Origin of the sequence: Pseudomonas sp. W2I6 (genome assembly GCF_030815935.1) — a bacterium.
In the GTDB taxonomy this organism is placed as follows: Bacteria; Pseudomonadota; Gammaproteobacteria; order Pseudomonadales; family Pseudomonadaceae; genus Aquipseudomonas.
The window spans coordinates 6,117,103-6,172,708 of sequence record NZ_JAUSXJ010000001.1 but is presented as its reverse complement, the minus strand read 5'-3'; the positions used below and the strand labels follow the sequence as shown (position 1 = coordinate 6,172,708).

The following is a 55,606-nucleotide window of genomic DNA, read 5'->3' as shown; positions in this document are numbered from 1 at the left end:
GGCCAGGCGGGCGATCAGGTCGGCGGTGGCCGGGGCGATCAGCACCAGGTCGGCCCACTTGGCCAGCTCGATGTGGCCCATGGCGGCTTCGGCCGCAGGGTCCAGCAGGTCGAGGTGCACCGGGTGGCCGGACAAGGCCTGCATGGTCAACGGGGTGATGAATTCACTGCCGCCACGGGTCATGACCACGCGCACTTCGGCGCCTTGGTCGAGAAGCCTGCGAACCAGCTCTGCGCTCTTGTAGGCGGCAATGCCGCCGCCGACGCCGAGAACGATGCGTTTCCGATACAGACGCTGCATTGGCTTGCCTTTCCAGTTCAGTGATGGCGTTGCGATGCCCCCTCCCCAGGTGAAATCGCACGCAAAAAGATGGCCTAAGATACCACAGCGTCCGCCATGCAACAGCGGCGCACATGCACACGGAGGTGCCATGAGTATTCGCGATTGGCCTGCGGCAGAGCGTCCGCGGGAGAAGCTGTTGGAGCTGGGAGCGGAGAACCTTTCCGACGCGGAATTGCTGGCGATTTTCCTGCGCACCGGGGTGTCAGGCAGGAGTGCCGTGGACCTGGCGCGCCATCTGCTGGCGCAATTTGGCAGCCTTCGGGCGCTGATGGAGGCGAGGCAGCCGGTGTTCAGCCAGCATTTGGGGTTGGGGCCGGCGAAGTTCGCCCAGCTTCAAGCCGTACTGGAGATGGCGCGCCGCCATTTGGCTGAACGCCTGCGCAACGATTCGGTGCTGGAAAGCCCGGAGGCCGTGCGCGACTACCTCAAGGCACTGCTGCGCCACGAGCCTCACGAGATATTCGGCTGCCTGTTTCTCGACGCCAAGCATCGAGTGCTGGGCTTCGAAAAGCTGTTTCAAGGCACCATCGACAACGCCATCGTCTACCCGCGACAAGTGGTGAAGCGCGCGCTGGACTACAACGCTGCGGCACTGATCCTGTGCCACAACCATCCTTCCGGCAGCCCCGAGCCCAGCATCGCTGATCGAAAATTGACCAAGGTGCTGCAAAAGGCGCTGGAGATGGTGGACGTGCGTGTGCTGGACCACATCATTGTGGGGGAGGGTGACCCGCTGTCGATGGCGGAATTTGGGTGGATGTAGGGGCTGGCATGCCAGCCCCTGGCAGGGGTCAGGGCTTGACGCTGACCTTGGAGTAATCCTGGCGCCCGAACGGGCTCACCTGATACCCCTCGACATTCTTGCGGGTCAGCGCAAACGCGGTCGGGTGCGCCAGTGGCAGCCAGAGCGCCTGCTGCTGGATCTGCGCCTGGGCCTGCTGGTACAGCTTGCTGCGCACACCTTGTTCGCTGGTGGTCTTGCCGGCGCTGATCAGCTTGTCCAGCGCCGGGTCGCAGTAGCGGGCGAAGTTGGTCCCGGACTTCACGGCCGCGCAGGAGAACTGCGGCGTCAGGAAGTTATCCGGGTCGCCGTTGTCACCGGCCCAGCCCATGAACAGCAGGTCGTGCTCGCCGGCCTTGGCGCGGCGGATCAGTTCGCCCCACTCGATCACGCGGATTTCAGCCTGGATGCCGACCTTGGCCAGGTCCGCCTGCAGCAGTTGTGCGCCCAGGCTGGGGTTGGGGTTCAGCAGGCTGCCCGACGGCCGGGTCCAGATTGTGGTCTTGAAGCCATCCTTGAGCCCTGCGCGATCCAGCAGCTGCTTGGCCTTGGCAATGTCCTGCGGATAGCCCGGCAGGTCCTTGGCATAGCTCCAGGTATTGGGTGGGTAAGGGCCGTTGGCGGCTTCGGCGGTGCCTTCGAATACGGCCTTCAGATAGCTGGCCTTGTCGAAGGCCAGGTTGATCGCCTGGCGAACTTCCGGCTTGTCCAGTGGCGGATGCTGGCTGTTGATGGCGACAAACGCGGTCATGAAGGCTGCGTTTTTCTCGATCTTCAGCTCGGCGTCTTTCTGGGCGGCATCAATATCCAGGGGCTTGGGCGACAAGGCGATCTGGCACTCGTCGCGACGCAGTCTCTGCAGGCGCACGTTGGCGTCCGGGGTGATCGCAAAGATCAGGTTATCTACCGCAGGCTTGCCGGCGAAGTAATCCGGGTTGGCCTTGTAGCGAATCGTCGCGTCCTTCTGGAAGCGCCCGAAAATGAACGGCCCGGTGCCGATAGGCTGGCTGTTGAGCTTCTCCGGGGTGCCGGCCTTGAGCAGTTTGTCGGCATATTCCGCCGGGTAGATCGAGGCAAAGCCCATGCTCAAGGCGGCGAGGAAGGTCGAATCGGCGTGGTCCAGGGTGAAGCGCACGGTCAGCGGGTCGAGGGCGTCGATCTTCTTGATCAGCGTGGGCAACTGCAGCGACTGGGCGTGGGGGAAGCCGCTCTGGGCGATCTTGTGCCAGGGGTTGGCCGGGTCGAGCATGCGCTCGAAGCTGAAGCGCACGTCTTCGGCGGTCAGGCTGCGGCTTGGCGTGAAGTAGTCAGTGCGGTGGAATTTAACGTCCGGGTGCAGCTTGAAGGTGTAGGTGAGGCCGTCCGGCGACACTTCCCAGCTGTCCGCGAGGCTCGGGACCAGCTTGCCGCTGGTGGCGTCGAAGTCCACCAGGCGGTTCATCAATACGTCTGCCGAGGCGTTGGTGGTGGTCAGCGAGTTGTATTGCACCACGTCGAAGCCTTCGGGGCTGGCTTCGGTGCAGACGCTCAGGGTAGTGGCCGCCTGGGCGTGTGCAGCAATAAAAAGAGGGGCTAGCAATAGCGGTAGGGCAGCGAGGCGCATATTCGGTTTCCTTTGCAGATCGAAGGCCCATCTGCGAGTGCAGTCTGGAAAAGTCCTACCGTAGTGGGCTGATTGACAAATGACTAGCCCATTTTTGCCTGTGCTTTTGCCGCAAATACTGTTTTGATGGCGCCTCAGGTCGTTTTGCCGAGCACTTTGCAGTGCGCGCGGGCGATGTAAATCATTCTGTGCGACGAGCGGTTAGCTTCTATAGCGGCCCACCCTGGCAACGGTTCAGGCGTCCATGGCCTGGATTTACGCGTATAAAAGTACACGGCCTGTTGTTGCACTGGGGTCTTTCTGGTATAAAGCAGCGCTCTTTTCTAGGGGCCCGGTTCCTTCGCTAGTAGGTGTAGCCGGTAAGACCCTAAAGAAACGCGGCGCCTGGCGCCAAATGACTGAGAGATTAAGCGGCCAACCCATGCCGGGTTGGGCATGTGGTTTTAGAGGGCTGAGGCATGTCGAGAGTCTGTCAAGTTACCGGTAAGGGTCCGGTGACTGGGAATAACATTTCCCACGCAAACAACAAAACCCGTCGTCGTTTCCTGCCAAACCTGCAGCATCACCGCTTTTGGGTTGAAGAAGAGAAACGTTTTGTTCGTCTGCGCGTATCTGCCAAAGGCATGCGTGTTATCGACAAGCGCGGCATCACTGTCGTGCTGGCCGAACTGCGCCGCGACGGCAAAATCTAAGGAGCTAAATCATGCGTGAATTGATTCGAATGATCTCTAGCGCCGGTACTGGTCACTTCTACACTACCGACAAGAACAAGCGTACTACCCCGGACAAGCTCGAAAAGAAAATGTTCGACCCGCGCGTTCGCAAGCACGTGATCTACAAAGAAGGCAAAATCAAGTAATTGGTTTTCTTTCTTGTGAAAAAAGCCCGTATCTCACGATGCGGGCTTTTTTTTGTGCCTGATAAATGATCAGGCCTTTTCTTCGAACACCACGTAGATCTTGCGGCAGGGTTCCAGCACTTCCCAGGTGCCGCTGAAGCCGGCCGGAATGACGAAGCGATCACCGGCCCGCAAGGTCTTGGCGTTGCCGTCGGCATCGCGCAGAACCGAAACACCCTGCACGATCTCGCAATACTCATGCTCGGTGTAGTTGACCTTCCACTGTCCGACTTCACCTTCCCAGACCCCGGCGCTCATCTGGCCGCACGGACTGTTGTAGTGGTTGTAGACGGTTTGCTCCGGGTCGCCCTTGAGGATTTTCTCCGCAGCCGGACGGTAGCGATCAGGCTCGGTCCTGGCCTGGCTGAAGTCGACGATATTCTGGATGTTCATGGGCGTGTCCCGTCTGGCCTGCGGTTGGAGAGCTCAAAGTCTATGTTTATTAAAATGAACATCGCAAGGGCGTTTGCTGCCGTTATGTCAAATATATTGAAACATCCATCGCCGCTGGTTTAGGGTGGCAGCTGCCTTGAGCCGAACAGCTGGCTGGCCGGGCAAGAATTCTTCGAAGGTGCCTGGGTACATCGCCCGGCCCTTGTATTCAATAAGAGGAGGACACTCGCATGACCACCCTGACCCGTGCCGACTGGGAACAACGCGCCAAGGATCTGAAGATCGAAGGCCGCGCCTACATCAATGGCGAATACACCGCCGCCGTTTCCGGCGACACGTTCGAATGCCTGAGCCCAGTCGATGGCCGCCTGCTGGCAACCGTTGCCAGCTGTGACGTCGCCGACGCCCAGCGTGCCGTAGAAAACGCCCGTGCCACGTTCAATTCCGGTGCATGGTCGCGCCTGGCGCCAGCCAAGCGCAAAGCCACCATGATCCGTTTCGCCGGCCTGCTCAAGGCCAACGCCGAAGAGCTGGCACTGCTTGAAACCCTGGACATGGGCAAGCCGATCAGCGACTCCCTGAACATCGACGTCCCAGGCGCGGCGCAAGCGCTGAGCTGGAGCGGCGAGGCCATCGACAAGATCTACGATGAAGTCGCAGCCACCCCTCACGACCAGCTGGGCCTTGTGACCCGTGAGCCCGTCGGCGTTGTCGCGGCCATCGTGCCGTGGAACTTCCCGCTGATGATGGCCTGCTGGAAACTCGGGCCGGCGTTGTCCACCGGTAACTCGGTGATCCTCAAGCCATCTGAAAAATCACCGCTGACTGCCATCCGCATCGCTGCCCTCGCGGTTGAAGCCGGCATCCCGAAAGGCGTGTTCAACGTGCTGCCGGGTTATGGCCACACCGTGGGTAACGCCCTGGCGCTGCACATGGACGTCGACACCCTGGTGTTCACCGGTTCCACCAAGATCGCCAAGCAACTGCTGATTCGCTCCGGCGAGTCGAACATGAAGCGCGTCTGGCTGGAAGCTGGCGGCAAGAGCCCGAACATCGTGTTTGCCGATGCCCCGGACCTGCAAGCCGCCGCCGAGTCCGCGGCCGGCGCCATCGCCTTCAACCAGGGCGAAGTGTGCACCGCCGGTTCGCGCCTGCTGGTGGAGCGTTCGATCAAGGATAAATTCCTGCCGCTGGTGATCGAGGCCCTCAAGGCCTGGAAGCCGGGCAACCCGCTCGACCCGGCCACCACGGTCGGTGCGCTGGTGGATACCCAGCAGATGAACACCGTGCTGTCGTACATCGAAGCCGGGCATGCCGATGGCGCCAAGCTGGTGGCCGGCGGCAAGCGCACGCTGCAGGAAAGCGGTGGCACCTATGTCGAGCCGACGATTTTCGACGGCGTGACCAACGCCATGAAGATCGCCCAGGAAGAAATCTTCGGCCCGGTGCTGTCGGTGATTGCCTTCGACAGCGTGGAAGAAGCCATTGCGATCGCCAACGACACCCAATACGGCCTGGCCGCTGCGGTGTGGACGTCGAACATCTCCAAGGCACACCTGACCGCCAAGGCACTGCGTGCCGGCAGCGTGTGGGTCAATCAGTACGATGGCGGCGACATGACCGCACCGTTCGGTGGTTTCAAGCAGTCGGGTAACGGCCGCGACAAGTCGCTGCACGCGTTCGACAAGTACACCGAGCTGAAGGCGACCTGGATCAAGTTGTAAGCCTCCAGGAACACCGCTGTAAAAAATGTGGGAGCGGGCTTGCTCGCGAATGAGGTATCACAGTCGCTGATGTATTGACTGGTACACCGCATTCGCGAGCAAGCCCGCTCCCACACTGTTTTGTGTGATCTCCAAATCATCCACAGGAGCGTGGAAATGCGTTGGGCGACCTATTTCGCCGTGTTGGCGTCGGTCTTGAGCGTGGGCCTGGCCTTGGGCGTGAGCATGCCGCTGGTGTCCCTGCGCCTGGAAAGCTGGGGCTATGGCAGCTTCGCCATCGGAGTCATGGCGGCGATGCCGGCCTTCGGTGTGCTGCTGGGTGCCAAGGTCTCCAGCGGCCTGGCCTCGCGCCTGGGCACGGCGAACCTGATGCGCCTGTGCCTGTGGGCGGGGGCGATTTCCATCGGCTTGCTGGCGGTATTGCCCAGCTACCCGGTATGGCTGGTGTTGCGGCTGATGATTGGGGTGATCCTGACCATCGTGTTTATCCTCGGCGAAAGCTGGATCAACCAACTGGTGATCGAGCGCTGGCGCGGCCGTCTGGTGGCGCTGTATGGCTGCAGCTATGCCTTGAGCCAGCTGTCGGGCCCGTTGCTGCTAGGCGCGCTGGGTACGGACAACGACATTGGCTTCTGGGTGGGTGTCGGCCTGCTGACGTGCTCGCCGATCCTGCTGCTGGGCCGCACCGGTGCGCCCACTGCCGAGTCTTTCAGCGTGACCTTTGGCGACTTGCTGCGCTTCTGCCGGGGCTTGCCGGCGATTGCCTGGGCAGTGGCGTTGTTCGCCGCATTCGAGGCGATGATTCTTACGTTGTTACCGGTGTATTGCCTGCAACAGGGTTTCACCGCCGAGATTGCCCTGGCGATGGTCAGCACGGTGGTGGTCGGTGATGCGTTGCTGCAACTGCCGATTGGCGCGCTGGCGGACTACCTGCCTCGGCGCACGCTGTTTCTCGGCTGCGCGCTGATGCTGCTGGTGACGAGCCTGGCGATTCCGCTGTTGCTCGATACGCTGATGATCTGGCCGGTGTGGGTGCTGTTCGGGGCCAGCGCCGGCGGGTTATTCACCCTGTCGCTGATCCTGATTGGCGAGCGCTACCGCGACGACGCGCTGGTGCGCGCCAATGCGCATATCGCGCAGCTGTGGGGCATTGGCTGCCTGATCGGCCCGCTGGTGGCCGGTGCCGGCAGCCAGTGGATCAGCGGGCATGCGTTGCCGTTGTTGATGGCGGCGGGGGCGTTGGGGTTGGTGATCCTGTTGCTGCGCCAAGGTGCGTTCGGCGCCGCACAACCCGCCTGAACTTGAAATGCGATCACCTGTGGGAGCCGGGCTTGCCCGCGATGGCGGAGTGTCAGCACCGGATACGTAAACTGACACTCCGCCATCGCAGGCAAGCCAGCTCCCACAGGTCCCGTCGCTGTTCTTAAAGCATGCGTTCCAGCCCGACGGATGTGGCAAACCAGGCATTGAACCGGCGCCACCAACTGCCGGGCTCGCGGGTCAGGGTGTGCAGTTGGCCGTTGTCTTCGGTCACCCATACCACCTGGCCATCCTGCAGCTTCGCCTGATAGCTCAACGGGGGCGCCATGCCCTCCAGTGCCAGGTTGCGCACGTGTTCCGCCAGTTCGGGACTGTCCACCAGCACCCCGACTTCGGTGTTCCACAGCACCGAGCGCGGGTCGAAGTTGAATGAGCCGATGAAGGATTTCTCCCGATCAAAGATGATCGCCTTGCTGTGCAGGCTGGAATCCGAACCGTGGAATGTACCTTTGCGGAACAGATGAGGTCCGCTGCCGCCACCGTCTCCCGGCTGGCGACGCAACTCGTATAGCTTCACCCCGTGTTCCAGCAGCGCCTTGCGATAGGGCGCATAACCGCCGTGCACGGCCGGTACGTCGGTGGCTTCCAGGGAATTGGTCAGCAGGCTTACCGATACACCGGCGTCCGCGCGACCGGTCAGGTACACCAGCCCGGGCTGCCCGGGCACGAAGTAAGCCGAAATCATCATCAGCTCATGGCTGACACCTTCCAACTCCGGCGCCAGTTGGGTCGTCAGCAGCAGCCGTGGATCCGGATCGGCCTTGGCCAGCACCTTGCTCGGCGCATCCCACAGTGCCTGGTTCCAGGCCCAGATCAGCTCACGGCGCCAGATGTCCATGCGCGGCTGGGTCTTGTAGGTGCGCAGGCGGTTGTACAGGGCATGGTTTTGTTGGCGAGACTCGGCAAGGGAATCTTCCAGGCGTACGCGGGCGCTGGCCAGGTCGCCTTTGGAGGCGCTGCTGACGAAGTCACCAATGGGTTTGCTCAGGGCACTGTTCCAGTACTGATCGAAACTGTGGCCCAGTTGCTCGGCCACCGGGCCCACGCTGAGCATGTCGATATCGGTGAAGTTGAGGTTGGGCTCGGCGTCGAAATACTCATCCCCCAGGTTGCGCCCGCCGACGATGGCCACGCTGTTGTCTGCCAGCCACAGCTTGTTGTGCATGCGCCGGTGTTGCAGCGACAGGTCGAACAGCCGCGCCATGGCCCGCGTCACGCCGGTGCTGCGGCCCAGGTGCAGCGGGTTGAACAGGCGAATCTGGATCTGCGGGTGGGCGGCGAGGGTGGCGATGATCTGGTCCAGGCCGTCGCTGGTGGTGTCGTCCAGCAGGATGCGCACGCGCACGCCACGGTCGGCGGCCTTGAGCAGTTCATCCACGAGCATGCGGGTGCTGATGCCGTCGTGGACGATGTAGTACTGCAAGTCGAGGCTGGTCTGGGCGTTGCGGATCAGTTCGGCGCGGGCCATGAAGGCTTCGCTGCTGTTGGGCAGCAGGCGGAACCCGGAGCGGCCTTTGTAGGGAGCGGCCTGGGCCTGGATCGAGCGGCCGAAGGAAGATTCGCTGGCCGGCAGCGCCTCGCTGGGTGTGCGTGGCGCGTCGATGGTGGCGCAGCCGCCCAGGGCCAGGATGCCCAGCAGGAAAAACGGTAATAGCCGGTGGGTCATCAATGACATGGGTTCCGAATCAGGGCGATTGTCGGCATATGACGGCTATTTCCCGTAAAAGGTCAGTCCATCGCTTCGGCCAGCAACCGGATGGCGGTCGCGCCGACCTTGCGTACAGCCTCTTCAATCTGCGGCGTTGGTTTGGCAGCGTAGTTCATGCGCAGGCAGTTCCTGTACTTGCCGGAGGCGGAAAAGATACTTCCCACTGCAATCTGTACACCTTCATCCACCAGCAGCCGGTTGAGTTTCAGGGTATCGAAGCCTTCCGGCAGTTCCACCCACAGCATGAAACTGCCCTGGGGGCGGCTGGCGCGGGTGCCCGCCGGGAAATAGCGGCTGACCCAATCGAGCATCAGGTCGCGATTGCGCTGGTATTGCGTGCGCATCCGCCGCAAATGTGGCTCGAAATGCCCACCTTTCAGAAACTCGGCAATTGCGATCTGCGGCTGGGTCGCGGTGGAACCGGTGCTGATGTATTTCATGTGCAGCACACGCTCCAGATAGCGACCGGGTGCGACCCAGCCAATCCGCAGGCCGGGTGCGAGGGTCTTCGAGAAAGAGCTGCACAGTACGACGCGGCCATCTTCGTCGAAGGACTTGATGGTGCGTGGCCGCGGGTAGCTGTAGGCCAGTTCGCCATACACGTCGTCTTCGATGATCGCCACGTCAAAGCGCTGGGCCAGGGTCAGCAGTGCGCGTTTGCGCGACTCCGGCATGATGTAGCCCAGTGGGTTGTTGCAGTTGGGGGTCAACTGTATGACTTTGATCGGCCATTGTTCCAGTGCCAGTTCCAGCGCTTCCAGGCTGATACCGGTGAGTGGGTCGGTGGGGATTTCCAGGGCTTTCATGCCCAGGCCCTTCAGGGTTTGCATGGCGCCGTGGAAGCTTGGCGAGTCGACGGCAACGATGTCGCCGGGCTCGCAAATAGCGTGGATGCTGGCGGACAGGGCCTCGTGGCAGCCGGTCGTGATCACCAGGTCCTGGGGCGTCAGTTGGCAGCCTGAATCGAGCATCAGGCGGGCAATCTGTTCACGCAGGTCCAGGTTGCCGTGGATAGTGTCGTAATACAGCCCCGGCATGTCCTGGCGCCGACTGATCCGGGCGAGGCTGCGTAGCAGGGGTTTCATGGTCGGCGACAATACATCCGGCATGCCCCGGCCCAACTGTATGGCGTCTTTGCGTGGCACCGCACGGATCAGCTCCAGCACCTGGTCCCACTGGGAAATTTCCACCGGGCGCTGGGCCGGGCGGCCTACGGCGGGCAATGCCGGCAAGTCGCGGCCCACCGGTACGAAGTAGCCGGATTTGGGTTTGGGCATCGCCAGGCCGTTGTCTTCCAGTACGCGGTAGGCCTGCTGCACGGTGCTCAGGCTGACCCCATGCTCCACACTCAAGGCCCGAACTGACGGCAATCTGTCGCCCGGGCGATAGAAACCCTGCTCGATGCGCGTGCCCAACAGTTCGGCGAGGTTGACGTATAGGGTCATGGCGGTGCTTCCCGGTTACCAGTACAGATAGGCTGAAAATACAGGATTCAGCGGCCGATAGGCAGTATCTGTATGGATTTAATACAGGGTGGTTGAATCTGTCATGGTTTTGCGCGCCGGCTCATCCTACGTACTCATGGCAACACGTTAATGAGGGGCAGGAAAATGAGCGGTATGAGCGATGTGCGGTTGGCGTTACACAGTCAGGAACTGGAAGCCGGGCAGGAGCGGCGCATGGCGGCGCGTACCAAGGCCCCCACACTCAGTTCATGGGCGTTGTTCTGGCACCGCATGCATACGCGCAAAACCTTGCTGGAGCTGACCCCCGAGCAACTGCGAGACGTGGGCCTGAGTGCCGAGCAGGCGCGCCGGGAAGGCTTGAAGCCCTTCTGGCGCGGCTGATTCAGACCAGTTCTTTCAATCGGTGCCAGAGCATTCCCAGCGCCAGCAGCGGCGAGCGCAAATGCTTGCCGCCCGGGAAAGTGATGTGCGGCACCTTGGCAAACAGATCAAAGCGCCCGCTTTGCTGGCCGCTGATGGCTTCGCCCAACAGCTTGCCTGCCAGGTGGGTGGCATTGAGGCCATGGCCGGCATAGGCCTGGGCGAAATACACATTGGGCTGGTCGGCCAGCCGGCCAATCTGCGGCAGGCGGTTGGCGCCAATGCCGATCATCCCGCCCCACTGGTAGTCGATTTTCACGTTGGCCAGTTGTGGGAACACCTGCAGCATTTTCGGACGCATGTAGGCACCGATGTCCTTCGGATCCCGTCCGGAGTAATGGCAGGCACCGCCGAACAGCAAGCGTCGGTCGGCGGACAGCCGGAAGTAATCCACCGTCACCCGCTGGTCACACACCGCCATGTTTTGCGGCAGCAACTCGGCTGCCTGGGCTTCGCTCAAGGGCTCGGTGGCGATGATGTAGCTGCCGGCGGGCAGCACCTTGCCGCTCAGATGCGGGTTGAGGCCGTTCAAATAAGCATTACAGCCCAGCACCAGGGTCTTGGCGCGCACATTGCCCTGGGCGGTGTGAACGTTGACCTCCGGGCCGTAATCGATCCGCACCGCCTCGGAATGCTCGAACAACTGGACGCCCAACTGCTGTGCAGCGGCTGCCTCGCCGAGGGCCAGGTTCAGCGGGTGCAGGTGGCCGGAGCCCATGTCGATCATGCCGCCAACATAGCGGTTGGAGCCGATCACACTGCGCATCTCGCTGGCTTGCAGCAGGCGCACTTCATGGCGATAGCCAAGGCCTTGCAGCTCTTCGGCGTCGGCGGCCAGGTGTTCCAGGTCGCGGGGTTTGTTGGCCAGGTCGCAGTAGCCCCAGGTCAGGTCGCAGGCGATCTGCGAACGTTCGACCCGCTGGCGCACGATTTCCACGGCTTCCAGGCCCATCAATTTCATCTGGCGCACGCCCTCGGTGCCGATGACGTTGGTGAACTGATCCAGGCCATGACCGACGCCACGAATCAGTTGCCCGCCATTGCGCCCGCTGGCGCCCCAGGCAATCTTGCGGGCTTCCAGCAGGACCACGCTGAAACCCCGTTCAGCCAGTTCCAGAGCGGTGTTGAGCCCCGAAAAGCCGCCGCCGACCACGCACACATCGGCCACGATTTCACCTTTCAGCACCGGATAATCAGGCTGCGGGAAACTGCTGGCGGCGTAGTAGGAATTGGCGTGCCGGGCGCTGGCGGTCATGGGGAGCATCCCTGTTTGGAAAATTTGACGCAGGATACAGCGGTCGGGCGAAGCTGTCTCACCGGGGGCTTTTAGGGCAGAATCCACGCCTATTCGCCGTTCGGTCCCTGTGTCGATGAGTTGCAACAGTCAGAAAGTCAACGCGCTGCGCCGGCAGATTCCCTCGTTCGAGTGTGTCCCGGGTTGCCACGACTGCTGTGGGCCGGTGACCACGTCCCCCGAGGAAATGTCGCGCCTGCCGCGCAAGACCGCTGCCGAGCAGGAAGCGGCGATGGACGAACTCAACTGCGTGCACCTTGGGCCCAATGGCTGCACCGTGTACGACGAGCGCCCGCTGATTTGCCGCTTGTTCGGCACCACGCCGACCTTGCCATGCCCCAACGACCGCCGCCCGGTGGAGTTGATCCACCCACGGGTGGAAAAGCAGATTCATGCGTACATGGCGTCGACGCGTCAGGTATTGGTCTAGCGGATGTCCCCGCTCCCACATTGGCCTGTGGTGCTGTCTTAATCCGGGATCGGCAGGTTCAGGCTCTCTTTCACCTCTTCCATCACGATATAGCTCTTGGACTCCCGTACGTGGGGCAGCTTGAGCAGGATATCGCCGAGCAACTTGCGGTACGACGCCATCTCCGAAATGCGCGCCTTCACCAGGTAGTCGAAATCCCCCGACACCAGGTGGCACTCCAGCACGTGGGGCAGTTTCAGCACGGCGCGTCGGAATTCTTCAAAGGTGTCGCCGGACTTGTAGTCGAGGCTGATCTCGACAAACACCAGCAGGCTACCCTTCAAATGCTGCGGGTTGAGCCGGGCGTTGTAGCCCATGATGATCCCTTCGCGCTCCAGGCGCCGGACCCGCTCGGTGCACGGCGTGGTCGACAGCCCGACCTTTTCCCCCAGTTCAGTAAACGAAATTCGCCCGTCGGCCTGCAGGATGCGCAGGATGTTGCGGTCGATCTTGTCCAGCTCCCGCTTGGTCTGAGTGTTGGTCCGCATAGGGGATGCTCCTCCGTGAAAAGGGTTTTTGCCGAGAATTGTCGCCAAATATAGGCAGTTATATAGTGAAATGCACTGGTGATTGCTTTTTATACTGCCCACATCTTTGTGCTGAACAACAAACGTCAGCGGTCAAGCCGTGATGAGGGAATAAAAATGCGCGTTCTGGTCTTGGGTAGCGGTGTCATTGGCGTGGCCAGTGCCTACTATTTGGCACGAGCTGGTTTTGAAGTGGTCGTGGTCGACCGTCAGCCGGCTGTGGCCATGGAGACCAGTTTCGCCAACGCCGGGCAGATCTCGCCAGGCTACGCCTCGCCATGGGCTGCGCCGGGTGTGCCGCTCAAGGCTATCAAATGGCTGTTGGAGCGCCATGCGCCCCTGGCGATCAAGGCCACCGCCGATATCGACCAGTACTTGTGGATGGCGCAGATGCTGCGCAACTGCACCGCCAGCCGTTATGCGGTGAACAAGGAGCGCATGGTGCGCCTGTCCGAGTATAGCCGCGACTGCATCGACGAACTGCGCGCCGAGACCGGCATTGCCTATGAAGGCCGCACTCTGGGGACTACCCAGCTGTTCCGCACCCAGGCCCAACTGGACGGTGCCGCCAAGGACATCGCGGTATTGAAAGAGTCCGGTGTGCCTTACGAGCTGCTGGACCGCGCCGGCATTGCCCGGGTTGAACCAGCCCTGGCCAGCGTCACCGATATCCTCGCCGGTGCCCTGCGCCTGCCGAACGACCAGACCGGCGACTGTCAGATGTTTACCACCCGTCTTGCCGACATGTGCAAGCAACTGGGTGTCGAATTCCGCTTCGAGCAAGATATCCAGCGCCTGGACTACGCCGGTGACCGGATCAACGGCGTGTGGATCGACGGCAAGCTGGAAACTGCCGACCGCTACGTGCTGGCCCTCGGCAGCTACTCGCCGAAATTGCTCAAGCCGTTGGGAATCAAGGCGCCGGTGTACCCGCTCAAGGGTTACTCGATGACCGTGCCGATCACCAACCCGGCGATGGCCCCGACCTCGACCATTCTCGATGAGACCTACAAGGTCGCGATCACCCGTTTCGACAACCGTATCCGCGTCGGTGGCATGGCCGAGATAGCCGGTTTTGACCTGTCGCTGAACCCGCGTCGGCGGGAAACCCTGGAGATGATCGTCAACGACCTTTATCCTCAGGGCGGTGATTTGAGCCAGGCCAGCTTCTGGACAGGCCTGCGCCCGACCACCCCGGACGGCACGCCGATCGTGGGTGCAACCCCGTTCAAAAACCTGTTCCTGAACACCGGCCACGGCACCCTCGGTTGGACCATGGCCTGTGGCTCTGGTCGTTTGCTGGCCGACCTGATGGCGAAGAAAACCCCGCAAATCAGTGCCGAAGGCCTCGATATTTCCCGTTATGGCAACCACCAGGAGTCTGCAAAACATGTCAATCCAGCGCCAGCTCACCAATGAGCGCATGAGCCAGATCGTTGTTCACAGCGGTACCGTGTATCTGGCAGGGCAGGTCGGCGACGACATGAGTGCCGGGATTGAACAGCAGACCCGCGAAACCCTCGTCCACATCGAGCGTTTGCTGGACCTGGCCGGTACCGACAAGACCAAGCTGCTGTCGGTGACCATCTACCTGAAAGACATTGACGCCGATTTCGCCGGGATGAACGCGGTATGGGACAAGTGGCTGCCAAAAGGCGTCGCGCCGGCCCGTGCCACGGTTGAAGCGAAACTCTGCGAACCGGAAATCCTGGTGGAGCTGTCGGTTGTGGCCGCTCTGCCGTAAGCAAAAAATCCTCTCCCGGTGCCTGCGTTGTCAGCGGGTACCGGTTTTTTCTTCCCACCGCCGCCTAGAAGCCTGCCGCCATGCGTCCTGCCCGTGCCCTGATCGACCTCCAAGCCCTGCGCCATAACTACCAACTGGCCCGTGAAGTCACGGGTGGGGCCAAGGCCCTCGCCGTGATCAAGGCCGATGCCTACGGCCACGGTGCCGTGCGTGTTGCCCAGGCGCTGGAAGCCGAGGCGGACGGGTTTGCCGTGGCCTGCATCGAGGAAGCGCTGGAGCTGCGGGCCGCCGGGATTCGCGGGCCGGTGCTGTTGCTCGAAGGTTTTTTCGAAGCCGACGAGCTGCCGCTGATCATCGAGCATGATTTCTGGTGCGTGGTGCATTCGCTGTGGCAGCTGGACGCGATTGAACAGGCGCAACTCAGCAAGCCGCTGACCGTCTGGCTCAAGCTTGATTCGGGCATGCACCGCGTTGGCTTGCACCCCAAGGATTATCACGACGCTTACCAGCGCCTGCTGGCCAGCGGCAAAGTCGCGAAGATCGTGCTGATGAGCCACTTCGCCCGCGCCGATGAGCTGGACAGCACCAGCAGCGAAGAGCAAGTAGCGGTGTTTGAAGCGGCGCGCCAGGGCTTGTCGGCCCAGGTCAGCCTGCGCAATTCGCCATCGGTGCTGGGCTGGCCGAACGTTTCCAGTGACTGGGTACGCCCGGGCATCATGCTCTACGGCGCCACGCCGTTTGGCGAAGACCAGGCCATCGCCGCACGCTTGCAGCCGGTGATGACCCTCGAATCGAAAGTCATCTGCGTACGTGAACTGCCGGCCGGCGAGCCGGTGGGCTACGGCGCCAGGTTCATCACCCCGAAACCGATGCGCGTTGGCGTGGTTGCCATGGGTTATGCCGACGGCTACCCGCGCCACGCGCCCACCGGCACCCCGGTGCTGGTGGCCGGCCAGCGCAGTCAGTTGCTGGGCCGTGTGTCGATGGACATGCTGTGTATCGACCTGACCGACGTGCCTCAGGCCGGGCTCGGTTCTACCGTCGAGTTGTGGGGCAAAAACATCCTCGCCAGTGACGTTGCCACCGCCGCCGACACCATTCCCTACCAGATCTTCTGCAACCTGCGCCGGGTGCCACGGCTCTATTCCGGCGCTTGAGCGGCACCCACGAATGGCAGATCCCGGGATTTAGGCCAAAGTGTTGTAAATACTGAACGCTGTCGCCATGATAACGCTCAATTACAACAACGCCTGAATCCTAGGAGGCTCCTGCATTGGACGTCGGCGAACGACTGCAATCCATCCGTAAACTGAAAGGTCTTTCCCAGCGTGAGCTAGCCAAGCGCGCGGGCGTCACCAACAGCACCATTTCGATGATCGAAAAAAACAGTGTCAGCCCCTCCATCAGCTCCTTGCGCAAGGTGCTGGGCGGCATTCCCATGTCGATGGTGGAGTTCTTTTCCGAGGAGATCCTCCAGGAAAAACCGACCCAGATCGTCTATAAAGCCAATGAGCTGATCGATATCTCCGACGGCGCCGTCACCATGAAACTGGTGGGTCGCGCGCATCCGAGCCGGGCGATTGCGTTCCTCAACGAGATCTACCCGCCAGGTGCTGATACCGGCGAAGAGATGCTCACCCACGAGGGCGAGGAAACCGGGATCCTGGTGGAAGGTCGCCTGGAACTGGTGGTCGGCCTTGAAACTTTTGTGCTCGAAGCCGGCGATAGCTACTACTTTGAAAGCACCAAGCCGCACCGTTTTCGCAATCCGTTCGAAGTGCCGGCGCGACTAATCAGCGCAGCCACACCCGCGAACTTTTAAGAAAAGAGGCGTCCTGCCTATGTCGCAGAGACGCCCGCAGCAGCATTCTGTCTTGCTGAATCTCCCCTTGGTTAATAGGGTTGTTTCGGCGGGGCGGGCTAACCGTTATACTTTCGCCGCCTGCGAAACCGTGGCCGCAGGCGTGAATAGCCACCATTGAGGGTGAACGCGTGAACCTAATTATGAAAATGCTGGCTGCACCAGCAACCGTACTGGCCCTATGGGCTGTCAGCGCTCAAGCTGCGACCAATGATGAAATTGCCAAGCGCCTGGAGCCTGTAGGCCAGGTGTGCGTCCAGGGGCAAGAGTGCAAGGGGATGGAAGTGGCAGTGGCTGCGGGCGGCGGCGGTGGCGCGAAATCGCCGGATGACGTAATCGCCAAGCACTGCAACGCTTGCCACGGTACCGGCCTGTTGGGCGCACCGAAAATTGGCGACACTGCCGCCTGGAAAGAGCGCGCGGACCATCAGGGTGGCCTCGATGGCCTGCTGGCCAAGGCCATTACCGGTCTGAACGCCATGCCGCCAAAAGGCACCTGCGCCGATTGCTCGGATGCCGAGCTTAAAGGTGCAATCGAGAAGATGTCGGGGCTGAAATAAACCGATCTTCGCCAAAAGAGCCGCTGACCAGCGGCTTTTTTGTGCCCGCGATTTGCCTTTTGAGGCTGTTCTTTGCAGCAAAGACCCGGCAAGCTCGGTCCAACCCCAATTCATGGAATGTTCGGGAGAAGTCGGATGGTGCAGTTGTGTTCAATCGAGCAAGCAGTCGACGACGTACTGGCACGGCTGCCGGCGCATATTCACATGGGCATGCCCCTGGGCCTGGGCAAACCCAACCTGTTCGTCAACGCGCTGTACCGGCGTATCGCCAAGTTGCCGGACCGGGCGCTGACAATCTACACAGCCCTGGCCCTGGGTCGCCCTACCTTGGGCGATGGTTTGCAGAAGCGCTTTCTCGAGCCCTTTATCGAACGGGTCTTCGGTGACTATCCCGAGCTGGACTTCCTCGCCGCACTGCGCAAGGACAGCCTGCCGTCGAACATTCACGTGCAGCAGTTCTTCATGCAGCCCGGCAGTTTGCTTCACAGCCTTTCGGCGCAGCAGGATTACGTCAGCAGCAACTACAGCCACGCCGCCCGTGATATCAATGCCGCCGGCCTGAACCTCGTCGCGCAACTGGTGGCCAGCAGTGCCGAACATCCGGATCGCCTGAGCCTGAGCTGCAACCCCGACATCACCCTCGACCTGTTGCCGATGATCGCCAAGCGCCGCGAGGCCGGTGAAACCATCCTGGTGGTGGGCCAGGTTCACAGTGATTTGCCCTACATGCCCGGCGACGCCGAGCTGGGCATGGATGAGTTCGACTTCCTGATCGACGAGAAGGACAGCACCACGCTGTTCTCCACGCCGAACATGCCGGTGGGTTTCCAGGATCACTTTATCGGTTTGCACGCCAGCACCCTGGTGCGCGACGGCGGCACCTTGCAGATCGGCATCGGCTCCATGGGCGATGCACTGACTGCGGCCTTGCTGGCGCGCCAGGCCGATAACGAGGCGTATCGCCTGTTGCTCACCGACCTGGATGTGTACCAATGGGCACCGCTGATCAGCCACGAAGGCGGCGTCGCGCCGTTTGCCCGTGGCCTGTACGGTTGCAGCGAAATGTTCGTCAACGGCCTGCTGGTGCTGGCCGATGCCGGGATTGTGCGGCGCAAGGTATACCCGGACGTCGCGACCCAGGAGCGGGCCAACGCCGGCACCCTGGACGAAGCGGCACAGACCGACGGCATCTCGGTGCATGGCGGCTTCTTCCTCGGGCCTCGTAGCTTTTACGAGCGTTTGCGGGACTTGCCGCAGAGCAAGCGCCTGGAATTCAACATGACCCGCATCAGCTACATCAACGAGCTGTACGGCCAGGAAGAACTCAAGCGTTTGCAGCGCCTGGATGCGCGCTTCATCAACAGCGCGTTTACCGTGACCCTGTTGGGCGCGGGCGTGGCCGACCAGTTGGAAGACGGCCGCGTGCTCAGCGGTGTTGGCGGGCAATACAACTTTGTCGCCCAGGGCCATGCGCTGGAAGGCGCGCGCTCGATCCTGATCCTGCGCAGCTGGCGCGAATCGGGCGGCGAGGTCAGTTCCAATATCGTCTGGGAATACGGGCACTGCACGATTCCGCGGCACCTGCGAGACATCGTCATCACCGAATACGGCATCGCGGATTTACGCGGGCAGACTGATGCCAGGGTGATCGAGGCGCTGCTGAATATCACCGACTCACGGTTCCAGGAAGACTTGATCGAGCAGGCGCAAAAGGCCGGGAAGTTGCCGAAGGATTTCCAGCTGGATCCGCGGTTTGCCGACAACACGCCGGAGCGTTTGCAGGGGATTCAGGCGCGGCATCCACGGCTGTTCCCGGAGTATCCGCTGGGCAGTGACTTCACGGATGAAGAGCGGGATTTGTTGCGGGCGTTGAACTGGCTCAAGAGCAAATTCAAGCTGACGGAGATTCTGGAGCTGGGCAAGGCGGCGCTGGATGCACCGGAGCCGGAAGCGTTTCCCGAGCATTTGGTACGGATGCGACTGGATAAGCCGGAGGGGTTGAAGGAGGACTTGTATCAGCGCCTGTTGCTAGCGGGCCTACAAGCTACCGCGCACTAGAAAACACAGGAGATCAAATGTGGGAGCGGGCTTGCTCGCGAAAGCGGTGGATCAGTCGACCTATCCGGTGACTGACACACCGCTTTCGCGAGCAAGCCCGCTCCCACATGTTTAACCGTGCCCGCACCGATTACTCGATAAAGGTCACAACCCCACCCGCCAACGACTGCACCCGCGCCAGCGACTCAACCCGGTAACCCTGGGCATCCAGCTCCGCACGGCCGCCCTGGAACGACTTCTCGATCACAATCCCCAAACCTGCAACGGTCGCGCCGGCCTGTTTGATGATCGAGATCAGCGCCTGGGACGCCTTACCGTTGGCCAGGAAGTCATCGATGATCAGCACGCGGTCGCTGCTGGTCAGGTGGCGCGGGGAAATCGCCACGGTGCTTTCGGTTTTCTTGGTGAAGGAATACACCGTCGCCGACAGCAGGTTTTCGGTCAGGGTCAGGGACTGTTGCTTGCGGGCGAAAATCACCGGCACGCCGAGGTTCAGGCCGGTCATGATCGCCGGTGCAATGCCCGAGGCTTCGATGGTGACGATCTTGGTGATCCCCGAATCCTTGAACAACGCAGCGAACTCGTCACCGATCAGTTTCATCAGCGCCGGGTCGATCTGGTGGTTCAGAAAGGCGTCGACCTTGAGTACCTGATCGGAAAGCACGATGCCTTCTTCGCGAATTTTCTTGTGCAGTGCTTCCACGAAAGCTTCCTCTGTTGGCGCAACACGCGCCGAAAGTAGATTAAAAAGTAGTCGATTCTAGCGCTTTAACATCGCGCGTATATCCGCCAGTGCGGTGTTGCCGCGAACGGCTTTGACTTCGGTCGGTGTGTCGTCGTTGCCTTCCCAGGCCAGGTCGTCCGGCGGCAGTTCGTCGAGGAACCGGCTGGGGGCACAATCGATGATCTCGCCGTACTGCTTGCGCTTGGCGGCAAAGGTGAAGGCCAATGTCTGACGCGCGCGGGTAATGCCCACGTAGGCCAGGCGCCGTTCTTCCTCGATGGTGTCGGCTTCGATGCTGGAGCGGTGCGGGAGGATTTCCTCTTCCATGCCCATGATGAACACGTAGGGGAATTCCAGGCCCTTGGACGCATGCAAGGTCATCATCTGCACGCCTTCGGCGCCGTCTTCCTCTTCCTGCTGGCGTTCAAGCATGTCCCGCAGCACAAGCTTGCCGATGGCGTCCTCGACGGTCATCTCGCCTTCTTCGTCCTTTTCGAGGGTGTTTTTCAACGCCTCGATCAGGAACCACACGTTGCCCATGCGGTAATCGGCGGCCTTGTCGCTGGAGCTGTTGGTGCGCAGCCAGTTCTCGTAGTCGATGTCCATGACCATGCTGCGCAGGGCGCTGATCGGGTCTTCGCCGGCGCACTGCTCGCGCACCTTGTCCATGAAGCGCTTGAAGCGCGCCAGGCGGTCGGTGAAACGAGTGTCGAGGTGCTCGCCCAGGCCGATTTCGTCGGTGGCGGCGTACATCGAGATCTTGCGTTCGGTGGCGTAGTTGCCGAGCTTTTCCAGGGTAGTCGAACCGATTTCCCGGCGTGGGACGTTGATCACCCGCAGGAAGGCGTTGTCGTCGTCCGGGTTCACGATCAGCCGGAAGTAGGCCATCAGGTCTTTCACTTCCTGGCGTCCGAAAAAGCTGTTGCCGCCCGACAGGCGATAAGGAATCTGGTGGTGCTGCAGCTTCAGCTCGATCAGCTTGGCCTGGTAGTTGCCGCGGTACAGGATCGCGAAATCGCTGTAGGGCCGGTCGGTGCGCAGGTGCAGCGTGAGCAGTTCGACGGCCACGCGCTCGGCTTCGGCGTCTTCGTTGCGGCAGCGGATCACGCGGATCTCGTCGCCGTGGCCCATCTCGCTCCACAGTTGCTTTTCAAACTCGTGGGGGTTGTTGGAGATCAGCACGTTGGCGCAACGCAGGATGCGGCTGGTGGAGCGGTAGTTCTGCTCCAGCATCACCACTTTCAGGGACGGGTAGTCGTCCTTGAGCAGCATCAGGTTTTCCGGGCGGGCGCCGCGCCAGGCGTAGATCGACTGGTCGTCATCGCCTACCACGGTGAACTGGTTGCGCTTGCCGATCAGCAGCTTCACCAGCAGGTATTGGCTGGCGTTGGTGTCCTGGTATTCGTCCACCAGCAGGTAGCGGACTTTGTTCTGCCACTTTTCGAGGATGTCGGCGTGTTCCTGGAACAGCTTCACCGGCAGCAGGATCAGGTCGTCGAAGTCCACCGCGTTGAACGCCTTCAGCGTGCGCTGGTAGTGGGTGTAGACAATGGCGGCAGTCTGCTCCTTGGGGTTGCGCGCAGCTTCCAGGGCTTCGGCGGGCAGGATCAGGTCGTTTTTCCACGAGCCGATCATGTTCTTGATCTCGTCGACGCCGTCGTCGCCCGCGTATTCCTTCTGCATGATGTCGGTCATCAGCGCCTTGACGTCTGTCTCGTCAAAGATCGAGAAGCCCGGCTTGTAGCCCAACCGCACGTGTTCCTTGCGGATGATGTTCAGCCCCAGGTTGTGGAAGGTACACACGGTGAGGCCACGGCCTTCGCCACCCTTGAGCAGGGTGCCGACGCGCTCTTTCATTTCCCGCGCCGCCTTGTTGGTAAAGGTCATGGCGACGATGTACTGGGCACGGATGCCACAGCTCTGGATCAGGTGCGCGATCTTGCGGGTGATCACGCTGGTCTTGCCGGAACCGGCACCGGCGAGCACCAATAGAGGGCCGCCGACGTAGTTCACGGCTTCTTGCTGCCGGGGATTGAGTCGGGACATACGAAATTCAGGAGGTCATTGATCAAAAGGGCGGGCATTTTAACAGGCTGGCAAGATTCTGCTGCCTCTGAACGACAGTGTGACGTACCACTCGATCTAAATTTGCCGGTTTTGTTACTTTGCCGCAGGATGTGCAGGGTATTTAGGACTATTGTTCGGTCTAGAGCTGCACAGTGCGCATTTGATAACCCATATCATTGGTCATTATCGGGGCGCACGTCATAATGCCCGCCGCCAACGAAATTTTGCAGAGTCTAGGGAGCTAGCTTGTCTACGCCTGTCGAACCCTTGCGTTTGCTGCTACTGGCCGATGAGCCAGCGTGGGCAGCGTTATTGCGCGAGTGCCTGGCGCCGATGGGCGACGGAGCTGTGCTGATCAGCGCGCCAAACTGGGAGTCTGTGAGCAACCTGTTCGACGACGATCACAGCGCGGTGCTGTTGACCACGGCCAACCTTCAGCCCGGCCCCGGTCGCTGCAGCTTGCCAACGGTATTGCTGTTGGAAGAGGAACCCCTGGTTTCACCCCTCGGCGTCAGCGACTGGCTGATCCTGAATGCATTGGATGTCGATACATTGCGCCGTTGCCTGCGGCATGTGCGCGAGCGCGGTGTACTGGAAAACACCCTGCAACGCCTGGCCGAACAGGACCCGCTGACCGGTATCGCCAACCGCCAGGGCTTCCAGACCCTGCTGACCGCCCGCCTGGCGGAAAACGAAGGCCGTGGCGTTGCCCTCGGCCACCTCGACCTGGACAACTTCCGTCACGCCAACGACGCCCTCGGCCACCAGGCCGGCGACCGGCTGATCCTGCAAGTGGTCTCGCGGCTCAAGAGCCAGCTGGAGGCCGGCGATCAACTGGCGCGCCTGGGCAGCGACGAATTTGCCCTGCTGATCGATACCCGCCGTGCGCCCCAGCGCGCCGAATGGATGGCCGAGCGCATCGTCGAAGCCATGGCCGAACCCTATTGGGTCGATGGCGAAAGCCTGCTGATCGGTTGCAGCCTCGGCGTGGCCCATGCCCGCGCCAAGGCTGGCGCCGACCCGTTGATGTGGCACGCCCACATCGCCATGCAGCAAGCCAAAAGCACCCAGGGCTGCACCTTTCATATCTTCAACGAACGCATCAACCGCAATGCCCGCAGCCTCGCCGACCTTGAGAGCGAACTGCGCCGGGCGTTGCGCCGTGACGAACTGGAGCTGCATTACCAGCCCCGCCTGGACCTCGACGATGGGCATATTGTCGGCCTGGAAGCGCTGGTGCGCTGGCGCCACGGTGAGCGCGGCCTGTTGCCGCCGAGCGAGTTCGTGCCGCTGGCCGAGCAGAGCGGCTTGATCGTGCCGCTGGGCTACTGGGTGATTTCCCGGGCCCTGCGCGACATGCAGGACCTGCGCGAACGCGGGATTGCGCCGTTGCACATGGCGGTCAACCTGTCGTTCCGCCAGTTTCAGGACAGCCAACTGCTCAGCACCCTCAGCCGGCTGATTGCCGAGCGCGGCGTGGAAGCCCAGTGGCTGGAATTTGAGCTGACGGAAACCGCCGTGATGCGCCGCAGCGACCTGGTCAAGCAGACCATGGATGCGCTGGGCCGCCTGGGTGTGCGCTTTTCCCTGGATGACTTTGGCACCGGCTTTTCGTCGTTCGTGCACCTCAACAGCCTGCCGATTGCCTTGCTGAAGATCGACAAGAGCTTTGTCGGCGGCATGGAAGAGCGCGAAGAGAATCGCAAGCTGGTGCACGCCATGATCAACCTGGCTCATAACCTGAACCTGGAAGTGGTCGCCGAGGGCGTGGAAACCGCCGAGCAACTGGCGTTGCTGCGGTTGTTCGGCTGCGATCAGGCCCAGGGTTACCTGATCAGCAAGCCGTTGCCGTTGGCGGAACTGGTGGACTACCTGACGTTTGGTGACAGCCAGGAACTGGTGGGCGGCGTGATCTGACCGTGTAAACCCGATCAAAATGTGGGAGCGGGCTTGCTCGCGAATGCGGTATTTCAGCCAACCAATGCATGGCTGACCCACCGCATTCGCGAGCAAGCCCGCTCCCACATTTGACCGAGTACAGTCGTTACTCCGGCTGCGCGGCTTGAAATCCTTGGTGGGTTTCAGGCTCCTGGCGAATCATCCGCTTCATCTTCCGTTCAAACGCCCAGGTCAGGCTGACTGCCGCGCACGCCAGGCCCAGGGCCAGGCCCCACCAAACGCCCGTCGGCCCCCAGCCGAGATTGAACGCCATCAACCATGCGGCCGGTGCGCCGATCAGCCAGTAGCAACCCAGCCCGACCAGGAAGGTGGTCTTGGCATCCTTGAGTCCGCGAATACAGCCCATGGCGATGGTCTGCACGCCGTCGAACAGCTCAAACCATGCGGCCACCGCCAGCAGGCTGACGGCGAGGTTGATCACGTCGCGAAACGCCGGGTCATGCTGGTCGAGGAACAGGCTGATCAGTGGGTGCGAGAACAACCACAGCACCGCTGCAAAGCCCAGCATCACCACTGCGCCAAAGCCTATGCCAACTCGCCCGGCCAGCCGCGCTTCCAGCAACTGCCCGGCACCATAATGCTGGCCGATACGCATGGTGATCGCGTACGACATGCCCGCCGGCACCATGAACGCCACCGACACGATCTGCAGGGCGATCTGGTGCGCAGCCAGCTGCGTGCTGCCCATGGTGCCCATGCACAGCGCGGCGAACGCAAAGAGCCCGACTTCCACCGCATAGGTTCCACCAATCGGCAGGCCCAGGCGCCACAGTTCCCGCAGGTAATGCAGGTTGGGCCGCAGCAGACCCTTGCGCAGCGGATACGCGTCGTAGGCACGGTTGTATTTGATGTACCAGATCAGCGCCAGGGCCATGCAGTTGGCAACGATGGCGGTGACCAGGCCAATGCCCACCAGCCCGAGTTTCGGCAGGCCGAACATGCCTTCGATCAACGCGTGGTTGAGCAGGTAGTTGATCACCGTGCCGCCCAGGCTGATCACCATCACCGGCGTGGCCTTGCCGATAGCACTGGTGAAGCCGCGCAGGGCCATGAACGTCAGGTAGCCGGGCAGGGCGAACGGCAGGATGGTCAGGAACTGGCCGGCGGACGCGACGTTGGTTTCGGTCTGGCCGAACATCAGCAGCACCGGCTTGAGGTTCCACAGCAGCAAACCAGCCACCAGCGCCATCAACCAGGCCAGCCACAGCCCGGCCTGGGTCAGGCGGGTGGCGCCCTCGATGTCGCCGGCGCCCTGGCGGATCGCGACCAGCGTGCCCACGGCAGCGATCACGCCGATGCAGAAAATCGACACGAACGAATAGCTCGCCGCCCCCAGGCCGCCGCCGGCCAGGGCCTCGGGGCTCAGGCGGGCCATCATCAGGGTGTCGGTCAGCACCATCAGCATGTGGGCCAACTGTGAGGCAATCAGCGGCCCTGACAGCCGCAGAATGGCCCAGAGTTCGGTACGTGCCGGATGCTGCATGATCATCACGCTCAAAAAGTCAGGGAAGGGTGGAAGGGTTGATTCTCGGCGCTCACAGCGCATTGCACAAAGGGATAAATCCGATGGTTCGCATGATTAAAACTCATGCCTGAATGATTCTGGTAGGGTTTCGATATTGCGCCGTCGGAGTTTTCGCCATGTCTCGTCGTCTTCCTCCTCTTTACGCCTTGCGCGCGTTTGAAGCTGCGTCCCGCTACAACTCGTTCACCCGCGCGGCGGAAGAGTTGTCGATCACCCAAAGTGCGGTGAGCCGGCACATTCGTACCCTGGAAGAGCATTTCGCCTGCCGCCTGTTCCAGCGCAGCGGCCGCACCTTGCAACTCACCGAGGCAGCGCGCCTGTTGCTGCCGGGCGTGCGTGAAGGCTTTGCGGCCCTGGAGCGCGCCTGCCATACCTTGAATGCCGAGGACGACATCCTGCGCATGAAGGCGCCGTCCACCCTGACCATGCGCTGGCTGCTGGCGCGGCTCAGTCGCTTCCGGCACCTGCAGCCGGGCAATGAAGTGCAACTGACCAGCGCCTGGATGAGCGTCGATGAGGTGGATTTCAACCAGGAACCATTCGATTGCGCGGTGTTGCTGAGCAACGGGCATTTCCCGCCGGACTGGGAAGCCAGCTACCTGTTTCCGGAGTTGCTGATTCCGGTGGGCGCGCCGAACCTGTTGAGCGACGGACCCTGGGACGTTGCGCGCCTGGCCTCTGCCGAACTGCTGCACCCGACGCCGGACCGGCGTGACTGGCGCAACTGGCTGGAGCGCATGGGGCTGTCATCCCAGGTTTCGCTCAAGGGCGGGCAGGTGTTCGACACCTTGGAGTTGGGCATGATCGCCGCCGCCCGAGGGTACGGCGTGTCCATGGGCGACTTGCTGATGGTGGCCGAAGACGTGGCCCAGGGCCGCCTGAGCCTGCCATGGCCCACCGCTGTGGCCAGTGGGGAAAATTACTATCTGGTGTGGCCGAAGACCCGGCCGGGTGGCGAGCGTTTGCGACGGCTGGGTGACTTTCTCCAGGGCGAAGTGCAGGCCATGGAATTGCCCCAGGTCGAGCGCCTCGACTGAGTGGATTGCGCACCGGCCAGCAATCGTTTGCGCGATACCCCTGTGATTCGCTCAAGTATTGAGCCTGCCCGCCGAAGTAGGGTTGTTGGAACTACCGTTCTGCAACGTTTCCCCTATTAGAATTTTGCCGAGCAGCGCTATGAGATCAGGATGATCCTGGCCTCGGCCAGGAGCCTTCATGTCTCAACCTCGCGCCCGGATTGCCTCTCAACTGGGGCTTGCCCTCGCCGTGATACTGGCTGTCGTCATCAGCGGCAGCACGGTATTCGCGTTGCGTTCGCTGGATTCCGCCAACCTCGACACCCGCGAGGAGCACCTGGCCAGCGAGGCCCGCTTGCTGGCCGACCAACTCAATACCTTCCACAGCACCTTGCGCGAAAGTACCCAGCGTTTGAGCGGGCTGTTTGAAAAGCGCTTCAGCGCCGGCTTGAGTACGCGCCCTGAGCAACCGGTGACGGTGGCGGGCGTGCAGACGCCGGGCCTGTACCTGGGCGAGGAAGTGCTCAACAACAACTTCGCTGAAGTCGATGAGTTCAAGCAGATGTCCGGCGGCGTGGCGACCTTGTTCGTACGCAGCGGCGAGGACTTTATCCGCGTCAGCACCTCCCTGACCAAGCAGGATGGCAGCCGCGCCATCGGTACGGCGCTGGATCACCAGCATCCGGCCTATCAACGCTTGCTGGGCGGGCAAGGCTACGTTGGCCGTGCGGTGTTGTTCGATCGCTCCTACATGACCCAGTACAGCCCGGTGCGGGACGCCAGCGGCAAAGTGATTGCGGTGCTGTTTGTCGGCTTCGACTACACCGATGCGCAGAACGCCCAGTTCGACAACCTCAAGCGTTTCCGCATCGGCCAGACCGGTTCCCTGGCGCTGCTGGACGAACAGAAGCACTGGCTGGTACCGCCCGCTGGCGTGCAGGCGCTGGATCAGTCGATTCCGGTGATGCTCGACCTGGCCGCCAAACCTGGAAAAGGCCGTTTCTGGAGCGACAAGAACGAAGATTTCTACAGCGTTGCCGTGCCGTTTGAAGGCGGCCCGTGGTCGGTGGTGGCGAGCATGCCGAAAGCCGAAATTCGCGCGGTGACCTGGTCGGTGGGGATTCGCCTGGCGATCGGCAGCTTGCTCGCGATGCTGCTGGCGGTGGGCGCGGCGGTCTGGCTGCTGCGCAGCAAGTTGCAGCCGTTGGGCGACCTGGTGCGTCAGGCCGAAGCCCTGGGCGCCGGTGATTTGAGCGCACGGCTGAACGTTTCCAGCCATGATGAAATCGGCCAACTAGCCCGCAGTTTCAACCAGATGGGCGAAGCGCTGTCGACCATGGTGTCGCATATCCGCAAGGCGGCTGAAGACGTGAACAGCCGCGCCCAGGCACTGTCGGGGTTGTCCGGCGGTGCGTACGAAGGCATGGAGCAACAGTCCGGCGAGATCACCAGCATGGCCGGCGCGGTGGAAGAGTTCAGCGCCACCTCGCTGAATATTGCCGACAACATGGGCAACACCGAGCGCCTGGCCCAGGACAACGCCCAGCAAACCAGGATCGGCCGCACCTCGATGCAAGAAGCGTCGTCGTCCCTGGAACACATCGCCACCGCGCTGAACAGCACCGCCACGGTGATCAACACCCTGGGCCAGCGCTCCCAGGAGATCGGCGGGATTGTTGGCGTAATCACCGCGATTGCCGAACAGACCAACCTGCTGGCGCTCAACGCAGCCATCGAAGCGGCGCGGGCCGGTGAGCAGGGGCGCGGGTTTGCGGTGGTGGCCGATGAAGTGCGCAACCTCGCATCGCGCACTCGTCAGGCCACGGATGAGATTTCAGGGATGATCCAGAGTATCCAGCAGGAAACCGGCAACGCCATCAGCACCATGGAACAAGGCAACGTGCTGATGCAGGAAGGCCTGGCTCGCAACGCTGACGTCGCCTCTGCGCTGGCGCGGATCGACGAGCAAAGCCGCTCGGCGGGCCAGCAGTTTGCGGCCATTACCACGGCGACCCAGGAGCAGAGCAGCACGGCCACCCTGCTGAGCAGCAACTTGCAGAGAATCGCCCTGGCCAACAGCGAGCAGCGTGAAGTGGTGTCCAACCTTGCGATCACCGCCAAGGAACTGGAGACCCTGGCGGCGGGCTTGCGGCATGAGGTTGACCGGTTTCGTTGATTGACTGTTCGGGCCTCATCGCGGGCAAGCCCGCTCCCACAGTTGACCGTGTTGTTCTGGAGTACGCGGTCCACTGTGGGAGCCGGGCTTGCCCGCGATGACGGCCTACCCGACGCGTCAAACGTCGGATCGGTCGCCCAGCCCCGGGTCCACACGCTTGCCAATGTCCTTGAGTCGCGCCAGTTGATCAACCATCCCTGGCGCTTCATCCAGGCTGCTGACAAAGGTCCACAGGTAAGTCATCACCGCATACACATGGCCGGCCTTGACCGCCGGCGACAGCGCCAACTGGCTGATGGCGACCACAAACAACAGCGCCGCCAGCGTGCCGATAAACAGGAACGCTGCGGCCTCGCGGTCCGACAGCCAGATGCGCAGGCGTGACAGCACCTGGTAGTGGCGCTGCAAGGTCTGTGCGCCGACCTTTTCCACCAGGCCGATTTCCTTTTCCAGGCGGTCATTCAAGCGCTCATGCAGTTCCTGATTGCGCCGGGCGAAACGTGGCAACAAGGTTGTGCACAGCACCAGCGCGGTCAGGCACGCCAGGCCTATCCACGGCTCGATCACCAACAGCATCACTGCCGCACCGACGATGGAAACCAGCGCCGTCGCGATGATCGGCACGTGTTTTTCGAAGAAGTCGACAAAGTCCCGCGCCAGCACCACCCGCGCCGCCGCTCGTGAAGTGCTGTGGTTTTGCAGACGCTGGTTGAGAATCACCGGCACCGCAAGGTCCGCGTAGATACGGGTGAAGGTGCGCGTATCCAGCGCCCGTCGCGCCGCCCCGACCACCCAGAACGCCAGCACCACGGCGGCGTAGAACAGCGCGCTGCCGGCATCGCCGCGGATGATCGAGTCCACCGCGAACCCCGCAAACAGTGGGTAGGCCAGCAGCAATGCGTTCTCCAGGGCCACCAGCGACAAGGTGCAGAACAACTTGCCGGGATAGGCCTTGGCGATCGCCTTGAGGGTTTGGCTGGCGGATTGTTGCCCGATCTTTTTGCTTTCTTCGATCAGGATCTGGGGTGTTACGGATGACATGGGGTGCACCGAGAGTGAGATAAACGCTATTATTGAGCGACTGCTCAAGTATCCTTGAGCGACCGCTCAAAAAGCAAGCGCCGTCGATCTGCCGGTGCCTGAAGGAAAAGCCTCATGTCGCGTATCGACCGTAAAGACCAGATCATCGCCGCCGCCCTGGAGCTGTTTCGCAGCAAAGGGTTTGCCGATGTTTCCACCCGCGACCTGGCGGAGCATGCCGGGCTGTCCCGCAGCCACGTCTATCACTACTTCAGCGACTGGAAAGAACTGCGCCGCGAAGCGTTCGTGCGGTTCGCCAACGAGCAACTGGACGAGGTGAGGGCGCCGCTGGTGGATCTGCCGCCATTGGAAGCCCTCGAAGGTTTCCTGCGTGACTGCCTGCCCTCCACGGCAGACGCCGGTTGGGCGCTGTGGCTGGATGCCTGGGACGAAGCCATGCATGACGAGCCATTGGCCCAGGCCTACCTGGTGATCAACGCCCAATGGCAAGCCATGCTCGCCGAGATCATCGAGCAAGGTGTGGCGGCCAAAGTGTTCCGCTGTGAGTCGCCCAAGCGCGCTGCGCGACAACTCTTTGCCGTAGCGATGGGCTATGCCGATGACTTGTTGCTCAAACCCTCCGTTGAGTCAGCTGAAGCGGTGATGGATGAGGTGATGGAAGTGGCGGGGCTGCTCCTGGCGTTGCCTAGGACGCGCTAGCAGGGCGGTACTGCAAGGCCTCCGCCAGATGATGGCGGGCGATGGCTTCCACCTGTTCCAGGTCGGCCAGGGTGCGGGCGACCTTGAGCAGGCGATGGGCCGCCCGCAACGACAGCGTCAGCCGTTCGCAGGCGCTTTCCAGCCAGCCTTCATCAGCCTTTTTCAGTTTGCAGTGCTGGCGTAGCCCCGGCAGGTCGAGAAACGCATTGGCGCAGCCCTGGCGCCGTTGTTGGCGGTCCCGGGCATCGGCGACGAGGACGGAGGCGCTGGCGGTGTCATCACCGGACTGTATGCCCGGGTTCAGCGCGGTGCTTTCCCGGGCGACGGTCACGTGCAGGTCGATCCGGTCCAGCAGCGGCCCCGAGAGTTTGTTGCGATAGCGCTGAATCTGCTCCGGCGTGCAGCGACAGCGCCCACTGGGCTCGCCCACATAGCCGCAAGGGCAGGGGTTCATTGCCGCCACCAACTGAAAGCGCGCCGGGAAACGCACCCGGTCGCGAGCGCGGGAAATCACGATATGCCCGGACTCCAGCGGCTCACGCAGCACCTCCAGGACTTTGCGATCAAACTCCGGTAACTCGTCGAGAAACAACACACCGTGATGGGCCAGGGTGATTTCCCCCGGCTGCGGTTTCGAGCCACCGCCCACCAGCGCCGGGCCGGATGCCGAATGATGCGGCTGGCGAAATGGCCGGTGTGGCCAATGGCTCAGCGGCGCCAGGCTGACCACCGATTGAATCGCCGCCACCTCCAGCGCTTCCTGTTCACTCAAGGGCGGCAACAACCCCCGGCAGACGGCTGGCGAGCAAGGTCTTGCCGGTGCCCGGCGGCCCGCTGAGCAGCAGGTTGTGGGCGCCCGCCGCAGCGATCAACAGCGCACGCTTGGCCGCCAGTTGGCCCTGCACTTCACTCAGGTCCGGGTAGGGTTTGTTCAAGTACATCAGGCCGCTGGAGACGAAGGGCTCGATCGGCACGTGACCGTTCAGGTGCGCCACCACCTGCAGCAGATGATCCACGGCAATCACCTTCAACCCCGAAGCCAGGCAGGCTTCCTCGGCATTGGCCCGTGGCACGATCAAGGTGCGCCCGACCTTGCGCGCCGCCAGGGCTGCCGGCAATACACCTTTCACCGGCCGCACCTCGCCGGACAGCGCCAACTCGCCCAGGCATTCCACGTTATCGAGGGTCAGCGCCGGTACCTGCACGCTGGCGGCGAGAATCCCCAGGGCAATCGCCAAATCAAAACGCCCGCCGTCCTTGGGGAGGTCGGCGGGTGCGAGATTGAGGGTGATGCGACGGGACGGGTATTGCAGCGCAGAGTTGAGGATCGCACTGCGCACGCGGTCTTTGCTTTCCTTGACGGCGGTTTCCGGCAGGCCCACCAGCGTCAGCGACGGCAAGCCGTTGGCCATGTGCACCTCGACAGTGACGGCGGGCGCTTCGACGCCTATCTGGGCGCGGCTGTGGACGATGGCGAGGGACATGCTGGTTCCTTGAAATGAGTGGCCGCTTCCTGCGGTTTTTCAAGGGTAGTTGAGTGATGGCGACGCGCGGCGGCGAGGTTTTACAGAACGTATCGCGCTAGCGGTCCGACGGCGGCACACACAGAAACTCTTTCGCCAGCGTCAACCACGCCTGCGCCGCAAACGACAATTTGCACTGCCGACGCCACGCCAGCATCAGTCGCCAGTTCAGCGCCGGCGACTGTATTTCCGCGATGCTGAACTGGCTCGCATCAAGGGTTTCGCAGAATGCCCGGGGTAGCAGGGTGATGCCCACGCCCAGTCGTACCAGGGAGGCGATAAAGTCCCATTGGCTGCTGCGGCCACTGATCCGCGGCTCAAAACCGGCTTGCGCACAGGCATCAAGTACGAATTGGTTCAGGGTGAAGGTGTCATCGTAAAAGATGAATTCGCAGGCTTGCAGTTCGCTCAACTCCACCGAGCTGCGGCCTTGCCAGGGCGAGTCATGGGGCGCGAGCAGGCACAGTGGCGATTCGAACAGGGGCATGGATTCGAATTCGGACCAGATGTCCGCCACGCGCGGCGAGTCCAGGATGGTGCCGAACTCCAGCGTGCCCTGGCGCAGATCCTGGATGGTGATATTGCCGCCGCTTTCGAACAGTTTCAGTTCGATCTTCGGGTAACGGGCGTGATACTCCGCAAAAATCGGCGCCAGTGCGAGGTGGGTGGAGGGCGAAAGCCCCATGCGCAGGGCGCCGCGCCCGACATGCTGCAAGTCTTGCAGCTCTACCGTCATTTCATCGTGCAGCGCGATCATTTCCTTGGCGCGCTTGAGCACAATTTCCCCGGCGTCCGTCAGGGTGAAGCGTTTTCCCATGCGGTCGAGCAGCTTCAGGCCCAGGCTCGACTCCAATTGCTGCACCATCTTGCTGACTGTTGGCTGGGTCAGGTGCAGCTTCACAGCGGCTTTGGTAAAGCTCTGCTGGTCGACGACTTCTACGAAATAACGGAGCGCCCGGATGTCCATCTTGCATTCCAATTTTGCATGGTTTTCATAATATTAATTCATTATATCTTTAAAAAATGGCTGGATAAGATTTGTTACATCTGTTCCCAGCCAGCGCTTCCATGACGCCTTAAGGGCCTTGCCAGACGCTTCCATGGCCAGATTTCTCGCAGTGTATGAATCAAAGGCAACGCTATTTCTGGAGAGCAACTGTGCTTAACAAAACGCGTCATTCTTTTTCCGGTTCTGATGAGATGTCTCAGGGAGCGCGCTTCGTTAAGGAGTTGCTGGCGCAGGCGCAGATCGAGGTCAACGGGCCATCGGCTGCCGATATGCAACTGCACCACAGTGCCACATTTGATCTCGCCCTGGCCAAGGGCAATCTGGGCCTTGGCGAAGACTACATGGATGGCGGCTGGGACGCCGAGGCGCTGGATGAGTTTTTTTTCCGCCTCATGCGCTCCGGCGTGATCGACCAGGCCAACCCGGCCACCTTGTTGTTTCACGCGTTCAGCTCCCGCTGGCTGAACCTGCAAAACAAGAAACGCGCCTGGCAAGTCGGCGAAGCACATTACGACCTCGGCAATGACTTCTACGCACGCATGCTCGACTCGCGCATGACCTACACCTGTGGCTACTGGAAAGATGCCACCACCCTGGAGCAGGCGCAGTTCGCCAAGCTGGACCTGATCTGTAAAAAACTGGGGCTCAAGCCGGGCATGCGCGTGCTGGATATCGGCTGTGGCTGGGGCAGTTTCATGAGCCATGCGGCCGAGCACTACGGGGTCGAGTGTGTCGGCGTGACCATCTCCAAGGAGCAGGCGGAGTGGGGTCGGGCCAAGTATTCACATCTGCCGATCGAGTTTCGTCTGCAGGACTATCGGGATATCGACGAGCAATTTGACCATATCGCCAGCGTTGGCATGTTCGAGCATGTGGGGCGCAAGAACCATCGGGCGTATATGGAGGTCGCCAACCGCTGCCTGAAAGACGATGGGTTGTTCCTGCTACACACTATCGGCAAGAACCAACGCAACAGCACGCCGGATCCGTGGATCGACAAATACATCTTTCCCAACGGTGATTTGCCCTCGATCGGGCAGATCGGCGACGCCATGGACGGGTTATTTGTTGCCGAGGATTTGCACAACTTTGGCGCCGACTACGACAAGACGCTGATGGCCTGGTGCGAAAACTTCGAACTGGCGTGGCCGGATTTCGCAGACACCTTTGGCCAGCGCTTCTACCGGATGTGGCGCTATTACCTGCTGTCGTGTGCAGGGGCGTTTCGCGCGCGGGATATCCAGCTGTGGCAGTGGGTATTGTCGAAGAAGGGGGTTGTCGGCGGGTATCAGCGGGTGAGCTGAGGGTTGCAACGGTTTAACGGGGACAGGTGAAACCTGCCCCGGTTGGGCCGGCTTATTCGGCGGCAGGCGTCAATCGCGCTTCCAGCTCCGCCACCTTGGCCTCAAGGCTTTCCAACCGCGCCCGAGTGCGCGCCAGCACCACCATCTGGCTATCAAACTCTTCCCGGCTTACCAGGTCCAGCTTGCTGAAACCGCTTTGCAGCAGTGCCTTGAACTGGCTTTCAATTTCATTGCGTGGCAGCGGCGTGTCGCTGCTGAACAGGCGGGAGGCGTGCCCGCTCAGGGCGTCGAGGAGGTCTTTGGGCGCGAGCATGGGAAATAGTCCGGAAAATCTGTTGGCCGGCAGTGTATCACGCAGCGTCTATAGTCTTTTTCAGCCCCTGCGGCGCACGCTTTTCGCGCATGAGGACGGGCGGTCGCGCACCGTTTTCGTGCGTATCTTCGCTGTCGTGGCGCCCGGTAGGTGGGCACAGGCGAACAAAGGACTGATTTCAGTGATTTTTACGGAGCTGGCAAGCTTTCTGCTTAGACGATCATGACCCATGCACTGATGCAGTCGCTGTGACGATGCAGTGCGCCGACGGACCAGCGGTACATGTTTCGTCACCAGTGGTTAGCGAGCGTCGCAATGGCAAATGCCAGGGCGACGAAGCGTTACAAAGCCAGGCACTGCGCTTAGACTTGAGACGGGTTTGTTTTCCTGGGGCAAGTCCACCAATTCGGGAGAGAGTTTTCATGAAGCTAGTCACTGCCATCATCAAGCCGTTCAAGTTGGACGATGTACGCGAGTCACTGTCCGAGATCGGCGTGCAGGGCATTACCGTTACTGAGGTCAAAGGCTTCGGTCGGCAGAAGGGTCACACCGAGCTGTATCGCGGCGCGGAATACGTGGTCGATTTCCTGCCAAAGGTGAAGATTGATGTCGCCATTGACGACAAGGATCTTGACCGGGTTATCGAGGCGATAACCAAGGCCGCCAACACCGGCAAGATCGGTGACGGCAAGATCTTCGTGGTCAATCTGGAACAGGCTATTCGCATCCGTACCGGCGAAACCGATACCGACGCAATCTAAGCCGCCAAACCCCAACGCCCCAGGAGAAAACAATATGACTCTGCGTAAATTCGCAGGGCTAGGAGCCCTGTTGTCCCTCGTAATGCCGGCCCTGGCCATGGCGGCGGACCCAGTACCTGCTCCAGTCCTCAATTCCGGCGACACCGCGTGGATGCTCACGTCCACCGCGCTGGTGCTGTTCATGACCATTCCAGGCCTCGCGCTGTTCTACGGCGGCATGGTTCGCTCCAAAAACATTCTTTCCGTGATGATGCAGTGCTTCGCCATCACCGGCCTGATCACCATCCTGTGGTTCGTGTACGGCTACAGCATGGCGTTCGACACCACCGGTATGGAAGCAGGCGTCGTCAACCTCAACTCGTTTGTGGGTGGCTTGTCCAAACTGTTCCTCTCGGGTGTGACCCCGGCCAGCATCACCGGCCCGGCGGCGTTGTTCCCTGAGGCTGTGTTCGTGACCTTCCAGATGACCTTCGCGATCATCACCCCGGCGCTGATCGTTGGTGCATTCGCCGAGCGGATGAAGTTCTCCGCGATGCTGATCTTCATGGGCGTCTGGTTCACCCTGGTCTACGCACCGATCGCCCACATGGTATGGGGCGGTCCGGGTTCGTTGCTGGGCGACTGGGGCGTGCTGGACTTCGCAGGCGGCACTGTGGTGCACATCAACGCCGGTGTGGCCGGCCTGGTAGCGTGCCTGGTACTCGGCAAGCGTAAAGGCTTCCCAACCACCCCAATGGCCCCGCACAACCTCGGTTACACCCTGGTGGGCGCGGCCATGCTGTGGGTCGGCTGGTTCGGCTTCAACGCCGGCTCCGCTGCTGCGGCCAACGGCACTGCCGGCATGGCGATGCTGGTGACCCAGATCGCTACCGCTGCTGCGGCCCTGGGCTGGATGTTCGCCGAGTGGGTCACCCACGGCAAGCCGAGCGCACTGGGCATCGCCTCGGGTGTGGTTGCGGGCCTGGTGGCAATCACCCCAGCCGCTGGCACCGTGGGCCCGATGGGCGCCCTGGTAATCGGCCTGGCTGCCGGTGTGGTGTGCTTCTTCTGCGCCACTACCCTGAAACGCAAACTGGGCTACGACGACTCCCTGGACGCCTTCGGCGTGCACGGTATCGGCGGTATCCTCGGCGCGATCCTGACCGGCGTGTTCGCCGCACCGTCGATGGGTGGCTTCAACGCCGCTACTACCGACATTGCCGCACAGGTCTGGGTTCAGGCCAAAGGCGTCGGCTTCACCGTCATCTACACCGCTATCGTGACGTACATCATCCTCAAGGTGCTGGACGTGGTGATGGGCCTGCGGGTGACCGAAGAAGAAGAGGCGGTTGGCCTCGATCTGGCGCAACACAACGAGCGCGGCTACAACTTGTAAGTACGCGAAAAAAAGATGCCCGGCTTGCCGGGCATTTTTTTGCCTTGGGTTTGTCTGTGGCTAAAGGTGTATGGGTTTTTTTGCGACTTTGTGATGGGATCCGCACTGCACTTTTCAGTGTGCGAATGTCTTACAGGCATGTAGGCGTATTCGGCACTTTGTTTTTTCCCTGAGCGCGCTAGAATGCGCGCCGATAGGCGGAGAACTGTATGTGGCAACAGACCCTGATAACCCTGCGGGCCAAGCCCCGGGGCTTTCATCTGGTGACGGACGAGTTGCTCGCCGGCCTGCCTGAATTGAAGGCCTGTCGGGTGGGACTGTTGCATTTGTGGCTGCAGCACACCTCGGCCTCGTTGACGGTCAACGAGAATGCCGACCCGGCGGTTCGCCGTGACTTCGAGCGTTTTTTCAATGCGCTGGTGCCGCAAGGCACGGCGGGATATGAACACAACGACGAGGGTCCGGATGATCTGCCGGCGCACTTCAAGGCCAGTCTGCTGGGCTGTCAGCTGAGTTTGCCGGTAAGGGCCGGCCGCTTGGCGATGGGGACCTGGCAAGGTGTTTATCTGGGCGAGCACCGTGATCATGGCGGTGCTCGTAAAGTCCTCGCCACCTTGCACGGTGATGGGGCATAAGCCACTGGTTAACCGGTGGATGTTGATTTTTTTCCGGCGGCCGTCGACAGGCGGCGAAGCTGGGCTATAACTAATCTGCTTTTCGCAAGTCATGAGGTAGAACATGAGCGACGATGATCTGGAAAACGACGACCTCGAAGTAGGCGACGACGACGAAACCGAGGAAGGTCTTGAGGCGGCTGCCGAAGACGTGGCTGACGACGACGGTGGCGACGATGCACCGGTCCCGGCAGCCAAGGGCAAGGCCAAGGCTGCAGTGTCGGTTGACGAGTTGCCGAGCGTAGAAGCCAAGAACAAAGAGCGCGATGCGCTGGCCCGGGCGATGGAAGAATTCCTCGCCAAAGGCGGCAAAGTGCAGGAAGTCGAGGCTAACGTGGTGGCAGATCCACCGAAGAAGCCGGATAACAAGTACGGCAGCCGGCCTATCTAAGGCCTGCTGTTTGCTTGCTGAAAAAGCCCGCCGTCGCTGCGGGCTTTTTCATGGGCGCTGCAAAATGGTCAGGGCCAACACCCATCCAAGGATGAAGAGCGTGTGTGGCGAGGGAGCTTGCTCCCGTTGGGGCGCGAAGCGGCCCCTGGTTGGGTCGACGCGGTCTTTCAGAAAGGCCGTCGTGGCTGGTTCAGGGGCCGCTTCGCAGCCCAGCGGGAGCAAGCTCCCTCGCCACAAAAGCCCGTCATCATCAGGTTATGCGTTCCAGCGGGCTAGCACGTCGGGTAGCTCGGTCAGGCTGCGAATCTCGGCATCCGGCAACTTCTCGGCCTCCCAGGCCTTGCCTGCCGGGTTGAACCACACCGCCCGCAGCCCCGCCTGCTGCGCACCGGCAATGTCATCCCCTGGATGATCACCCACATGCACTGCCGCGCCCGGCGCTACGCCGCCGCGCTGCAAGGCCTCCTGAAATAACCGTGCATCCGGCTTGGCGATACCAATGTCTTCAGCCCGCAGTGCAAAGTGGAAGTAGTCCGCCAACCCCACACGTTGCACATCGGCATTACCGTTGGTAATCACCCCCAGCAGATAGTCGCGGCGCAGTGCTTGCAGCATCGGTTCCGCTTCGGGGAATACGGTGAGTTGATGCCGGGCATGGATGAACGCTTCAAAGCACACATCCGCCATCTGCGCCGCTTCCGGCAGCGGGTACCCGGCTTCCTCGAAGGCGTATTGCAGCACCTTGTGACGCAACACGCTGATGCGATATTTCAGCTCGGGATGACGCTCCAGCACCTGCTGGCGCAGGCTGGCAAACTTCTCCAGGGGCAAGTCGCCCACCTTGGTGGCGTGGGTCGCCAGCCACTCGCGCATCGATGCCTCGGCGCTGATGATGACCGGCACGTTATCCCAGAGCGTATCGTCCAGGTCGAAGGTGATCAGCTTGATGCTCATGAGTCACTGCCCTTAATGCGTTTGGCCCGTGGATGGGCGCTGTCGTACACCGTTGCCAGGTGCTGGAAGTCCAGGTGGGTGTAGATCTGGGTGGTCTTGATGTCGGAGTGGCCCAGCAGTTCCTGCACCGCACGCAGGTCCTGGGAGGACTCCAGCAAGTGGCTGGCAAAGGAGTGCCGGAGCATGTGCGGGTGCAGGTTCTGCCCCAGCTCGCGCTCGCCGGCGGCCTTGACCCGCACTTGTATGGCCCGGGGCCCGAGGCGCCGGCCTTGCTGGCTGATAAACACCGCGTCGTCCGCCGGGTTGGCCAGGGCGCGCAGCGGCAGCCACAGCAGCAAGGCTTCGCGGGCCTTCTTGCCTACCGGCAATACGCGGGTCTTGCTGCCTTTGCCGAGCACCTGCACCAGGCCATCCGCCAGGTCCAGTTGATCGAGGTTAAGCCCGGTCAGCTCCGACAGGCGCAGGCCCGAGGAGTAGAAGAGTTCTAGGATCGCCTGGTCGCGATGAGCCAGGAAGTCGTCCTCCACGGCGCCGTCGAGCAATTGCAGGGCACGGTCGGTGTCGAGGGTCTTGGGCAGGCGGCGTTCACCCTTGGGCGGCGCCAGGCCGTTGGCCGGGTCGTGGTCGCACAGGCCTTCGCGGTTCAGGTAGTGATAGAGGCCGCGTACCGCCGACAGCAGGCGCGCCAGGCTGCGGGAGGATTGGCCTTGCTGGTGCAGGCGGGCGATCAGGCTGCGCAGACCCTGGATGTCCAGGGCCTTCCAGCTGCCGATGTGTTGTTTCTCGCAGAACGCCAGGACCTTGTTCAAGTCCCGCCGGTAGGCTTCCAGGGTATGCGGCGACACCTGGCGCTCGCTGCGCAGGTGAGCGCAGTAGGCGTCCAGTTGTCGTTCCATGGCTAGCGCACCGCGCGCAATGCGCTGGTGAAGCGTGGCAGGACGCGGCCCAGCACTTCGGCGATGTAGCTCAGGAACAGCGTGCCCACCGAGCTTTTGTAATGCTGCGGATCACGGCTGGCGATGGCCAGCACGCCATGAAAACCTTGATGACTGAGGGCAACCACGGCGGTGGAGCCGATCTGCTGGCGCTGCTCGGCGCCAAACAGGAAGTCCAGTTCATGCTCGCGCAAGGTGCCGCTGATGGTCTTGCCTTCGGACAGCAGGCCGCCAATCGCGGTCTGGGCATCGCTGCCGCTGACCCAGCGACCCACCGGCATCGGGTTGTCGCTGAACAGGATCAGGCTGACAAAGGGCACCTGGAAGTCCTGGCGCAGGCTGTCTTCGACGGCGATCACCGCTTCTTCCAGGCTGGCGGCGTCCATCAGGGTCAGGACCAGGCGGCGAGTCTTGTCGAACAGGCGGTCGTTGTCGCGGGCCACATCCATCAGCTGCGAGAGCCGATGGCGCATTTCGATATTGCGCTCGCGCAGGATCTTCATCTGCCGCTCCACCAGCGACACGGTATCGCCGCGCTGGTGGGGAATACGCAGGGCCGGCAGCAGTTCTTCGTGTTCAACGAAGAAGTCCGGGTTAGCCTCCAGATACGCCGCAACGGCTGCGGCCTCCAGACTTTCGCTTGGGGATGCTTGCGCGGGTACTTGAGGCTTATCAGTCATTAGATTTGCTCACTCATAGACGGACCTGTCCTTCGTAGACGCGGGTGGCCGGGCCGGTCATTTTCACCGGTTGGCCGGGGCCTACCCATTCGATGGACAGGCGTCCACCGGGCAGGTCGATCAGCAGCGGCGAATCCATCCACCCCTGGCTGATCGCGGCTACGGCAGCGGCGCAGGCGCCGGTACCGCAAGCCTGGGTTTCGCCGGCCCCGCGTTCCCAGACGCGCAACTGCGCACGGGAACGGTCGATGACCTGCAGGAAGCCCACATTGACCCGCGCGGGAAAGCGCGGGTGGTTTTCGATCTTCGGCCCCAGTTCATGCACCGGCGCGTTGTTGATGTCATCCACCCGCAGCACGGCATGGGGGTTTGCCCATGGACACGGCGGCCAGGTTGACGGTCTTGCCGTCCACGTCCACCGGGTAGCTCAGGGCTTGCTCGGTGGCCTGGAACGGAATGTCCGCAGGCACCAGCCGTGGCGCGCCCATGTTGACGCCGATCTGGCCGTCGCTGCGAATATCCAGCTCGATGATGCCGCTTTTGGTCTCGACGCGAATCTGCCGCTTGGCGGTCAGGCGCTTGTCCAGGACAAAACGGGCGAAACAGCGGGCACCATTGCCGCACTGTTCCACTTCGGAGCCATCGGAGTTGAAGATCCGGTAACGGAAATCCACTTCCGGGTTACTCGGCGCTTCCACCAGCAACAATTGGTCGAAGCCGACACCGGTGTGCCGGTCGCCCCACAGCTTGGCGTGCTTGGGCAGGATGTGCGCGTGCTGGCTGACCAGGTCGAGGACCATGAAGTCATTGCCCAGCCCGTGCATCTTGGTAAAACGCAGCAACATGACCTTACTCCGGCAGCAGGCTTTCGCCAGCAAACAACTCGGCTACCGTCTCGCGGCGACGCACTTCAAACGCTTGATCACCGTCCACCAGCACCTCGGCGGTACGCCCGCGGGTGTTGTAGTTGGAGCTCATGACAAACCCATAGGCACCGGCCGAATGCACGGCCAGCAGGTCGCCTTCTTCCAGGGCCAGCTGACGTTCCTTGGCCAGGAAGTCGCCGGTCTCGCAGATCGGGCCGACGATATCGTAGCTGCGGCCTTCGCCTGCGCGTGGCTTGACGGCCGTCACATTCATCCAGGCCTGGTACAGCGCCGGACGGATCAGGTCGTTCATCGCCGCGTCGACGATGGCGAAATCCTTGTGCTCGGTGTGCTTGAGGTACTCGACCTGGGTCAGCAGCAGGCCGGCGTTGGCGACGATGTAGCGGCCCGGCTCGAACATCAGCGTCAGGTCGCGGCCTTCGAGGCGCTCGCGCACGGCCTTGATGTAGTCGGACACCAGCGGCGGCTCTTCATCGCGATAACGCACACCCACGCCGCCACCGAGGTCGATGTGGTGCAGGTAGATGCCGCACTCGCCGAGGCGGTCGACCAGCGCCAGCAGGCGGTCGAGGGCGTCGAGGAACGGTGGCAGGCTGGTCAGTTGCGAGCCGATATGGCAGTCGACACCCAAGACTTCCAGGTTCGGCAACTGCGCGGCGCGGATGTACACGTCCTCGGCGTCGGCAATGGCGATGCCGAACTTGTTCTCTTTGAGACCGGTGGAAATGTACGGGTGAGTGCCGGCGTCGACGTCCGGGTTGACCCGCAGGGAGATCGGCGCGCGAACGCCCATCTCGGCGGCCACCACTTGCAGGCGCTCCAGCTCGTCGGTGGATTCGACGTTGAAGCAGTGCACGCCAACTTCCAGGGCACGGCGCATGTCTTCGCGGCTCTTGCCGACACCGGAGAACACAATTTTGTCAGCCTTGCCGCCGGCGGCCAGTACACGCTCAAGCTCGCCCCGGGACACGATGTCGAAACCGGCGCCCAGGCGCGCCAGGACATTGAGTACACCCAGGTTGGAGTTGGCTTTTACGGCGAAGCACACCAGGCTTGGCGTGCCTTCCAGCGCATCGGCAAAGGAGCGGTATTGCGCTTCGATGTGGGCACGGGAGTACACGTAGGTCGGGGTACCAAAGCGCTCGGCGATGGCGGACAGCGCGACACCTTCCGCGAACAGCTCGCCGTCCCGGTAGTTAAAAGCGTCCATGATGTTCCCTTAGTAGGTGTCGTGCTTGTGCGCTTTGGTTTGCGACGATTGCGCCTGTTCATTCGGGTCTTTGCTGTCATCGGGCAGATACAGCGGGCCTTTTTGACCACAGGCACTAACGAGGCAAGCGACCGCGACGAGCGCAGCAAGGGAAGAGATCAGGCGCTTCATGGCGAAATCCTTGAATATGCATTAATTGCGCCCGAGTATACCGACCACCCGCCGGATTGCCTATGCGCCGAAATACCCGTCCGGCGGGGCTTTGCCGAGTTCGTCGCGATTGTGCTTACACCAATCGAGGATAATTCACACGGCTGTGGGTAATGAAATCGGTATCCTTTGCAATCATGATGGCGCGTCCGTATTGTGCGGCGCTTGAGCGAGACCAGACACTTTTCGAGGTTCCCACAATGAGTTTGACCGAAGCGCGTTTTCACGACCTGGTGGATGCGACCCAGCAAGCGCTGGAGGATATTTTCGACGACAGCGGTCTGGATGTGGACCTGGAGAACTCGGCCGGTGTGCTCACCGTCAAGTTTGAAAATGGCACCCAATTGATTTTCAGCCGCCAGGAGCCCCTGCGTCAGCTATGGCTGGCGGCGCGTTCCGGTGGCTTTCACTTCGATTACGATGAAGAAGAAAAACGCTGGACCCACGACACCACCGATGAGCTGCTGAGCGAAATGCTCGCGCGCCTCACCCAGGAACAAGCCGGCGTCGAGCTGGACTTCGACGAGATCTGATCGTGACGCAGCCCGTTCCCGTACGCCCGCCCAAGCCGCTGTTCAGCAATGTCAGCCCGGCGGTGCCGTCACCTTGTATCAGTTTATGTCGGCTGGATGAGCACAAAGTCTGCCTCGGTTGCTTCCGTCATGTGGAAGACATCCGCGAATGGCGCTCCGCCGACGATGCGCGACGCCGCGTGATCGTCGCCCAGGCCGAGCAGCGCAGGACCTGCGCCTGAGGCCGTCTTGTTTATTTATTGTGCTGTGGTAGTGTCCGGATACACCTCAACTCATCGAGGTCCGTGAGAACCCCGCCTTTTCCTGGCGGGGTTTTGCTTTTTTGTGCAGAAAAAAGGAGTCTGCCTGAATCATGACCGCACCTTCCATCATCCTCACCCGTCTTGACGTGCAGCGTCTTGAGCAACTGATCGACCGTGTCGGCGAGGCGTCGCCGGGCGTTGAAGCCCTGCAACACGAACTCGACCGCGCCGAAGAAGTGGTTGGCCACGATGAAGTGCCTGCATCTGTCGTGACCATGAACTCCAGCGTGCATTGCCGTGAACAAGGCAGTGGCAAGGACTATCACCTGACCCTGGTCTACCCCAAGGACGCGAACGCCGACGAAGGCAAAATCTCGATCCTGGCGCCGGTGGGCAGTGCATTGCTGGGCCTGCAAGTCGGCCAGCACATCGACTGGCCAGCACCGGGTGGCAAGACCCTCAAGCTTGAATTGCTCGGCGTCGAAGGCCAGCCGAAAGACGGTGGCGCCTTTCCTCTCTAAACCTGGTTCAGCGCTTCATTGAGCGCCAGTTCCAGATCAGCCTTGTAGCGCAGGTACAGATTGCTCGGGCTTTGAACATCACCGAGCAGGCCGGACAGGTCCAGATCGGTGATGTAGCAGCGGTAACGCTCGGCTTCCCGGCGTTGCCCGACGATTTGCTGGGCGACCACCGCAAACAGTTGGTCGCCAAATTCCAGCTCGGAAAACTCCCGTTGATTGCAGTACAAGGTGATCCCCACCTGGCCCGGTGCTGCCTTGCCGATAATCGCCTGCACGTCGTAGAACGGCTTGTTGGCCGGGGTTTGCGGCGCTGGGCGCGGTTCGGCCCGCCGTGCACGGCCGCTGCCTGACGGCAACAGCTGGTAATACAGGATTTGCACCGCGCCGAAGGGCTGTTGCGGATCCAGCGGCAGCAGCGCGTCGCGGCGATAAATGATCGACTGCAGGAAGCGCTGCAACGGCACCAACAGGCTTTGCTCGTCATGGAACGGCAGGCGCTGCTGCCAGAGCGCGTTGAACTCATCCAGCACGTACAGCTCGGCAACTCCGTCGTTGATCCGGTAGAACACCTGCACACAGTCGGGCAGGCCCATGGGCAGCAGCAGCGCCAGGTCGTGGTCTTCCAGGGCCATGGTGTCCAGGTGCAGCGGGCTGTAGCTGGCCAGTTCCTCACTGAGGTAGGCGATCAGCGCGTCCTGGGTCGCCAGTGACACATGGTTGGCCTGGCCGGGTGTCAGCTCCATCACGTGGTAGTGCTGTTGCACCTGCACCAGGTAGCGGTGGTTTTCCTGGCCCAGCAGCAGGTTTTGCGCGGTGTCGAAGATTTCCTCCACGCGCTGGGCAATGAACTGCGCGCGGTTGTGGCAGAAACAGCGCACCCGCAAGCGCGGCAAGTGATTGGGCGGTAGCTGATTGAGGTAGTCGCGCAGGCAATCGAGCAGCGCGTGGGGGCCGTCATAGCGGCTGACCATCACCTCGTTCCAACTGTTGAGCGTGACCTGGTCCAGGGTCAGCACCAGGTTTTCCCGTACGCCCGCGTAACTCAGGGAGTCGGTGCGCTCGGTGGTCATCAGGATGTTCAGGTCGCGATGATGCTTGAGCGGGTCGACGCCGACGTTGATCAGCAGCAGCACTTCCTCGGGCACTGCCGAGCGCAGCAGGCGGTCTTCATCGACGCTGGCCAGGGGCAGGACGACAGTTTGTTGCAGGCTGCCCAGCAGGTTGAACAGCTCGAATTCGGTCATGTCACTGCTGCCGGGATGCAGCGCCAGGCGGGTACTGCTGTCGATCACGCCGTTGCGGTGGCACCAGGTGAGCATTTCCAGCAAATCGCGGCTGCGCTTGATCGGCGCGAAGTGTTCCCATTCCAGGGCGGTCAGGCTGCCGTTGTACAAGCCCCAATGATGCTGGCCGGGCTCTTTGCGGTTGGGCGACTGCACCAGGGTCAGGGTGTCTTCGGCAAGGTCGGGCGCAATGCCGGGGTTGATGAACTCGACCTTGCCGGCCTTGCGCTCGAAGGCGGCGTACAGGCGCCGGCCCAGCACATTGAGATCGCGCTTGTTGATCAGGCTGACGGTCTGTTCGGTGCGGGCAAACTGGGTCAGGAAGCGATAGCTGTAGTTCAGCTCGTTGACCAGCGCCCGGCGCTCGGAGGCCACCTGGCGGACTTTCCATTGGCTGCGGCTGTCCAGCAGGGCCAGTTGGCGCTGGTCCCAACCCCATTCGCTGGCCAGGCGCTCCAGCAGCAAACGCTGCCACCCGGTGCGCTGGCCCGCGCTGAGCTTGCGGTTGACCTTCAGGTACAGGCTGCGCCGCACCAGTTCCAGGCGTTCCGGCTCATTACGGGCCTTGAGGTACTCCTCGATCCGGCGGTAGACGACGATGTACGGGTCCAGCTCGTCCAGGTCCAGCTGATTGGCAAACACAGCGCGCTTGAAGCGCAGGCTCAGGCACTGCACCTTCGGGTGCTCGCTGGCGTAGACCTCGGTCAGCAGGAGTTTCAGTACTGATTTGTAGGGCGATTCGATGCCCTTGAACAACTGCCACAAGCCGGCACCGATAAATTCACCCGGCGGGATGTGCGCCAGGTGGCCCAGGTCGAGGGTTTCATCGGCGCGAATAAAGCGTTTGGAAATCAGCGCGTGGGTGAAGTCGGCATAGCGGGTTTCTTCGTACACCGGCACCAGCCACCAGATCGGCGTGCGCCCGGCCAGCCAGATGGCGGTGCGGTAGAACTCGTCCAGCAGCAGGTAATGCTGGCTGGTGCCGCAGTCCTCTGAACTCAGTTGGGTGTCGCGCTCGCCCTGGATAAACCGCGTCGGCTCGATCAGGAAGAAGTGCGCCTCGGCGCCCATGCTCAGGGCCCAGGTTTCGAGCAGTTGGCATTTCTTGCGCAACTCGGCCAGCTCGTTCTCGCTGAGATCGGCCGCATGGCAGACCCACACGTCCATATCACTTTGATCGGCCTGGGCCAGGGTGCCCAGGCTGCCCATCAGGAACAGGCCATGAATCGGCCGCGGTGGGTTGCCGTGGCGGGGCTTGTAGGAAAACGTGCGGGTCAGGCGCTGGGCCTCGGCCAAGGCTTGCGCGTCGGGTTCAAAATTCGACAGGCCGGCCGGCGTGCTGCCCGACACATAGCCCGGCAACAGCGGGTGATTCACGTGGAAAAACAGCGGCAGCAGGGTCAATACGCTTTGCTGGCGTGGCGTCAGCCCCTCGACGGCCCGGGCCATGCGGCCTTCGTTCAGGGCCAGAAACCGCGCGCGCAACTGGGCCAGCACCTTGCGGTCGATGCCTTCGTCCAGGTCGGGGCGGATTTCGTGGGTGCGGGTCATGTCGAACTCGGTGGCTCGCAGGGCCCGACGTGGGCGGCCGTGTGGGAGTTTACAGCCAGTAGCGTAGGAGGTTTAGAGGGAATTTGTTTTTGACGCCGGAATTTTATCCCGGGCGCGGGAATGCCCGCGGAATCCGTGAAAAGAGGATCCCGTGGGCGATACGAGGTGTCAGGCGGCTTCTTTGGCGGTCGTCAGAATAGTCAGCAGGCTTTGTGCGTGTTCGGCAGCGTCCCGGCCGAGGCTGGTGAGGTAACCACCGTCTGGCTGGTCGATCAGGTCTTTATCAAACAGGCGCCGGGCGGCGGCAATGGCAGTGGGAGCGGCAGTCTGATGAACTTTCAGACCTTCCTGGGAGCTGCCCAGGTTGAAGAGTGCAAGGATTTCCAGTTCGGCAACCAACTCAGGGGTATACGACATAAGGACTCCAGACTTTCTAGGAATTTTTAGACGTTAGCAGCCATAAGGTGAACGCACTTGGGCGAGCTGTCCAGTCGGAACTCATGCGGTGTTGATGTGGGGCAGGATTGTGGCCAGCAAGAGTTTGCTGGCCAGCGCGGTGTGAGGCTTATTGCTTCTCGGGCGGCAGCTCCGGCAGCGCACGCAACGCAGTTTCATACCATTCGGTATTGAAGGCGCGATCTTCTTCGAGCAGCGCGTCAATTTCGATGGCGAGGACGTGGGCCATCATTTGCAGGATGTCTTCGCGCTCGTAGCCCACCAGGGTCAGCTTGTTGAACGTGGCCTTGGCGGCGGGCGGGTTGTCGCTTTCGATCTGGTTTTCGATCGCTTCAATCAAGGTGGTCTCGGCGAACTCTTCTTCGTCGTTGTCGATATCGGTTGGCTCGCTCATGGCAGGCTCCTGGAGGAAAGGGCGCCAGTCTACCCCCATTCACTCGGCTGATGCTGCTGGCCAGGCGCGGCCTCCCGATCTATAACCACTGCTGCCAACCCCATACACGGCCTGGAGGCTTTGTGATGCTCAAGCTTTATGGATTTTCGGTCAGCAACTACTACAACATGGTCAAACTGGCGCTGCTGGAGAAAGGGCTGCCCTTCGAAGAGGTGCCGTTCTACGCAGGCCAAACCCCTGAAGCCTTGGCCGTGAGCCCCCGGGGCAAGGTGCCGGTGCTGGGTGTCGAGCAAGGGTTTATCAACGAAACCAGCGTGATCCTCGAATACCTCGAACAGACCCAGGGCGGGCGATCGCTGCTGCCGAGCGAGCCGTTCCAGCGCGCCCAGGTGCTGGCGTTGTGCAGGGAAATCGAGCTGTACATCGAGTTGCCGGCCCGGGCGTGTTTTGCCGAGGCGTTTTTCGGAATGCCGGTGCCGGAGGCGATCAAGGAAAAGTCCAGGGCGGAGTTATTGCTGGGGATCGCATCGCTGGGGCGGCACGGGAAGTTTGCGCCGTATGTGGCGGGGGACAGTTTCACGATTGCGGATTTGTATTTTGTGTACAGCGTGGACCTGGCCTGTGCCGTGGCCGGGAAGCTGTTCGGGCTGGATCTGTTGGCTGAGTTGCCGAAGGCCAAGGCGTTGCTGGAGCGCTTGCAGGCGCTGCCGAATGCCCAGCGGGTGGCGGCGGACAAGGAAGCGGCGATGCCGGCGTTTATGGCGATGATTGCTGCCAAGAAATAGATCTTGGGTGTTTGTGATGAGGCTTTCGCGAGCAAGCCCGCTCCCACATTTGACCGAGTTCCACCTTTGGAATGCAGTCGAATGTGGGAGCGGGCTTGCTCGCGAAGCTTTTAGCGGCTGGCGAGCAATGCCTGGCCGCGAACCACGGCAGCCTTCACCTGCGCCGGCGCAGTCCCGCCGACATGGTTACGGGCATTCACCGAGCCTTCCAGGGTCAGCACCGCAAACACGTCCTGCTCGATCTGGTCGCTGAACTGGCGCAGTTCTTCCAGGCTCATTTCCGCCAGGTCCTTGCCGGTGTCCACGCCGTACTTCACGGCATGCCCGACGATCTCGTGGCAGTCGCGGAACGGCAGGCCACGGCGTACCAGGTAGTCCGCCAGGTCGGTGGCGGTGGAGAAACCGCGCAGGGCCGCTTCACGCATGATGGCGTGCTTGGGCTTGATCGCCGGGATCATGTCGGCAAAGGCACGCAACGAGTCGCGCAGGGTATCGGCGGCGTCGAATAGCGGTTCCTTGTCTTCCTGGTTGTCCTTGTTGTAGGCCAGCGGCTGGCCTTTCATCAGGGTCAACAGGCCCATCAGCGCACCGAATACACGGCCGCTCTTGCCGCGTACCAGCTCCGGCACGTCGGGGTTTTTCTTTTGCGGCATGATCGAGCTGCCGGTGCAGAAGCGGTCCGGCAGGTCGATGAACTGGAATTGCGCACTGGTCCACAGCACCAGCTCTTCGGAGAAACGCGACAAGTGCATCATCGCGATGCTGGCCGCGGCGCAGAATTCGATGGCGAAGTCACGGTCCGACACGCCGTCCAGGGAGTTGCCGCCCACGGCGTCGAAACCCAGCAACTGCGCGGTGTACTCGCGGTCGATCGGGTAGGTGGTGCCAGCCAGTGCAGCGCTGCCCAGAGGCATGCGGTTGGCGCGCTTGCGGCAGTCCACCAGGCGCTCGTAGTCGCGGCTGAGCATTTCGAACCAGGCCAGCAGGTGGTGGCCGAAGGTCACAGGCTGTGCGGTCTGCAGGTGGGTGAAGCCGGGCATGATGGTGCCGGATTCACGCTCTGCCTGCTCCAGCAGGCCTTTTTGCAGGCGGGTGATTTCTGCCAGGATCAGGTCGATCTCGTCCCGCAGCCACAGGCGGATATCGGTAGCCACCTGGTCGTTACGGCTGCGACCGGTGTGCAGTTTCTTGCCGGTCACACCGATGCGGTCGGTGAGGCGGGCCTCGATGTTCATGTGCACGTCTTCCAGGTCGACGCGCCAGTCGAAGGTGCCGGCTTCGATCTCGCCACGGATGGTGGTCAGGCCGTCGATGATGCTGTCGCGCTCGGCGTCGGTCAGCACGCCGACCTTGGCCAGCATCGTGGCGTGGGCGATCGAGCCCATGATGTCGTGGCGGTAGAGGCGCTGGTCGAAAGTGACGGAGGCGGTGAAGCGCGCGACGAAGGCGTCGACGGGTTCACTGAAGCGGCCGCCCCAGGACTGGTTGGTCTTGTCGGTGCTCATGGATTCGCTCGTGATCTGCTGGAAAGAGGGCATGAAAGTGTGGCGCCGATAATAACAGGGTTGCCCCCGGAGGCGACGATGCCGGGGCGGGGCATTTTTATTTGTTTCCAAGATGGCTAAGTGCCTTGCCCCCGGACTCGCGCAGGACGAGACTGGAGCCAGGACCGATCGGGGGGGGAACTTGCGGTCCTTGGTCAAACAAAGCGTGTTTATTGAAACGATATTTGACGATTGAGCAATATCGTCTTCGCCAGCGTCTACAGTTGCACTGATAGAGCTTCGCGCTGACGGAAGGTGTACTGCACCAATGCCGGGCGATGAGGTCGAACTCCAGGCTATCCATTAGAGAGGGGGTGTTCGTATTGTGTATCAGCAAACCCTACGACGATGCCCGAAGGCAGCAGGCTTTGGGCGCGATTGAACAGGTCCGGGTAAATATTGGTGCCACTCTCGGGGCACTTTTTGCCGCTCGCGCTAGTCTTAGCGTGGATCGCCGTGACGGAAGTCACCGCACCTGTCTACGCTATCCTTGTGCGAGACTCACGCAGGAATCCAGCGCAATATGAATGTCCTGATCGTTGATGACGAACCCCAAGCCCGCGAGCGACTGAGCCGTTTGGTCAGTGAACTCGAGGGTTACAATGTCCTTGAGCCGAGCGCCACCAGTGGCGAGGAAGCCTTGGCCCTTATTGACAGCCTCAAGCCGGACGTCGTGTTGCTCGACATCCGCATGCCGGGCCTTGATGGCTTGCAGGTGGCTGCCCGCCTGAGCGAGCGAGAGTCGCCGCCTTCGGTGGTGCTGTGCGCCTCCCAGGATGAGTTCTCTTCCGAGGCCCTGGATGCCAGCGGCGCCAGTTTCCTGGTCAAGCCGATCAATGCCGATGCGTTGCTTCGTGCCTTGAAAAAGGCCGAGCGTCCCAATCGTGTCCAACTGGCAGCCTTGACCCAGCCCGCAGCCCAGGGCGGCAACGGGCCTCGCAGCCATATCAGCGCCCGTACCCGCAAGGGCATCGAGTTGATTCCCCTGGACCAGGTGGTCTACTTCATCGCCGATCACAAGTACGTGACCTTGCGTCACGAGGCTGGTGAAGTGCTGCTCGATGAGCCACTCAAGGCGCTGGAAGACGAATTTGGCGACCGTTTTGTGCGCATCCACCGCAACGCGCTGGTGGCACGGGAGCGCATCGAGCGTCTGCAGCGCACGCCGCTTGGGCACTTTCAGCTGTTCCTGAAGGGCCTCAATGGCGACGCCTTGATCGTCAGCCGGCGCCATGTCGCTGGTGTGCGCAAGATGATGCAGCAGCTTTAGCCCGAGGGCCGAGGCGAGCTTCACCGCCCATATCCCGGTGCGACGCGGCCAGGGAGGCCCCGCACTTGCTGATTCAAATCAAAGCGCATTTGCCTGAGCTGTTATTATCTGCCGTATCTATTCAGTACGGATTGATCCATGTCCTCTCGCGAAATCCGCATCGCCACCCGTAAAAGCGCCCTGGCCTTATGGCAGGCCGAATACGTCAAAGCACGCCTTGAGCAGGCTCATCCTGGCCTGAAGGTGTCCCTGGTGCCCATGGTCAGTCGCGGCGACAAGCTGCTTGATTCGCCACTGTCGAAAATCGGCGGCAAGGGCCTGTTCGTCAAGGAGCTGGAAACCGCGCTGCTGGAAAACGAAGCCGACATCGCCGTGCACTCGATGAAAGACGTGCCCATGGACTTCCCTGAAGGCCTGGGCCTGTTTTGCATCTGCGAGCGCGAAGACCCCCGCGACGCCTTCGTTTCCAATACCTATGCCTCCCTGGATGAGCTGCCGCTGGGCAGCGTCGTCGGCACCTCCAGCCTGCGTCGCCAGGCGCAGTTGCTGACCCGCCGCCCGGACCTGCAAATCCGCTTCCTGCGGGGCAACGTCAATACTCGCCTGGCCAAGCTCGACGCCGGTGAATATGACGCGATCATTCTCGCGGCAGCCGGCTTGATCCGCTTGGGCTTTGAAGACCGCATCACCTCGGCCATCAGCGTCGAAGACAGCTTGCCGGCCGGCGGGCAGGGCGCTGTGGGCATTGAATGCCGCACCGCCGACAGCGAAATTCATGCGCTGCTCAAGCCGCTGGATCACCAGGACACCGAAATTCGCGTCACCGCCGAACGTGCCCTGAACAAGCACCTCAACGGTGGCTGCCAGGTACCGATCGCCTGTTACGCCGTGCTTGAGGGCGAGAACCTCTGGCTGCGTGGCCTGGTGGGCGACCCGAGTGGTGGGTTGTTGCTCACCGCAGAGATTCGCGGGCCGCAAAGCGAGGCCACCAGCCTGGGTATCAAGGTCGCCGAGGAACTGCTGGAAAAAGGCGCCGGTGCCATTCTGCAAGCGGTGTACGGCGAGGCCGGGCCGCAGTGATGCAATGGCGTGTGCTGCTGACGCGGCCTGCCGAGGAGTCGGCGGCCCTGGCGGCGACGTTATCCGAAGAAGGTATTTTCAGCAGCAGCCTGCCGTTGCTGGAGATTGAAGCGCTGCCTGTCACGCCTGAACAACAGGCGGTCTTTCGCGAGCTGGACCGCTATTGCGCGGTGATCGTGGTGAGCAAGCCGGCCGCGCGCCTGGGCTTGCAGTTGTTGGCTCAACACTGGCCGCAACTGCCGGCGTTACCGTGGTTCAGTGTCGGCGCTGCTACGGCGCAGGTGTTGGCCGAGCATGGCCTTGATGTCAGTCATCCCCACGACGGCGACGACAGTGAAGCCTTGCTTGAACTGGTCGCCTTGCGCGAGGCTATCTCGAAGCCCGGCGCCCGGGTGCTGATCCTGCGGGGCGAGGGCGGGCGAGAGCTGCTGGCTGAGCGTTTACGCGAGCAAGGTGCTAGTGTCGACTATCTGGAGTTGTATCGCCGTTTCCTGCCGGACTACGACCGTGCAACGCTGACCCAGCGCATAAACGTGGAACGCTTGAACGGCGTGGTGGTCAGCAGTGGGCAGGGTTTTTTACACCTGCAAGCGCTGGCCGGTACAGATTGGCCCCAGGTGGCACAGCTGCCGTTGTTCGTGCCCAGCCCGCGAGTCGCCGAGATGGCGCGTGCCGCTGGCGCGCAAGAAGTTGTGGATTGTCGTGGCGCCAGTGCCGCGGCTTTGTTAGTGGCGTTACGGAGTGTTTCCGTTCCCACTCTCTAATACGCAAAGGATGGATACGTGAGCGAAACAGCCTTGCCTAAAGATGAAGCTCAGCCCGCGCTTGATGCGCCTGTTGAGACACCGGTCACCACCGCCCCGCGCCGTGGCAACGGCCTGGCCATCGTGGCCTTGTTGCTCGGCGCCGCCGGCGTTGCCGCCGGTGGCTGGGGGATCTGGCAGGTCCGCGCACTGCAGGCGAGCAGCCAGCAACAGCTGGGCCAAGTGCAAACCCTGGACGACCAATCCCAGAGCCTCAAGCAGAGCCAGCAGCAGCTGTCGGCCCGTCTGGGGCAACTGCCCGGCGCCGATGAGCTGGAAGAGCGTCGCCGGCTGGTGGCGCAATTGCAGGGTGATCAACAACGCCTGAGCCAGCGCCTGGAAACCGTGCTGGGGGCCAGCCGCCAGGACTGGCGCCTGGCCGAGGCCGAGCACTTGATCCGCCTGGCCAGCCTGCGTCTTTCCGCCTTGCAGGACATCAATAGTGCCCAGGCACTGGTCCAGGGCGCTGACGAAATCCTCCGCGAACAAAGTGACCCTGGCTCCTACGCCGCCCGTGAGCAGTTGGCCAAGAGCCTCGCCGCGTTGCGCAATATCGAACAGCCCGACCGTACCGGGCTGTACCTGCAACTGGCGGCATTGCGCGATCAGGTCGTGCAGTTGGCGGCCATCGCGCCGGAATACCAACTCCCTGAAGCGGCCAATGATGGGCGTCCGACCACCGACACGGACAGCCGTTGGAGTCAGTGGTGGGCGCAGATCTCGCGGTATTTCCGCATCGACTTCAATCCTGATGACAACATTCGCCCGCTCCTGGCAGGGCAAGGCCTGAACCAGGTGCGCCTGGCCCTGAGCCTTGCACTGGAGCAGGCGCAATGGGCGGCGCTCAACGGCGAGCCGGCGGTGTACAGCCGATCCCTGGGCGAGGCCCGCAGCGTGTTGCAGGACAACTTCAATCAAGACAACCCGCAAAGCAAAGCCATGCTGGCCCGTATTGCCGAGCTTGAGCCCAAGGCCGTCTCGGTGGTCACGCCGGACCTGGCCGCGAGCCTGGCTGCCGTGCAGGCTTACCTTGACCGTCGCCACCTGTCTGCCGAGGAAGCCAAGGCTTCCGCTGGCAAGCCGGCGACCCAGGAGTAAAGCCGATGAAGCGCTTCTATGTGATCCTGGTGCTGGCGATTGCGATCGCCCTGGCACTGGCCGTGGGCATTTCGAAACATACCGGCTACGTGCTGATTACCTATCCCCATGTGCTGCATTACGAGTCCGGGCTGTGGTCGACGCTGGTGGCGTTGTTTGCCATCGGCCTGGTGATCTATTTGGCCAGGGTGCTGCTGGGCCTGGTGCTGACCTCGGGTGGCGTGGTCAATCCGTGGTCGCGGCGCAACCGCAGCCGTCGGGTCCAGGTTGCCATCGAGCAGGGCCAGATGGACCTCGCCGAAGGGCGCTGGGCCAGTGCCGAGCGCCACTTGCACCGTGCGGCCGAAGCCGAACGCCAGCCATTGCTCTACTACCTCGGCGCCGCCCGTGCGGCCAACGAACAGGGCCGTTATGAGGAAGCGGATGGCCTGCTGGAACGCGCGCTTGAGCGCCAGCCCCAGGCCGAACTGGCGGTAGCCTTGAGTCATGCGCAGTTGCAGATGGACCGCGGTGACACCGATGGCGCCCTGGTCACCCTGCAGGCCATGCATGAGCGTCATCCGCATAACGTCCAGGTATTGCGCCAACTGCAGCGGCTGTATCAACAGCGTGGCGATTGGTCTTCGGTAATCCGGCTGTTGCCGGAGTTGCGCAAGGACAAGGTGTTGCCGCCTGCCGAGTTGGCCGACCTGGAGCGACGCGCCTGGGGCGAGAACCTGACCCTGGCTGCCCAGCGCGAAGAGCAGGGCGAGGCCGGGCAGCAATCCCTGGAGCTGGCCTGGCAACAACTGACTTCGGCCCAGCGCCAGGAGCCGCAACTGGTGCTGGCGTACGCCGAACAACTGCGCCAGTTGGGCGCGGACGCCAAGGCCGAAGAAGTGCTGCGCGGTGCCCTCAAGCGCGAGTACGACAGTCATCTGATCCGGCTCTACGGGCTGCTGCGTGGCAGCGATCCGGCGAAGCAGTTGAAGTTCGCCGAAGGCTGGCTCAAGGACCATCCAGGCGATGCCAGCCTGCTGCTGACCCTGGGGCGCCTGTGCCTGCAAAACAGCTTGTGGGGCAAGGCGCGGGATTACCTTGAAAGCAGCCTGCAGGTGCAGCGCAACCCTGAGGCCTGCGCCGAGCTGGCACGCCTGCTGGCGCAGTTGGGCGACACCGAGCGCAGCAACCAGTTGTTCCAGGAAGGCCTGGGCTTGCTGGACAAGCGTTTGCTGGCGTCACCGCTGCCGGTACCGGCACGGGTTTGAAGTAGGAAACAGAGTAAGGGTTGCCTCAGAATTGTCTGGTGGCCAACCCTTCAATAACGCCAATAGCTGTAGTCAATACGGCTTGTAGTAAACTCCTACGTAGACGCGCGTTTAATCGCTCGCCTTCTGACGGGATATCCCTACGCTCTCGCGGAATCGTCTGCTCTGGCGCGTATTGAAAGGGGTAAGGTCTTTCCT

General features: G+C 61.9%; 53 protein-coding genes and 2 pseudogenes (1 of these 55 cut by a window edge). 31 read left to right on the top strand and 24 right to left on the bottom strand.

What is annotated here, in order from left to right; genetic code table 11:
* A protein-coding gene (gene coaBC / locus QF039_RS28625) for a bifunctional phosphopantothenoylcysteine decarboxylase/phosphopantothenate--cysteine ligase CoaBC (RefSeq protein WP_008439425.1) crosses the window boundary here: on the bottom strand, positions 1–300 show its start. It extends 909 nt beyond the left edge of the window; the window shows 300 of its 1,209 coding nt (coding positions 1–300); the start codon lies at positions 298–300; its stop codon lies off the left edge, out of view.
* Positions 301–430: 130 nt separating this feature from the next.
* On the opposite strand from coaBC, the gene radC reads away from it, so the two are divergent.
* Positions 431–1,105, top strand: a complete 675-nt coding sequence (gene radC / locus QF039_RS28620; RefSeq protein ID WP_003213267.1) for a DNA repair protein RadC — start codon at positions 431–433, stop codon at positions 1,103–1,105.
* Between the two features lie 28 nt (positions 1,106–1,133).
* Here radC and QF039_RS28615 read toward each other — a convergent pair whose 3' ends face one another.
* Complete coding sequence (locus QF039_RS28615) at positions 1,134–2,726, bottom strand: ABC transporter substrate-binding protein (protein ID WP_307521883.1); 1,593 nt, start codon at positions 2,724–2,726, stop codon at positions 1,134–1,136.
* Between the two features lie 458 nt (positions 2,727–3,184).
* On the opposite strand from QF039_RS28615, the gene rpmB reads away from it, so the two are divergent.
* Positions 3,185–3,418, top strand: coding sequence for a 50S ribosomal protein L28 (gene rpmB, locus QF039_RS28610; RefSeq protein WP_003213263.1), 234 nt, complete (start codon positions 3,185–3,187; stop codon positions 3,416–3,418).
* Between the two features lie 11 nt (positions 3,419–3,429).
* The gene (gene rpmG, locus QF039_RS28605; RefSeq protein ID WP_003176906.1) at positions 3,430–3,585 is read left to right on the top strand and encodes a 50S ribosomal protein L33; all 156 of its coding nucleotides are present in this window, start codon (positions 3,430–3,432) and stop codon (positions 3,583–3,585) included.
* A gap of 69 nt (positions 3,586–3,654) precedes the next feature.
* On the opposite strand, the gene QF039_RS28600 is transcribed toward rpmG, so the two are convergent.
* Positions 3,655–4,017, bottom strand: a complete 363-nt coding sequence (locus tag QF039_RS28600) for a cupin domain-containing protein (RefSeq protein WP_003213261.1) — start codon at positions 4,015–4,017, stop codon at positions 3,655–3,657.
* A 230-nt stretch (positions 4,018–4,247) separates the two neighbouring features.
* Here QF039_RS28600 and QF039_RS28595 point away from each other — a divergent pair, with 230 nt between their 5' ends.
* Positions 4,248–5,741 carry an aldehyde dehydrogenase gene (locus tag QF039_RS28595; protein WP_003213259.1) on the top strand — a complete coding sequence of 498 codons (1,494 nt, stop codon included), beginning with the start codon at positions 4,248–4,250 and terminating at the stop codon, positions 5,739–5,741.
* 156 nt (positions 5,742–5,897) lie between these two features.
* On the top strand, positions 5,898–7,040 hold the full coding sequence (locus QF039_RS28590; protein ID WP_003213257.1) for an MFS transporter: 1,143 nt from the start codon (positions 5,898–5,900) through the stop codon (positions 7,038–7,040).
* A gap of 124 nt (positions 7,041–7,164) precedes the next feature.
* Here QF039_RS28590 and QF039_RS28585 read toward each other — a convergent pair whose 3' ends face one another.
* Together QF039_RS28585 and QF039_RS28580 are read right to left on the bottom strand one after the other, a co-directional pair.
* On the bottom strand, positions 7,165–8,727 hold the full coding sequence (locus QF039_RS28585; protein WP_003208738.1) for a phospholipase D family protein: 1,563 nt from the start codon (positions 8,725–8,727) through the stop codon (positions 7,165–7,167).
* A 62-nt stretch (positions 8,728–8,789) separates the two neighbouring features.
* Positions 8,790–10,214, bottom strand: a complete 1,425-nt coding sequence (locus QF039_RS28580) for a PLP-dependent aminotransferase family protein (protein ID WP_008439421.1) — start codon at positions 10,212–10,214, stop codon at positions 8,790–8,792.
* A gap of 165 nt (positions 10,215–10,379) precedes the next feature.
* On the opposite strand from QF039_RS28580, the gene QF039_RS28575 reads away from it, so the two are divergent.
* Positions 10,380–10,616 carry a DUF1127 domain-containing protein gene (locus QF039_RS28575; RefSeq protein ID WP_023659297.1) on the top strand — a complete coding sequence of 79 codons (237 nt, stop codon included), beginning with the start codon at positions 10,380–10,382 and terminating at the stop codon, positions 10,614–10,616.
* A 1-nt stretch (position 10,617) separates the two neighbouring features.
* On the opposite strand, the gene QF039_RS28570 is transcribed toward QF039_RS28575, so the two are convergent.
* Positions 10,618–11,910, bottom strand: a complete 1,293-nt coding sequence (locus tag QF039_RS28570) for an FAD-binding oxidoreductase (protein WP_307521878.1) — start codon at positions 11,908–11,910, stop codon at positions 10,618–10,620.
* 115 nt (positions 11,911–12,025) lie between these two features.
* Between QF039_RS28570 and QF039_RS28565 the strand changes: the two genes are divergently transcribed.
* Complete coding sequence (locus QF039_RS28565; protein ID WP_003208747.1) at positions 12,026–12,379, top strand: YkgJ family cysteine cluster protein; 354 nt, start codon at positions 12,026–12,028, stop codon at positions 12,377–12,379.
* A 38-nt stretch (positions 12,380–12,417) separates the two neighbouring features.
* On the opposite strand, the gene QF039_RS28560 is transcribed toward QF039_RS28565, so the two are convergent.
* The gene (locus QF039_RS28560; RefSeq protein ID WP_003206849.1) at positions 12,418–12,906 is read right to left on the bottom strand and encodes an Lrp/AsnC ligand binding domain-containing protein; all 489 of its coding nucleotides are present in this window, start codon (positions 12,904–12,906) and stop codon (positions 12,418–12,420) included.
* Positions 12,907–13,062: 156 nt separating this feature from the next.
* Here QF039_RS28560 and dadA point away from each other — a divergent pair, with 156 nt between their 5' ends.
* From dadA to QF039_RS28530, 6 genes are all read left to right on the top strand, one after another.
* Positions 13,063–14,364 (top strand): D-amino acid dehydrogenase, encoded by a 1,302-nt coding sequence (gene dadA / locus QF039_RS28555; RefSeq protein WP_003208750.1) that lies wholly within the window; start codon positions 13,063–13,065, stop codon positions 14,362–14,364.
* On the top strand, positions 14,336–14,689 hold the full coding sequence (locus QF039_RS28550; protein ID WP_307521876.1) for a RidA family protein: 354 nt from the start codon (positions 14,336–14,338) through the stop codon (positions 14,687–14,689). Before dadA ends, QF039_RS28550 begins: the two co-directional genes overlap by 29 nt.
* Positions 14,690–14,769: 80 nt before the next feature.
* On the top strand, positions 14,770–15,846 hold the full coding sequence (gene alr, locus QF039_RS28545; protein ID WP_307521875.1) for an alanine racemase: 1,077 nt from the start codon (positions 14,770–14,772) through the stop codon (positions 15,844–15,846).
* 116 nt (positions 15,847–15,962) lie between these two features.
* A complete protein-coding gene (locus tag QF039_RS28540; protein ID WP_003208755.1) occupies positions 15,963–16,511 on the top strand; it encodes a cupin domain-containing protein in 549 nt (182 codons plus the stop codon).
* Positions 16,512–16,693: 182 nt separating this feature from the next.
* Positions 16,694–17,110: a cytochrome c5 family protein gene (locus tag QF039_RS28535; RefSeq protein ID WP_307523045.1), complete on the top strand. Its 417-nt coding sequence runs from the start codon at positions 16,694–16,696 to the stop codon at positions 17,108–17,110.
* Positions 17,111–17,245: 135 nt separating this feature from the next.
* A complete protein-coding gene (locus QF039_RS28530; RefSeq protein ID WP_003208758.1) occupies positions 17,246–19,168 on the top strand; it encodes an acetyl-CoA hydrolase/transferase C-terminal domain-containing protein in 1,923 nt (640 codons plus the stop codon).
* 130 nt (positions 19,169–19,298) lie between these two features.
* On the opposite strand, the gene QF039_RS28525 is transcribed toward QF039_RS28530, so the two are convergent.
* On the bottom strand, positions 19,299–19,871 hold the full coding sequence (locus QF039_RS28525) for a xanthine phosphoribosyltransferase (protein ID WP_008439415.1): 573 nt from the start codon (positions 19,869–19,871) through the stop codon (positions 19,299–19,301).
* A gap of 57 nt (positions 19,872–19,928) precedes the next feature.
* A complete protein-coding gene (rep, locus tag QF039_RS28520) occupies positions 19,929–21,938 on the bottom strand; it encodes a DNA helicase Rep (protein ID WP_008439414.1) in 2,010 nt (669 codons plus the stop codon).
* 267 nt (positions 21,939–22,205) lie between these two features.
* On the opposite strand from rep, the gene QF039_RS28515 reads away from it, so the two are divergent.
* Positions 22,206–23,876: a bifunctional diguanylate cyclase/phosphodiesterase gene (locus tag QF039_RS28515; RefSeq protein ID WP_008439412.1), complete on the top strand. Its 1,671-nt coding sequence runs from the start codon at positions 22,206–22,208 to the stop codon at positions 23,874–23,876.
* 127 nt (positions 23,877–24,003) lie between these two features.
* On the opposite strand, the gene QF039_RS28510 is transcribed toward QF039_RS28515, so the two are convergent.
* Positions 24,004–25,407 (bottom strand): NorM family multidrug efflux MATE transporter, encoded by a 1,404-nt coding sequence (locus QF039_RS28510; RefSeq protein ID WP_102370156.1) that lies wholly within the window; start codon positions 25,405–25,407, stop codon positions 24,004–24,006.
* A gap of 152 nt (positions 25,408–25,559) precedes the next feature.
* On the opposite strand from QF039_RS28510, the gene QF039_RS28505 reads away from it, so the two are divergent.
* Entirely contained in the window at positions 25,560–26,480 is a 921-nt protein-coding gene (locus QF039_RS28505; RefSeq protein WP_003208769.1) for a LysR substrate-binding domain-containing protein, read from the top strand.
* A 178-nt stretch (positions 26,481–26,658) separates the two neighbouring features.
* A complete protein-coding gene (locus tag QF039_RS28500; protein ID WP_307521866.1) occupies positions 26,659–28,635 on the top strand; it encodes a methyl-accepting chemotaxis protein in 1,977 nt (658 codons plus the stop codon).
* 117 nt (positions 28,636–28,752) lie between these two features.
* Here QF039_RS28500 and QF039_RS28495 read toward each other — a convergent pair whose 3' ends face one another.
* The gene (locus tag QF039_RS28495) at positions 28,753–29,676 is read right to left on the bottom strand and encodes an ABC transporter six-transmembrane domain-containing protein (protein ID WP_008439408.1); all 924 of its coding nucleotides are present in this window, start codon (positions 29,674–29,676) and stop codon (positions 28,753–28,755) included.
* Positions 29,677–29,790: 114 nt separating this feature from the next.
* On the opposite strand from QF039_RS28495, the gene QF039_RS28490 reads away from it, so the two are divergent.
* Entirely contained in the window at positions 29,791–30,375 is a 585-nt protein-coding gene (locus QF039_RS28490) for a TetR/AcrR family transcriptional regulator (RefSeq protein ID WP_003208775.1), read from the top strand.
* On the opposite strand, the pseudogene QF039_RS28485 reads toward QF039_RS28490, so the two are convergent.
* Both QF039_RS28485 and QF039_RS28480 read right to left on the bottom strand, forming a co-directional pair.
* Positions 30,362–31,859 (bottom strand): annotated as a pseudogene (locus tag QF039_RS28485) (YifB family Mg chelatase-like AAA ATPase). The gene QF039_RS28490 and the pseudogene QF039_RS28485 overlap by 14 nt on opposite strands.
* Positions 31,860–31,956: 97 nt before the next feature.
* On the bottom strand, positions 31,957–32,865 hold the full coding sequence (locus QF039_RS28480; protein ID WP_003208779.1) for a LysR family transcriptional regulator: 909 nt from the start codon (positions 32,863–32,865) through the stop codon (positions 31,957–31,959).
* Between the two features lie 263 nt (positions 32,866–33,128).
* On the opposite strand from QF039_RS28480, the gene cfa reads away from it, so the two are divergent.
* Positions 33,129–34,211 carry a cyclopropane fatty acyl phospholipid synthase gene (gene cfa, locus QF039_RS28475; RefSeq protein WP_003208781.1) on the top strand — a complete coding sequence of 361 codons (1,083 nt, stop codon included), beginning with the start codon at positions 33,129–33,131 and terminating at the stop codon, positions 34,209–34,211.
* Between the two features lie 52 nt (positions 34,212–34,263).
* Here cfa and QF039_RS28470 read toward each other — a convergent pair whose 3' ends face one another.
* Positions 34,264–34,473: an accessory factor UbiK family protein gene (locus tag QF039_RS28470; RefSeq protein WP_371103568.1), complete on the bottom strand. Its 210-nt coding sequence runs from the start codon at positions 34,471–34,473 to the stop codon at positions 34,264–34,266.
* A gap of 473 nt (positions 34,474–34,946) precedes the next feature.
* Between QF039_RS28470 and glnK the strand changes: the two genes are divergently transcribed.
* The 4 genes from glnK (at position 34,947) to sutA (ending at position 37,725) form a co-directional block, all read left to right on the top strand.
* On the top strand, positions 34,947–35,285 hold the full coding sequence (glnK, locus tag QF039_RS28465) for a P-II family nitrogen regulator (RefSeq protein WP_002555808.1): 339 nt from the start codon (positions 34,947–34,949) through the stop codon (positions 35,283–35,285).
* A gap of 34 nt (positions 35,286–35,319) precedes the next feature.
* Positions 35,320–36,660 carry an ammonium transporter gene (locus QF039_RS28460; RefSeq protein ID WP_008439352.1) on the top strand — a complete coding sequence of 447 codons (1,341 nt, stop codon included), beginning with the start codon at positions 35,320–35,322 and terminating at the stop codon, positions 36,658–36,660.
* Between the two features lie 209 nt (positions 36,661–36,869).
* The gene (locus QF039_RS28455; protein WP_003208787.1) at positions 36,870–37,295 is read left to right on the top strand and encodes a secondary thiamine-phosphate synthase enzyme YjbQ; all 426 of its coding nucleotides are present in this window, start codon (positions 36,870–36,872) and stop codon (positions 37,293–37,295) included.
* A gap of 103 nt (positions 37,296–37,398) precedes the next feature.
* On the top strand, positions 37,399–37,725 hold the full coding sequence (gene sutA, locus QF039_RS28450; protein WP_003208791.1) for a transcriptional regulator SutA: 327 nt from the start codon (positions 37,399–37,401) through the stop codon (positions 37,723–37,725).
* A gap of 255 nt (positions 37,726–37,980) precedes the next feature.
* Here sutA and QF039_RS28445 read toward each other — a convergent pair whose 3' ends face one another.
* From QF039_RS28445 to QF039_RS28420, 6 genes and pseudogenes are all read right to left on the bottom strand, one after another.
* Positions 37,981–38,679 carry an HAD family hydrolase gene (locus QF039_RS28445; RefSeq protein WP_008439351.1) on the bottom strand — a complete coding sequence of 233 codons (699 nt, stop codon included), beginning with the start codon at positions 38,677–38,679 and terminating at the stop codon, positions 37,981–37,983.
* The gene (gene xerC / locus QF039_RS28440) at positions 38,676–39,575 is read right to left on the bottom strand and encodes a tyrosine recombinase XerC (protein ID WP_008439350.1); all 900 of its coding nucleotides are present in this window, start codon (positions 39,573–39,575) and stop codon (positions 38,676–38,678) included. Before xerC ends, QF039_RS28445 begins: the two co-directional genes overlap by 4 nt.
* Positions 39,576–39,577: 2 nt before the next feature.
* The gene (locus tag QF039_RS28435) at positions 39,578–40,294 is read right to left on the bottom strand and encodes a DUF484 family protein (RefSeq protein WP_307521857.1); all 717 of its coding nucleotides are present in this window, start codon (positions 40,292–40,294) and stop codon (positions 39,578–39,580) included.
* 13 nt (positions 40,295–40,307) lie between these two features.
* Positions 40,308–41,139: pseudogene (gene dapF / locus QF039_RS28430) on the bottom strand (diaminopimelate epimerase).
* Positions 41,140–41,143: 4 nt separating this feature from the next.
* Positions 41,144–42,391, bottom strand: a complete 1,248-nt coding sequence (gene lysA / locus QF039_RS28425; RefSeq protein WP_008439346.1) for a diaminopimelate decarboxylase — start codon at positions 42,389–42,391, stop codon at positions 41,144–41,146.
* A gap of 9 nt (positions 42,392–42,400) precedes the next feature.
* On the bottom strand, positions 42,401–42,562 hold the full coding sequence (locus QF039_RS28420; protein WP_003208801.1) for a lipoprotein: 162 nt from the start codon (positions 42,560–42,562) through the stop codon (positions 42,401–42,403).
* 239 nt (positions 42,563–42,801) lie between these two features.
* Here QF039_RS28420 and cyaY point away from each other — a divergent pair, with 239 nt between their 5' ends.
* The 3 genes from cyaY (at position 42,802) to rnk (ending at position 43,897) form a co-directional block, all read left to right on the top strand.
* Positions 42,802–43,134 (top strand): iron donor protein CyaY, encoded by a 333-nt coding sequence (gene cyaY / locus QF039_RS28415; protein ID WP_003208803.1) that lies wholly within the window; start codon positions 42,802–42,804, stop codon positions 43,132–43,134.
* Between the two features lie 2 nt (positions 43,135–43,136).
* Complete coding sequence (locus QF039_RS28410; protein ID WP_003208805.1) at positions 43,137–43,355, top strand: DUF1289 domain-containing protein; 219 nt, start codon at positions 43,137–43,139, stop codon at positions 43,353–43,355.
* 131 nt (positions 43,356–43,486) lie between these two features.
* On the top strand, positions 43,487–43,897 hold the full coding sequence (gene rnk / locus QF039_RS28405) for a nucleoside diphosphate kinase regulator (protein WP_003208808.1): 411 nt from the start codon (positions 43,487–43,489) through the stop codon (positions 43,895–43,897).
* On the opposite strand, the gene QF039_RS28400 is transcribed toward rnk, so the two are convergent.
* The 3 genes from QF039_RS28400 to QF039_RS28390 form a co-directional block, all read right to left on the bottom strand.
* Positions 43,894–46,731, bottom strand: coding sequence for a class I adenylate cyclase (locus QF039_RS28400; protein ID WP_177009063.1), 2,838 nt, complete (start codon positions 46,729–46,731; stop codon positions 43,894–43,896). The two genes, rnk and QF039_RS28400, sit on opposite strands and share 4 nt — an antisense overlap.
* Before the next feature lie 168 nt (positions 46,732–46,899).
* Positions 46,900–47,148, bottom strand: a complete 249-nt coding sequence (locus QF039_RS28395) for a TIGR02647 family protein (RefSeq protein WP_003208812.1) — start codon at positions 47,146–47,148, stop codon at positions 46,900–46,902.
* A 148-nt stretch (positions 47,149–47,296) separates the two neighbouring features.
* Positions 47,297–47,581 (bottom strand): hypothetical protein, encoded by a 285-nt coding sequence (locus QF039_RS28390; RefSeq protein WP_003208814.1) that lies wholly within the window; start codon positions 47,579–47,581, stop codon positions 47,297–47,299.
* 125 nt (positions 47,582–47,706) lie between these two features.
* Between QF039_RS28390 and QF039_RS28385 the strand changes: the two genes are divergently transcribed.
* Positions 47,707–48,366, top strand: a complete 660-nt coding sequence (locus QF039_RS28385) for a glutathione S-transferase family protein (protein ID WP_003208816.1) — start codon at positions 47,707–47,709, stop codon at positions 48,364–48,366.
* A gap of 110 nt (positions 48,367–48,476) precedes the next feature.
* On the opposite strand, the gene argH is transcribed toward QF039_RS28385, so the two are convergent.
* Entirely contained in the window at positions 48,477–49,871 is a 1,395-nt protein-coding gene (gene argH, locus QF039_RS28380; protein WP_008439335.1) for an argininosuccinate lyase, read from the bottom strand.
* A 562-nt stretch (positions 49,872–50,433) separates the two neighbouring features.
* Between argH and QF039_RS28375 the strand changes: the two genes are divergently transcribed.
* The 5 genes from QF039_RS28375 (at position 50,434) to QF039_RS28355 (ending at position 55,408) form a co-directional block, all read left to right on the top strand.
* On the top strand, positions 50,434–51,180 hold the full coding sequence (locus tag QF039_RS28375; RefSeq protein ID WP_003208820.1) for a LytTR family DNA-binding domain-containing protein: 747 nt from the start codon (positions 50,434–50,436) through the stop codon (positions 51,178–51,180).
* Between the two features lie 138 nt (positions 51,181–51,318).
* Positions 51,319–52,260 carry a hydroxymethylbilane synthase gene (gene hemC / locus QF039_RS28370; protein WP_008439333.1) on the top strand — a complete coding sequence of 314 codons (942 nt, stop codon included), beginning with the start codon at positions 51,319–51,321 and terminating at the stop codon, positions 52,258–52,260.
* Positions 52,257–53,024 (top strand): uroporphyrinogen-III synthase, encoded by a 768-nt coding sequence (locus QF039_RS28365; protein ID WP_307521842.1) that lies wholly within the window; start codon positions 52,257–52,259, stop codon positions 53,022–53,024. The genes hemC and QF039_RS28365 overlap by 4 nt, the downstream gene beginning before the upstream one ends.
* A gap of 18 nt (positions 53,025–53,042) precedes the next feature.
* Positions 53,043–54,161: a uroporphyrinogen-III C-methyltransferase gene (locus tag QF039_RS28360; protein ID WP_003208826.1), complete on the top strand. Its 1,119-nt coding sequence runs from the start codon at positions 53,043–53,045 to the stop codon at positions 54,159–54,161.
* A gap of 5 nt (positions 54,162–54,166) precedes the next feature.
* Positions 54,167–55,408 (top strand): heme biosynthesis protein HemY, encoded by a 1,242-nt coding sequence (locus tag QF039_RS28355; RefSeq protein ID WP_003208828.1) that lies wholly within the window; start codon positions 54,167–54,169, stop codon positions 55,406–55,408.
* Positions 55,409–55,606 lie beyond the last annotated feature (198 nt).

Excerpts from the sequence above, each read along its gene's own strand:
- radC (WP_003213267.1), top strand. The coding sequence starts at position 431 with ATGAGTATTCGCGATTGGCCTGCGGCAGAGCGTCCGCGGGAGAAGCTG.
- QF039_RS28615 (WP_307521883.1), bottom strand. The coding sequence starts at position 2,726 with ATGCGCCTCGCTGCCCTACCGCTATTGCTAGCCCCTCTTTTTATTGCT.
- rpmB (WP_003213263.1), top strand. The coding sequence starts at position 3,185 with ATGTCGAGAGTCTGTCAAGTTACCGGTAAGGGTCCGGTGACTGGGAAT.
- rpmG (WP_003176906.1), top strand. The coding sequence starts at position 3,430 with ATGCGTGAATTGATTCGAATGATCTCTAGCGCCGGTACTGGTCACTTC.
- QF039_RS28600 (WP_003213261.1), bottom strand. The coding sequence starts at position 4,017 with ATGAACATCCAGAATATCGTCGACTTCAGCCAGGCCAGGACCGAGCCT.
- QF039_RS28595 (WP_003213259.1), top strand. The coding sequence starts at position 4,248 with ATGACCACCCTGACCCGTGCCGACTGGGAACAACGCGCCAAGGATCTG.
- QF039_RS28590 (WP_003213257.1), top strand. The coding sequence starts at position 5,898 with ATGCGTTGGGCGACCTATTTCGCCGTGTTGGCGTCGGTCTTGAGCGTG.
- QF039_RS28585 (WP_003208738.1), bottom strand. The coding sequence starts at position 8,727 with ATGACCCACCGGCTATTACCGTTTTTCCTGCTGGGCATCCTGGCCCTG.
- QF039_RS28580 (WP_008439421.1), bottom strand. The coding sequence starts at position 10,214 with ATGACCCTATACGTCAACCTCGCCGAACTGTTGGGCACGCGCATCGAG.
- QF039_RS28575 (WP_023659297.1), top strand. The coding sequence starts at position 10,380 with ATGAGCGGTATGAGCGATGTGCGGTTGGCGTTACACAGTCAGGAACTG.
- QF039_RS28570 (WP_307521878.1), bottom strand. The coding sequence starts at position 11,910 with ATGACCGCCAGCGCCCGGCACGCCAATTCCTACTACGCCGCCAGCAGT.
- QF039_RS28565 (WP_003208747.1), top strand. The coding sequence starts at position 12,026 with ATGAGTTGCAACAGTCAGAAAGTCAACGCGCTGCGCCGGCAGATTCCC.
- QF039_RS28560 (WP_003206849.1), bottom strand. The coding sequence starts at position 12,906 with ATGCGGACCAACACTCAGACCAAGCGGGAGCTGGACAAGATCGACCGC.
- dadA (WP_003208750.1), top strand. The coding sequence starts at position 13,063 with ATGCGCGTTCTGGTCTTGGGTAGCGGTGTCATTGGCGTGGCCAGTGCC.
- QF039_RS28550 (WP_307521876.1), top strand. The coding sequence starts at position 14,336 with ATGTCAATCCAGCGCCAGCTCACCAATGAGCGCATGAGCCAGATCGTT.
- alr (WP_307521875.1), top strand. The coding sequence starts at position 14,770 with ATGCGTCCTGCCCGTGCCCTGATCGACCTCCAAGCCCTGCGCCATAAC.
- QF039_RS28535 (WP_307523045.1), top strand. The coding sequence starts at position 16,694 with ATGAAAATGCTGGCTGCACCAGCAACCGTACTGGCCCTATGGGCTGTC.
- QF039_RS28530 (WP_003208758.1), top strand. The coding sequence starts at position 17,246 with ATGGTGCAGTTGTGTTCAATCGAGCAAGCAGTCGACGACGTACTGGCA.
- rep (WP_008439414.1), bottom strand. The coding sequence starts at position 21,938 with ATGTCCCGACTCAATCCCCGGCAGCAAGAAGCCGTGAACTACGTCGGC.
- QF039_RS28510 (WP_102370156.1), bottom strand. The coding sequence starts at position 25,407 with ATGATCATGCAGCATCCGGCACGTACCGAACTCTGGGCCATTCTGCGG.
- QF039_RS28505 (WP_003208769.1), top strand. The coding sequence starts at position 25,560 with ATGTCTCGTCGTCTTCCTCCTCTTTACGCCTTGCGCGCGTTTGAAGCT.
- QF039_RS28500 (WP_307521866.1), top strand. The coding sequence starts at position 26,659 with ATGTCTCAACCTCGCGCCCGGATTGCCTCTCAACTGGGGCTTGCCCTC.
- QF039_RS28495 (WP_008439408.1), bottom strand. The coding sequence starts at position 29,676 with ATGTCATCCGTAACACCCCAGATCCTGATCGAAGAAAGCAAAAAGATC.
- QF039_RS28490 (WP_003208775.1), top strand. The coding sequence starts at position 29,791 with ATGTCGCGTATCGACCGTAAAGACCAGATCATCGCCGCCGCCCTGGAG.
- QF039_RS28480 (WP_003208779.1), bottom strand. The coding sequence starts at position 32,865 with ATGGACATCCGGGCGCTCCGTTATTTCGTAGAAGTCGTCGACCAGCAG.
- glnK (WP_002555808.1), top strand. The coding sequence starts at position 34,947 with ATGAAGCTAGTCACTGCCATCATCAAGCCGTTCAAGTTGGACGATGTA.
- QF039_RS28460 (WP_008439352.1), top strand. The coding sequence starts at position 35,320 with ATGACTCTGCGTAAATTCGCAGGGCTAGGAGCCCTGTTGTCCCTCGTA.
- QF039_RS28455 (WP_003208787.1), top strand. The coding sequence starts at position 36,870 with ATGTGGCAACAGACCCTGATAACCCTGCGGGCCAAGCCCCGGGGCTTT.
- sutA (WP_003208791.1), top strand. The coding sequence starts at position 37,399 with ATGAGCGACGATGATCTGGAAAACGACGACCTCGAAGTAGGCGACGAC.
- QF039_RS28445 (WP_008439351.1), bottom strand. The coding sequence starts at position 38,679 with ATGAGCATCAAGCTGATCACCTTCGACCTGGACGATACGCTCTGGGAT.
- xerC (WP_008439350.1), bottom strand. The coding sequence starts at position 39,575 with ATGGAACGACAACTGGACGCCTACTGCGCTCACCTGCGCAGCGAGCGC.
- QF039_RS28435 (WP_307521857.1), bottom strand. The coding sequence starts at position 40,294 with ATGACTGATAAGCCTCAAGTACCCGCGCAAGCATCCCCAAGCGAAAGT.
- lysA (WP_008439346.1), bottom strand. The coding sequence starts at position 42,391 with ATGGACGCTTTTAACTACCGGGACGGCGAGCTGTTCGCGGAAGGTGTC.
- QF039_RS28420 (WP_003208801.1), bottom strand. The coding sequence starts at position 42,562 with ATGAAGCGCCTGATCTCTTCCCTTGCTGCGCTCGTCGCGGTCGCTTGC.
- cyaY (WP_003208803.1), top strand. The coding sequence starts at position 42,802 with ATGAGTTTGACCGAAGCGCGTTTTCACGACCTGGTGGATGCGACCCAG.
- rnk (WP_003208808.1), top strand. The coding sequence starts at position 43,487 with ATGACCGCACCTTCCATCATCCTCACCCGTCTTGACGTGCAGCGTCTT.
- QF039_RS28400 (WP_177009063.1), bottom strand. The coding sequence starts at position 46,731 with ATGACCCGCACCCACGAAATCCGCCCCGACCTGGACGAAGGCATCGAC.
- QF039_RS28395 (WP_003208812.1), bottom strand. The coding sequence starts at position 47,148 with ATGTCGTATACCCCTGAGTTGGTTGCCGAACTGGAAATCCTTGCACTC.
- QF039_RS28390 (WP_003208814.1), bottom strand. The coding sequence starts at position 47,581 with ATGAGCGAGCCAACCGATATCGACAACGACGAAGAAGAGTTCGCCGAG.
- QF039_RS28385 (WP_003208816.1), top strand. The coding sequence starts at position 47,707 with ATGCTCAAGCTTTATGGATTTTCGGTCAGCAACTACTACAACATGGTC.
- argH (WP_008439335.1), bottom strand. The coding sequence starts at position 49,871 with ATGAGCACCGACAAGACCAACCAGTCCTGGGGCGGCCGCTTCAGTGAA.
- QF039_RS28375 (WP_003208820.1), top strand. The coding sequence starts at position 50,434 with ATGAATGTCCTGATCGTTGATGACGAACCCCAAGCCCGCGAGCGACTG.
- hemC (WP_008439333.1), top strand. The coding sequence starts at position 51,319 with ATGTCCTCTCGCGAAATCCGCATCGCCACCCGTAAAAGCGCCCTGGCC.
- QF039_RS28355 (WP_003208828.1), top strand. The coding sequence starts at position 54,167 with ATGAAGCGCTTCTATGTGATCCTGGTGCTGGCGATTGCGATCGCCCTG.